Origin of the sequence: Mesorhizobium sp. B1-1-6 (genome assembly GCF_006443035.1) — a bacterium.
Lineage (GTDB): Bacteria > Pseudomonadota > Alphaproteobacteria > Rhizobiales > Rhizobiaceae > Mesorhizobium.
This window is the reverse complement of sequence record NZ_VFWR01000009.1, coordinates 224429-281350: the sequence shown is the minus strand read 5'-3', so window position 1 is coordinate 281350 and position 56922 is coordinate 224429. Positions and strand designations below refer to the sequence as shown.

55 protein-coding genes (2 of these 55 only partly in view) are annotated in these 56922 nt (G+C 63.9%); 27 read left to right on the top strand and 28 right to left on the bottom strand.

Features of this window, described 5'->3' with window-relative positions:
• From FJ979_RS19900 to FJ979_RS19835, 13 genes are all read right to left on the bottom strand, one after another.
• Positions 1-60, bottom strand: partial view of a cupin domain-containing protein gene (locus FJ979_RS19900; protein ID WP_140524093.1) — the start only. The gene continues 222 nt to the left of window position 1, outside the view; only the first 60 of its 282 coding nucleotides appear in the window; its start codon is at positions 58-60; its stop codon lies beyond the left edge, outside the window.
• Between the two features lie 122 nt (positions 61-182).
• A complete protein-coding gene (trxA, locus tag FJ979_RS19895; RefSeq protein WP_140491167.1) occupies positions 183-506 on the bottom strand; it encodes a thioredoxin in 324 nt (107 codons plus the stop codon).
• 74 nt (positions 507-580) lie between these two features.
• Positions 581-4102, bottom strand: coding sequence for a double-strand break repair helicase AddA (gene addA / locus FJ979_RS19890; protein ID WP_140583013.1), 3522 nt, complete (start codon positions 4100-4102; stop codon positions 581-583).
• Positions 4099-7233 carry a double-strand break repair protein AddB gene (addB, locus tag FJ979_RS19885; protein WP_140583010.1) on the bottom strand — a complete coding sequence of 1045 codons (3135 nt, stop codon included), beginning with the start codon at positions 7231-7233 and terminating at the stop codon, positions 4099-4101. Before addB ends, addA begins: the two co-directional genes overlap by 4 nt.
• Positions 7230-7976, bottom strand: coding sequence for a nucleotidyltransferase family protein (locus FJ979_RS19880; protein WP_281406004.1), 747 nt, complete (start codon positions 7974-7976; stop codon positions 7230-7232). The genes addB and FJ979_RS19880 overlap by 4 nt, the downstream gene beginning before the upstream one ends.
• Complete coding sequence (gene tsaE / locus FJ979_RS19875) at positions 7973-9484, bottom strand: tRNA (adenosine(37)-N6)-threonylcarbamoyltransferase complex ATPase subunit type 1 TsaE (RefSeq protein ID WP_140583008.1); 1512 nt, start codon at positions 9482-9484, stop codon at positions 7973-7975. Before tsaE ends, FJ979_RS19880 begins: the two co-directional genes overlap by 4 nt.
• A gap of 8 nt (positions 9485-9492) precedes the next feature.
• A complete protein-coding gene (locus tag FJ979_RS19870) occupies positions 9493-12048 on the bottom strand; it encodes a PAS domain-containing sensor histidine kinase (RefSeq protein ID WP_140583006.1) in 2556 nt (851 codons plus the stop codon).
• A gap of 187 nt (positions 12049-12235) precedes the next feature.
• Positions 12236-13636, bottom strand: a complete 1401-nt coding sequence (ahcY, locus tag FJ979_RS19865) for an adenosylhomocysteinase (protein WP_140583003.1) — start codon at positions 13634-13636, stop codon at positions 12236-12238.
• Between the two features lie 173 nt (positions 13637-13809).
• Positions 13810-14106, bottom strand: a complete 297-nt coding sequence (locus FJ979_RS19860; RefSeq protein WP_140491179.1) for an HPr family phosphocarrier protein — start codon at positions 14104-14106, stop codon at positions 13810-13812.
• The gene (locus tag FJ979_RS19855) at positions 14103-14504 is read right to left on the bottom strand and encodes a PTS sugar transporter subunit IIA (protein WP_027032585.1); all 402 of its coding nucleotides are present in this window, start codon (positions 14502-14504) and stop codon (positions 14103-14105) included. The genes FJ979_RS19860 and FJ979_RS19855 overlap by 4 nt, the downstream gene beginning before the upstream one ends.
• Positions 14505-14667: 163 nt before the next feature.
• Positions 14668-15114, bottom strand: a complete 447-nt coding sequence (locus FJ979_RS19845) for an HPr kinase/phosphorylase (protein WP_140524428.1) — start codon at positions 15112-15114, stop codon at positions 14668-14670.
• Between the two features lie 210 nt (positions 15115-15324).
• The gene (locus FJ979_RS19840) at positions 15325-17109 is read right to left on the bottom strand and encodes a sensor histidine kinase (RefSeq protein ID WP_140491185.1); all 1785 of its coding nucleotides are present in this window, start codon (positions 17107-17109) and stop codon (positions 15325-15327) included.
• Positions 17110-17252: 143 nt separating this feature from the next.
• Positions 17253-17954, bottom strand: coding sequence for a response regulator transcription factor (locus FJ979_RS19835; protein WP_010912942.1), 702 nt, complete (start codon positions 17952-17954; stop codon positions 17253-17255).
• Between the two features lie 343 nt (positions 17955-18297).
• Between FJ979_RS19835 and FJ979_RS19830 the strand changes: the two genes are divergently transcribed.
• From FJ979_RS19830 to FJ979_RS19815, 4 genes are all read left to right on the top strand, one after another.
• Positions 18298-19908 carry a phosphoenolpyruvate carboxykinase gene (locus FJ979_RS19830; RefSeq protein ID WP_140563523.1) on the top strand — a complete coding sequence of 537 codons (1611 nt, stop codon included), beginning with the start codon at positions 18298-18300 and terminating at the stop codon, positions 19906-19908.
• 84 nt (positions 19909-19992) lie between these two features.
• Positions 19993-20430, top strand: a complete 438-nt coding sequence (gene arfB / locus FJ979_RS19825) for an alternative ribosome rescue aminoacyl-tRNA hydrolase ArfB (protein WP_140491189.1) — start codon at positions 19993-19995, stop codon at positions 20428-20430.
• A gap of 89 nt (positions 20431-20519) precedes the next feature.
• Positions 20520-20993, top strand: coding sequence for a peptidoglycan-binding protein LysM (lysM, locus tag FJ979_RS19820; protein ID WP_140491191.1), 474 nt, complete (start codon positions 20520-20522; stop codon positions 20991-20993).
• Positions 20994-21096: 103 nt separating this feature from the next.
• Positions 21097-21714 carry an alpha-ketoglutarate-dependent dioxygenase AlkB gene (locus tag FJ979_RS19815; RefSeq protein ID WP_140582998.1) on the top strand — a complete coding sequence of 206 codons (618 nt, stop codon included), beginning with the start codon at positions 21097-21099 and terminating at the stop codon, positions 21712-21714.
• On the opposite strand, the gene FJ979_RS19810 is transcribed toward FJ979_RS19815, so the two are convergent.
• The 10 genes from FJ979_RS19810 to hisB form a co-directional block, all read right to left on the bottom strand.
• Positions 21708-23300 carry a hypothetical protein gene (locus FJ979_RS19810; protein WP_140582995.1) on the bottom strand — a complete coding sequence of 531 codons (1593 nt, stop codon included), beginning with the start codon at positions 23298-23300 and terminating at the stop codon, positions 21708-21710. The genes FJ979_RS19815 and FJ979_RS19810 overlap by 7 nt on opposite strands.
• A 143-nt stretch (positions 23301-23443) precedes the next feature.
• The gene (gene coaA, locus FJ979_RS19805; protein ID WP_140491197.1) at positions 23444-24403 is read right to left on the bottom strand and encodes a type I pantothenate kinase; all 960 of its coding nucleotides are present in this window, start codon (positions 24401-24403) and stop codon (positions 23444-23446) included.
• A 23-nt stretch (positions 24404-24426) separates the two neighbouring features.
• Positions 24427-24750, bottom strand: a complete 324-nt coding sequence (locus FJ979_RS19800; RefSeq protein ID WP_140582992.1) for a phosphoribosyl-ATP diphosphatase — start codon at positions 24748-24750, stop codon at positions 24427-24429.
• Positions 24751-24783: 33 nt separating this feature from the next.
• Positions 24784-25578, bottom strand: coding sequence for an imidazole glycerol phosphate synthase subunit HisF (gene hisF, locus FJ979_RS19795; protein WP_181168538.1), 795 nt, complete (start codon positions 25576-25578; stop codon positions 24784-24786).
• Positions 25575-26411 carry an arginase family protein gene (locus FJ979_RS19790; protein ID WP_140517745.1) on the bottom strand — a complete coding sequence of 279 codons (837 nt, stop codon included), beginning with the start codon at positions 26409-26411 and terminating at the stop codon, positions 25575-25577. Before FJ979_RS19790 ends, hisF begins: the two co-directional genes overlap by 4 nt.
• Positions 26408-27157 (bottom strand): 1-(5-phosphoribosyl)-5-[(5-phosphoribosylamino)methylideneamino]imidazole-4-carboxamide isomerase, encoded by a 750-nt coding sequence (gene hisA / locus FJ979_RS19785; RefSeq protein ID WP_140554570.1) that lies wholly within the window; start codon positions 27155-27157, stop codon positions 26408-26410. Before hisA ends, FJ979_RS19790 begins: the two co-directional genes overlap by 4 nt.
• Before the next feature lie 4 nt (positions 27158-27161).
• On the bottom strand, positions 27162-27452 hold the full coding sequence (locus tag FJ979_RS19780; RefSeq protein WP_140524112.1) for a DUF1330 domain-containing protein: 291 nt from the start codon (positions 27450-27452) through the stop codon (positions 27162-27164).
• Between the two features lie 6 nt (positions 27453-27458).
• Positions 27459-28109, bottom strand: a complete 651-nt coding sequence (gene hisH / locus FJ979_RS19775; RefSeq protein WP_140491209.1) for an imidazole glycerol phosphate synthase subunit HisH — start codon at positions 28107-28109, stop codon at positions 27459-27461.
• Position 28110: 1 nt separating this feature from the next.
• Complete coding sequence (locus FJ979_RS19770) at positions 28111-28587, bottom strand: DUF2628 domain-containing protein (RefSeq protein ID WP_140582989.1); 477 nt, start codon at positions 28585-28587, stop codon at positions 28111-28113.
• Between the two features lie 3 nt (positions 28588-28590).
• The gene (gene hisB / locus FJ979_RS19765) at positions 28591-29190 is read right to left on the bottom strand and encodes an imidazoleglycerol-phosphate dehydratase HisB (RefSeq protein ID WP_140582987.1); all 600 of its coding nucleotides are present in this window, start codon (positions 29188-29190) and stop codon (positions 28591-28593) included.
• A 213-nt stretch (positions 29191-29403) separates the two neighbouring features.
• Here hisB and hslV point away from each other — a divergent pair, with 213 nt between their 5' ends.
• From hslV to FJ979_RS19740, 5 genes are all read left to right on the top strand, one after another.
• Positions 29404-29955 (top strand): ATP-dependent protease subunit HslV, encoded by a 552-nt coding sequence (gene hslV, locus FJ979_RS19760; protein ID WP_140582985.1) that lies wholly within the window; start codon positions 29404-29406, stop codon positions 29953-29955.
• Between the two features lie 74 nt (positions 29956-30029).
• Positions 30030-30563: a GNAT family N-acetyltransferase gene (locus FJ979_RS19755; protein WP_140582982.1), complete on the top strand. Its 534-nt coding sequence runs from the start codon at positions 30030-30032 to the stop codon at positions 30561-30563.
• A 3-nt stretch (positions 30564-30566) separates the two neighbouring features.
• Positions 30567-31166: a DUF2585 domain-containing protein gene (locus FJ979_RS19750; protein WP_140491219.1), complete on the top strand. Its 600-nt coding sequence runs from the start codon at positions 30567-30569 to the stop codon at positions 31164-31166.
• Positions 31167-31170: 4 nt separating this feature from the next.
• Positions 31171-32481 carry an ATP-dependent protease ATPase subunit HslU gene (gene hslU, locus FJ979_RS19745; protein ID WP_140517738.1) on the top strand — a complete coding sequence of 437 codons (1311 nt, stop codon included), beginning with the start codon at positions 31171-31173 and terminating at the stop codon, positions 32479-32481.
• 163 nt (positions 32482-32644) lie between these two features.
• Positions 32645-33604 (top strand): DUF1402 family protein, encoded by a 960-nt coding sequence (locus FJ979_RS19740; protein ID WP_140582979.1) that lies wholly within the window; start codon positions 32645-32647, stop codon positions 33602-33604.
• 69 nt (positions 33605-33673) lie between these two features.
• On the opposite strand, the gene FJ979_RS19735 is transcribed toward FJ979_RS19740, so the two are convergent.
• Genes FJ979_RS19735 through FJ979_RS19725 form a run of 3 tightly spaced genes read right to left on the bottom strand, consistent with a single transcriptional unit; the run spans position 33674 to position 36366 of the window.
• Positions 33674-34912 (bottom strand): FAD-dependent oxidoreductase, encoded by a 1239-nt coding sequence (locus FJ979_RS19735; protein ID WP_181168532.1) that lies wholly within the window; start codon positions 34910-34912, stop codon positions 33674-33676.
• Positions 34909-35223 carry a MocE family 2Fe-2S type ferredoxin gene (locus FJ979_RS19730; protein ID WP_140582973.1) on the bottom strand — a complete coding sequence of 105 codons (315 nt, stop codon included), beginning with the start codon at positions 35221-35223 and terminating at the stop codon, positions 34909-34911. The genes FJ979_RS19735 and FJ979_RS19730 overlap by 4 nt, the downstream gene beginning before the upstream one ends.
• A gap of 45 nt (positions 35224-35268) precedes the next feature.
• A complete protein-coding gene (locus FJ979_RS19725; protein ID WP_140582970.1) occupies positions 35269-36366 on the bottom strand; it encodes a fatty acid desaturase family protein in 1098 nt (365 codons plus the stop codon).
• 166 nt (positions 36367-36532) lie between these two features.
• Between FJ979_RS19725 and FJ979_RS19720 the strand changes: the two genes are divergently transcribed.
• The 9 genes from FJ979_RS19720 (at position 36533) to FJ979_RS19680 (ending at position 45292) form a co-directional block, all read left to right on the top strand.
• Positions 36533-37564, top strand: coding sequence for a LacI family DNA-binding transcriptional regulator (locus FJ979_RS19720; protein WP_140491231.1), 1032 nt, complete (start codon positions 36533-36535; stop codon positions 37562-37564).
• A 393-nt stretch (positions 37565-37957) separates the two neighbouring features.
• The gene (locus FJ979_RS19715) at positions 37958-38899 is read left to right on the top strand and encodes a sugar ABC transporter substrate-binding protein (protein WP_140491233.1); all 942 of its coding nucleotides are present in this window, start codon (positions 37958-37960) and stop codon (positions 38897-38899) included.
• 108 nt (positions 38900-39007) lie between these two features.
• Positions 39008-40084, top strand: coding sequence for an ABC transporter permease (locus FJ979_RS19710; protein WP_140582967.1), 1077 nt, complete (start codon positions 39008-39010; stop codon positions 40082-40084).
• A gap of 2 nt (positions 40085-40086) precedes the next feature.
• Positions 40087-40854 (top strand): ATP-binding cassette domain-containing protein, encoded by a 768-nt coding sequence (locus FJ979_RS19705; RefSeq protein ID WP_140491237.1) that lies wholly within the window; start codon positions 40087-40089, stop codon positions 40852-40854.
• A gap of 116 nt (positions 40855-40970) precedes the next feature.
• On the top strand, positions 40971-41966 hold the full coding sequence (gene iolG / locus FJ979_RS19700; RefSeq protein WP_140582964.1) for an inositol 2-dehydrogenase: 996 nt from the start codon (positions 40971-40973) through the stop codon (positions 41964-41966).
• A gap of 25 nt (positions 41967-41991) precedes the next feature.
• Positions 41992-42786 (top strand): SDR family oxidoreductase, encoded by a 795-nt coding sequence (locus tag FJ979_RS19695; protein WP_140582962.1) that lies wholly within the window; start codon positions 41992-41994, stop codon positions 42784-42786.
• Positions 42787-43242: 456 nt separating this feature from the next.
• On the top strand, positions 43243-44334 hold the full coding sequence (locus FJ979_RS19690) for a 3-deoxy-7-phosphoheptulonate synthase (protein WP_140582959.1): 1092 nt from the start codon (positions 43243-43245) through the stop codon (positions 44332-44334).
• A 117-nt stretch (positions 44335-44451) separates the two neighbouring features.
• Complete coding sequence (locus FJ979_RS19685) at positions 44452-44817, top strand: metalloregulator ArsR/SmtB family transcription factor (protein ID WP_140582956.1); 366 nt, start codon at positions 44452-44454, stop codon at positions 44815-44817.
• The gene (locus FJ979_RS19680) at positions 44795-45292 is read left to right on the top strand and encodes an SRPBCC family protein (protein WP_140582953.1); all 498 of its coding nucleotides are present in this window, start codon (positions 44795-44797) and stop codon (positions 45290-45292) included. The genes FJ979_RS19685 and FJ979_RS19680 overlap by 23 nt, the downstream gene beginning before the upstream one ends.
• Positions 45293-45334: 42 nt before the next feature.
• Here FJ979_RS19680 and FJ979_RS19675 read toward each other — a convergent pair whose 3' ends face one another.
• Positions 45335-45970, bottom strand: a complete 636-nt coding sequence (locus FJ979_RS19675; protein ID WP_140582950.1) for a LysE family translocator — start codon at positions 45968-45970, stop codon at positions 45335-45337.
• Positions 45971-46097: 127 nt separating this feature from the next.
• Between FJ979_RS19675 and FJ979_RS19670 the strand changes: the two genes are divergently transcribed.
• A complete protein-coding gene (locus FJ979_RS19670) occupies positions 46098-46796 on the top strand; it encodes a YafY family protein (protein ID WP_140491254.1) in 699 nt (232 codons plus the stop codon).
• Positions 46797-46816: 20 nt separating this feature from the next.
• Here the strand turns inward: FJ979_RS19670 and FJ979_RS19665 are convergent, their stop codons facing one another.
• Entirely contained in the window at positions 46817-47926 is a 1110-nt protein-coding gene (locus FJ979_RS19665) for a Gfo/Idh/MocA family oxidoreductase (protein WP_140582947.1), read from the bottom strand.
• A gap of 155 nt (positions 47927-48081) precedes the next feature.
• Between FJ979_RS19665 and FJ979_RS19660 the strand changes: the two genes are divergently transcribed.
• The 8 genes from FJ979_RS19660 to FJ979_RS19625 form a co-directional block, all read left to right on the top strand.
• Entirely contained in the window at positions 48082-48927 is an 846-nt protein-coding gene (locus FJ979_RS19660) for a MurR/RpiR family transcriptional regulator (RefSeq protein ID WP_181165350.1), read from the top strand.
• Between the two features lie 141 nt (positions 48928-49068).
• Complete coding sequence (gene iolC, locus FJ979_RS19655) at positions 49069-51003, top strand: 5-dehydro-2-deoxygluconokinase (RefSeq protein WP_140582944.1); 1935 nt, start codon at positions 49069-49071, stop codon at positions 51001-51003.
• Between the two features lie 34 nt (positions 51004-51037).
• Positions 51038-52888 carry a 3D-(3,5/4)-trihydroxycyclohexane-1,2-dione acylhydrolase (decyclizing) gene (gene iolD, locus FJ979_RS19650; protein ID WP_140582942.1) on the top strand — a complete coding sequence of 617 codons (1851 nt, stop codon included), beginning with the start codon at positions 51038-51040 and terminating at the stop codon, positions 52886-52888.
• Between the two features lie 144 nt (positions 52889-53032).
• Positions 53033-53950, top strand: a complete 918-nt coding sequence (gene iolE, locus FJ979_RS19645) for a myo-inosose-2 dehydratase (RefSeq protein ID WP_140524144.1) — start codon at positions 53033-53035, stop codon at positions 53948-53950.
• 40 nt (positions 53951-53990) lie between these two features.
• Positions 53991-54209 carry a DUF3329 domain-containing protein gene (locus FJ979_RS19640; RefSeq protein WP_140582939.1) on the top strand — a complete coding sequence of 73 codons (219 nt, stop codon included), beginning with the start codon at positions 53991-53993 and terminating at the stop codon, positions 54207-54209.
• Between the two features lie 4 nt (positions 54210-54213).
• A complete protein-coding gene (iolB, locus tag FJ979_RS19635; RefSeq protein ID WP_140582937.1) occupies positions 54214-55026 on the top strand; it encodes a 5-deoxy-glucuronate isomerase in 813 nt (270 codons plus the stop codon).
• A gap of 151 nt (positions 55027-55177) precedes the next feature.
• Positions 55178-55885, top strand: a complete 708-nt coding sequence (locus FJ979_RS19630) for a DUF1045 domain-containing protein (RefSeq protein ID WP_140582934.1) — start codon at positions 55178-55180, stop codon at positions 55883-55885.
• A gap of 44 nt (positions 55886-55929) precedes the next feature.
• Positions 55930-56922, top strand: the 5' portion of a protein-coding gene (locus FJ979_RS19625; RefSeq protein WP_140582931.1) for an alpha-D-ribose 1-methylphosphonate 5-triphosphate diphosphatase. It continues 147 nt past the right edge of the window; 993 of the gene's 1140 nt are visible here — the first part of the coding sequence; it begins with the start codon at positions 55930-55932; its stop codon lies beyond the right edge, outside the window.

Here is a 56922-nt window from a genome sequence, read left to right as displayed (position 1 = left end):
TTCCGTGACGATGACGCGCTCATTGTCGATGAAGACGGTGGCCTTGGCGGATCCGGTCATTTTTCCTCTCCCTGCATCTGCTTCCAGCAGAAGACATGGAGGCCCCGGACGTCAGGGCCAGAGCGGGCGACCAATGACGCCAACGCGATCGGCCGGGCTTGATGTCAGGAATTTCGGATTGATCAGGCGAGATTACCGTTGATCCAGTGCGACAGCGCGGTCTTGGGCGCGGCGCCAACCTTCACATCGGCTCTTTCGCCGCCCTTGAAGATCATCAGCGTCGGGATAGAGCGCACGCCGAATTCCGCTGCCAGTTCGGGATTCTCGTCGATGTTGAGCTTGGCGATCTTCACCTTGCTGCCGAGCTCATTGGCGATGTCTTCCAGCGCCGGCGCGATCATCTTGCAGGGACCGCACCATTCCGCCCAGAAATCCACCACGACCGGCTCCTTGGCGTCGAGCACAGCGGTCTGGAAATTGTTCTTGTCGACCTTGACGGTAGCCATGCGGAAATCCTTTCGAAATTTTTCGTCGCACCAAATGTGGTGGTTGCCGCGCCCTTCTTCAAGCAGTTCTTGTGTCACGCTCGCGTGAGTCGGGCAAGAGCGTCATCCATGGCCCGAGCCGGCAGTTCGATCAGCCGCGGCGCCTCCGTGAACAGCAAGGCCGCCGTGACTTCGCGGCCGGGATAGAGCGGCCGCAGCAAGGCGCGATAGAGCGCGAGCTGCAGCAGATAGGCGGGCGGAACCTCGCCCAGCGAGGCGGGCGCCGGCCGATTGGTCTTGTAATCGATGATGGATACGCGGTCCGGCGTCACCGCCACCCTGTCGATCTTGCCGGAAATCGAGCGTTTCGTGCCCTTGACGTCGAGGCTGCCCATGACCGCCACTTCGGCGCGCGAAGAGGGTCCGAAAAGCGGCGCGAAACGCGGATCGGCAAGGATCGCCATAACCGAGGCGACCGCCTTTTCGCACTCGCCGGCCGGCCATTGCGCGCCGGCGCGGGCGAGATAGCGTTCGGCTGCGCCCTGGCGTTCGTTTTGCGCCACGCCGGGCAGCATCTGCAGCAGTTTGTGCAGCGCCAGGCCTCGCATGACGGCGAAGCCGGGTTCGGCGTCGCCATCCAGCACTGGCGAGCCGGTGTCGATGACGCTTTCCTTGCCCTCGTCGATCAGGGCGGAGGCTCCGGATGGCGACAGCGGGCGCGGCAGGTCCTCGTATGGCGGCAGCGGCTTGAACAAGATTTCGGGCGGCGGCCCGAAGTCCCGCGTCTGCCTGGCTTCGCTCTCGGCGACCGGTGCAAACGGCGGCAATCCGGTCACCTGGAAGCGATGCACTGAGACGCCGCCGCCGGCCGGATGCGGATACTCGGCACTCTCCGGCGCCCCGACCAGGGCACGGCTGACGAGCGAATGCCAGGTGCCGGTGTTCGGCGCGCGCTTGCCGTGATAACCGCAGACGATCAGCCTGTCCTCGGCCCGGGTCATGCCGACATAGAGCAGCCGCCGATACTCGTCATCGGCGAGATCGCGCGCCCTTGCCGCGGCAGCCTTCGAAATGGCGTTGGCGACGTCGCTGGCCGAACGCCAGAGAAAGCCCTTGCCGCTCCAGTTCAGCCCGGAACCCTCGAACGGCATCAGGCGCGGCAGGTGCTGATCGCTGAACGGAGCCGAACCGCCATCGACCAGGAAGACGACAGGCGCCTCGAGCCCCTTGGCTGCATGCACGGTCATGACGCGGACCTCGTCGCGGGTCTGGTCCATCTCGCGCTTGATTTCTGGGCCGGCGCTCTCCAGCGTCGACAGGAAGGCTTCCAGCCCGGGCAAGCCGGTCCGCTCCTCGGCAAGGCAGAAACTCAGGAATTCGTCGAGAATGTCCCCGGCTTCCGGCCCGAGCCGCGCAACCATCTTGCGGCGCACGCCACCGCGTGCCAGCAGGCCGGCATAGAATTCGAACACCGGCTTGAAGACGGCCTCGTTGGCCCAGATGTCGAGTTGAGCGGCGACCGCCGCGAGCGCTTCGCTTTGGCTGGCATGCTGGCGCAGGGACTCGGCCAGCGACAGGCCGGATGGTCTTTGCGCGGCCAGTGTGAAAAGCATCTCTTCCGAGAGATCGAAGATCGGGCTCCGCAGCACGGCGGCGAGCGACAGATCGTCCTGCGGCTGGATCAGGAAATGGCCGAGCGCGATCAGGTCCTTGACCGCGATGTGGCCGGGCAGGCTCAACCGGTCCGCGCCGGCGACCGGGATGTCACGACGTTTCAGGGCACGCGTCAGTGCATGAACGAAGCGATCGCGCTTGCGCACCAGCACCAGCACGTCGCCAGGGCGCAGCCTCTTGCCGCGGCCTTCGATGACCTCGCCATTGCCGATCCAGCCGGCAATGGTGGCGGCGACGTTTTCGGCAACCCGAACCGCCGGCGCGCGGGCATGGTCGACTGCCTGGGTCCAGTCGTCCGGCTCGTCGACGACATCGGCGCCGATGGATGGCCAGACCTCGACATAGCCCGGTGCATCGGTGCGTATCGCCTTGTGGCTCAGCGGGTCGGGGTCATGGCTGATGCCGCGCCGCACGACCGGATCGGCGAAGACACGGTCGACAGCGGCCAGAACATCGTCGGTCGAGCGGAACGACCAGGTGAGCTTCAGATCGGCGAAGGGCGCATCGGCGTCGCGCACCTTGCTTGCGAACAGGAGCCTGCTGTCGGCGAAGGAATCCGGCGCCGCTCCCTGGAAGGAATAGATCGACTGTTTTTCGTCACCGACAGCGAAGATCGTCCGATGCGCGGTGTCGCGGGCGCCGATGCCGGCGAAGAATTCCTCGGCCAGCCGCTTCACCACCTCCCACTGGTCGGGGCTGGTGTCCTGCGCCTCGTCGAGCAGGATGTGGTCGATGCCCTGGTCGAGCTTGTATTGCACCCACGGGCCGGCATCGGGCCTGGCCAGGAGACTGACGGTGCGGGTGATCAGGTCGTTGAAGTCGAGGAACCCGCGGCCACGCTTCAACTGCTCGTAGCGGGCGACCAGCCAGTCGGCCAGCGTCAGCGCGGCGCGCGTGCCCTCCAGCATTCGGAACAGGGCGAGCCGGTCGACCGTCTCGACGATTGCGGTGGTCGCCGAGAGATAGCGCTCCGCCAGGTCCGGCAGCCGGTCGAGCAGCGCCTTTTTGAATGCATTGGCTGGATCGTAGACGTCGCCGTCGGCCTTCAGGAAAGCCCGCGAAAGCAGCTGCAGGCGGCGCACGGGGTCGGTTTCCGCGAAAGCCAGGCGCGCATGAGGCAAGATGTTGTTGAGCACCGTCCTGGCGTCGGCGGCCTCCGCCGCCTGGGCGAAGCCGGCAAAATAATCCGGCAGGAAGCCGGGCAGCGGCCAGATGGCGGTCGCTATGCCTTCGGCGGTCTGGCCGGGGCGGAATTGGAATTCGTCGAACAGCGTCTGGAAGTTCGGGCCGCCTCGATCGATTTCACCGATGAAGGCGCCCAGTTCGTCGCGCTTGCGGACGATCTCACCCAGCAAAGCGTCGAGCCCGGCCTCGCCACCGCGCTCGAGCACGGCGGCGAAAGCTTCGGCGAGGTCCGGCCGATCCGCCGCGCTGCCCGAAATCATTTCACGGCGCGCGGCGGCGAACAACGATGCCTCCATCTGCGGGTCGAGCATCTCGAAATGCGCGGGGATGTTGGCTTCCAGCGGGAACTGGTGCAGCACCGATTCGCAGAAGGCATGAATGGTCTGGATCTTCAGGCCGCCGGGCGTTTCCAGCGCCTCGGCAAACAGGCGGCGGGCGCGGCGCATGGTTTCGCGGTCGGGCCGGCGGCCATCGAGCGCCTCGACCCTCACCGCCAGTTCGGCATCGCCGAGCGCGGTCCATTCCGACAGGGTCGAGAACACCCGGTTCGACATGTTGGCGGCGGCGGCACGCGTATAGGTCAGGCACAGTATCTTCGACGGATCGGTGCCGCGAAGCAGGAGGCGGATGACGCGCTGGGCCAGCACATGGGTCTTGCCGGACCCGGCATTGGCCGACACCCAGGCGGAATTCCTCGGATCCGAGGCGCTGGCCTGCCTGGAGGCGGTTTCGCCGGGGATGGGATAGGCTTTCTTCATGCCTCCCCTGCCTCGTCATCCGCATCGCCGCCCGCCGACCATTCGAGCACGCGGGCGAGATGGTCGTAGTTGCCGTCGGTCTCGCCTTCGCGGAACGGCAGTGCCCGCGACAGGTAGCCGGCCGCCGGATCGGCATAGTGGATGAGCAATTTCTCCAGCCGCGCCCAGGCCTCCTCGGCGAGGTCCGTGGCGGTGCGTGGCTGCCGGTTGTATTCGAGGATCGATTCCTCGAAAACCTCGCCATTCGGCTTCAGCCTGACAAAAGCCAATTGCGAGGGCTCGCGCGCGCCGAGTTCCTGGAAAGCGCCGCGCCTGAGCAACGCGCCCTCCAGGGCCAGTTGCGGCGACAGCAGCGTGTGCGCCTGCGCCTTGGAAGGCGAGGAGCCGGTCTTGTAGTCCAATATGTCGGCCATGCCGCCATGGAGAAGATCGACCCGGTCGGCATAGCCCGACAGGGTGATCCCGGATTGGCCGACCACGGTCTTGGCCGCTCGCGCCTCGGCGTGGCGCCGGGCCACGGCCCCAGCGCGGCCGCGTTCCCATTCGATGATGCTGGCGGCGAGCTTTTCGAAACGCGGCCACCAGACCGCCTCGACATCGGCGGGAAGTGCTGCCTCGGCGAAGCAGGTTCGGCCGGCGGCGAGCAGGCCGGCCAGCGCATCGGGAGCACGCGGATCGGCCACGCTGCCCGAGAACAGATGCAGGATGGCGTGGAACAGCGTGCCGCGCTCGGCCGCACCCGGGTCGCGGATGACCGGGTCGAGCGGCAGCAGGCCGAGGATGCGCCTGGCATAGATGGCGTAGGGATCGCGACGCAGCGTCTCGATCTCGGTGACCGAGAAATGGGTTGGACGCAGCGCGACCGGCGGCTTCGGCTGCGGGCGCGGCGCGAAATCCCGCCGCGGGCCGGTATCGAGCGCGCGCGCCCAGGCGATGAGCTCGTCGCCGCGTTCGGCAAGCCTGGCTGCCTGGTCCTTGCCGATATAAGTGAGAATGCGCTGCAGCCAGCGCGAGGGCACGGCGGGCGCGTCACCGGCGCGTGCGGAGCGCGACAGCACCACCTTCGCCGCCCCCATGGCCATCTGGAAATCATGCGCGGCAAGCCCAATGCGCCGTTCGGGCGGCTCCAGGTCGATGCCGGTCTTCATCAGCCGCGACATGAAGCGGTCGCTTTCGGGTTTGCGCGGCCACACGCCTTCGTTCATGCCGCCGATGACCAACGTGTCGACATTCTGCAAGCGGGCTTCCAGCGCCCCCCAGATGGCAACGTTCCTGTCTGTGCCTTGCGCCGGCTTGACCGTCTCGGGCGCGATCAGCGCCGCCATGACATCTGGCCATTCGTCGGCGGCAAACGACAGCGGCACGGACGCCGCGACCAGTCCACGCAACAGGTCGGCCAGTTTCTCTCCGGCATCGCCGGCATAGAGTGCGCCAAGCCCGCCATCGGCCGCACGGCCTAGATTTTCCAGCACCACGACGCTGGCCTCGACCAGCGCCACAAGACCGGCGTCGGCCTGGCCGCGAAAGGCGGCAAGCGGCGCCAGCGCTTCGTTGAGACGTCCAAGCAAATTCCGCGCGCCTTCGATGGCGCGCACGGTCAGCCGGGCAAACCAGAAAGGCCGCCTGCTGTCGGCGCCGAGGTCAACCAAGCGGGCTTCGAACAGGTCCGGCAGCGACGCGATGTCGGGGCGGCCGGTGCCGCCGCGCAGCGCCACCAGCTCGATCAGTTCCGCCGCATGGCGAACGCTCGTCCGGTCCAGGCCAAGGGCAAGCAGGGGATGCTTGAGCAACGACAGCAGGCCGACGGGGTCACCGGGGCGGAACACCGCCTGCAACGCCAGCCCAAGCAGGCCGGCGGCGGGCGTGTTGGAAAGCGGCACACCGCCGGAATCGTCGGCGACGACGCCGAAGCGGGCGAGTTCGACCGAGACGCGGCGCGCCAGCGCCCGGTCGCCGGTAACGAGAGCCGCCCTTTGGCCAGGCTGCTCGACGGCGCGCTTGAGCGCAACGGCGATCGCCACGGCTTCATCGCGTTCGCTGGCCGCTTCCAGCAGGCTCACGCCGGAGAACGCCTGCTCGATGTCGGAGGGGGAAAAGCCGCTGCGCGTCTCGGCCCACAATTCGGTGGTCTCGGCCGGCCGCAGCGCTTCGCCGACGAGGGCGGCGCGAAGCGCGAGTTCATGTCCGGCCGCGCCGATCTCCTCGACATCGCCGCGCAGCACACCGATGGTGCCGATCAGCTTGGCGAGGCCGTATTGCGGATGGCCGAGCACGGCCGGACGTGCGCCCGGCGCCGTGATGGCCTGGAAAGACGGCTCATCCATCGTCCGGTCGAGGCCTGGCAGCACGATGGCTCCTCCCGCCAAGCGGGCGATTGCGGCCAGCAGCTCTGCCGTGGCGGGGATGGAGCCGGTGGAACCGGCGGCGATAACCGGCCCGGCGGGCGGATTGCGCCGCAGCCGCGCCGCTTCCAGCCGGATCAGGGCGCTGCGATGCGCGGCCGGGTTGGAGAGGTTCCGTTCCCCAAGGAATTTCGGCCAGGCTTCGGTGACGATGCCGAGGAAATCGAGCGTGACCTGCCACCATCCCGCGAGATTGCCGCTCACCAGATCGGCGAGCCGCGTCCAGTCCGTGCCTTCCGTCTCGATCTCATCCATAAGCCGGGCGAGATCGCGCGCCAGCCAGATCGCACCGGCGGCGGAGGCCGGAATGACGATCTCCTCGTCGAAAAGCGCCGCCACATGCGCCGGCAGCCGGCGTTTCCAGGCACGCACCAGCGGCGCCAGCAGCAACAGGCGTTCGGTTGCCGCGATCGGCGGCGCGAGGTCGATGGCGGCCGACGCTTCCGTCTCGAACGCGGCCTCGTCCTCATCGAACTCGCCGAGCGGCCGGATGACCGGCAGAATCGCCGAACCGCCGCCGCCCCTCGCCGACAGGCTGTCGACGAAGACGCCGCGCAAGGCGCGCGCGGCGCGCCGCGTCGGCACATAGATGGTGACATCGGCCAAGGCGAGCGGGTCGCCATCGAAGCGAAAGCCCGGAACAAGACGCCCGGCCAGCAGCGCCTCGGCAAGCGTCGGCAGAAACGGCGCACCGGGGGGAATGGAGAAAACGCGGCCCGGGCCGCTCATTGCGACTCGGCTAGCGCGTCGGCGACCGCCGCTTCCGCGCTCGCAATGGCGTCAGGCGTGCCGACGGTGATCCAATGGCCATGCATCGGCATGCCGAACAGCCGGCCGGCGGCGATCGCCTTGTCGAAGTAGGTGTTAAGCGAATGAGGTTCCGGCAAGGCACCCTTGAAGATGCGCGGATGGACGATCGCCGCCCCGGCATAGATCAGGCCCGCCGGATCGCCTTTGGAACGCCGCAGGGTGCCGTCCGGCGCCACCAGGAAGTCGGTGCTGCCGCAGTGTCCGGTCGCCTGATGGAGATCCGCCAGCATCAGCAGAATATCCATTTTCGCGGCATCCCATGCAAGGGCGAGACGGTTGAGATTGAGCGTTCCTTGGTCGATCCAGAAGGTGTCGGCGTTGAGGATGTAGAAGGGCTGTTGGCCGAGCTCCGGCAGCGCCTTGACGATGCCGCCGGCGGAATCGAGCAACCGCTCGCTCTCGTCCGAAATGACGATCCGCGGAGCATGGCGCGCGCCGAGATGGGCGACGATCTGTTCGGGAAGATAGTGCACGTTGACGACGGCCTTGCCGATGCCGGCCGCGGCGAGACTGTCGAGGCCCCAGTCGAGCAGCGTCTTGCCGGCGATCCTGACCAGCGGCTTGGGGATCGTGTCGGTGATCGGCCGCATGCGCTTGCCGAGCCCTGCGGCAAGCACTATCGCAGTTTTGGGCACGATCGCTGCGTCCGGTATCGATGTCACGGCGTTTGCTCCTCCAGCAGACCGTGAGCGGTATAGAACTCGCGAAGGCCGGCCAAGGCAGGATGAGACAGCGCCCGGCGCAGATAGTCGCGGATACGCGGCAAGTGCTTCAGATAATAGGGCTTGCCGTCGCGTTTTTCGAGCCGGACGAAGATGCCGAGGATCTTGGAATTGCGCTGCGCCGCCATGATCGCATAGGCCTCGATGAATGCCGCCTCGTCAAATGGGCCGGCCGCGTGGCGGGCGGCGACATAGGCATCGAGCGTGCGTTTCTCGATGCCTGGCGGGATGGTGACGCGCGCGTCCATGGCCAGCGAGGCGACGTCGTAAGCGGCGGGGCCGATCAACGCGTCCTGGATATCGACGATACCGAGCCGGTCATGGCCGGAGCGCTCAGCGCGCCAGATGATGTTCGGCGAATGAAAGTCACGCAGCATCAGCGTGTATTGGCTGTCAGCGAGCCGGTCGAGAACCGCGTTCCACTCCTTGTGGTAGCCGACGCGCAAGGCATCGCCCGCCGGAGCGCCCGTCAGCATCGGCACGTACCAATCGACCAGCAGGTCCGCCTCGATCAGCATGGCGTCGCGGTCGAAGGGCGGCACATCGTGAAACACGCCGGGCGCGGCCTCCATCCGGTGGGGCCAGGTCTTGCCATGCATCATGGCGAGCAGTTCGGCCGCCGCCTCATAGCGCCCGGCGACCGGCCTGCCATGCCCGTCCAGGAAACCTTCGGAGCCCAGATGTTCGAGCAGCAGGAATCCCTGGTCGAGATCCTGCGCATGGATTTCGGGAACGCTGACCCCGGCGGCGAGCAGCGCGCGGTCGATGGCGGCGAAGGCTGACACCGACTGGGCGGTGTGGGCGATGACGCCATAGGGCTTGCCGTCGCGCACCGGCGGGCCTAGCACCAGCCGCGGCGAGTTCATCAGCACCCTCGCGGCGTGGCCTGGAAGCGAGACAATTTCGTAGGAGCGGGCAGAGGCATCGCCGATGAAATGGCGGCGGCTGGCCTCGCCCCATCCAGCGCCTTCGAGGAAATCACGCATGGCGAGCGACCGCGCCACCCGATCGTAGGCAGCGCCTTGCCCGGACAGTCTCGCCAATCGGCCATCGCCATGCTGGACGAGTTCGATCAACACGGCGGTCCCAGGCAAATAACCCTCGGCCCGTTCCGGCCATTCGACAAGGGCCGCGCCTTGCGCCAACGCCTCGTCGAAGCCCAGTTCATCGAGCTCGGCTGCCGAGGACAGGCGGTAGAGGTCGAAATGATGGACCGGGATGCGCGTATCGTAGCTTTGCACAAGGGTGAAGGTAGGACTCGGCACGTCGAGACCGGCATCGTCGGCCAAGGCCCTGATCAGCGCCCGCGCCAGCGTCGATTTGCCCGCGCCGAGATCGCCCTTCAGCGCCAGGACGTCGCCGGCGCGCAACGCCAGCGCCAGATCCTCACCCAGCCGCGCTGTCTGTGTTTCGTCGGCGAGTAAACGCTCGAGCATCAATGCGGCCATCGAGTGCGCTACTCGGCCGCGGCGCGGATGCCCGGCATGTCGGGAAAGGTGCAGATGACGGTCGTGCCCTTGTCCTTGCCGGTTTCGATGCGGACGCTGCCGCCATGCAGCTCGACGAAGCTCTTGACGATCGACAGTCCGAGCCCGGCGCCGCGCCGGCGGCCGCCATTGGCGCGCGGCTCGAAGCGGCGGAACACCGAGTCAAGCACGTCGGGCGGCATGCCGGGTCCATCGTCATGGACCGAGAATTCCACCCCGTCCGCCAACTGACGGCAGGCGAGCCGGATGGCGCTGGCCTCCGGCGCGTAGTTGGCGGCGTTGCTGAGCAGGTTGTAGAGGATCTGGCGAATGCGGATTTCGTCACCGTGGAAGGTCTTCGGCGCCGCGGCGGCATCGACCTCGAGCCTGATTGAATGCTCTTCCAGCCGGTCGGCAACCAGCTCGGCGGCGGCGGCGATCGTGCGGTCGACATGGACCTCGGAAATGTCGAGCTGCATGATGCCGGCATCGACCGTGGCCAGGTCGAGTATGTCGTTGACGATGGTCAAAAGCACCGAGGACGACGAGCCGACATGCTCGACATATTCGCGCTGCTTCTGCGTCAGCGGACCGGTGGCCGGCAGCGACAGCAGTTCGGTGAAGCCGATGATGTTGGTCAGCGGCGAGCGCAGTTCGTAGGACACGTGCTGGACGAATTCGTTCTTGAGCTGGTCGGATTTCTCCAGCGCCTCGTTCTTGTCCTTGAGCGCGCGTTCGACACGGACGCTGTCGGTAACGTCGACGAAGGTCATCATCACCTGCCCGTTGGGCAGGGGGATCACGGCGTAGCGCAGCACGGTGCCGTTGTTGAGCTCGGTCTGACCGTGGCGGTCGCGGCGCTCATCGTCGAAGCCGGTGATGGCGGCGACGAAGCCGCCCCACGGGCTGTCGATCGCTTGCAGGTCGCAAAGCTCACGGATTGCGGAAACATGGACATTGGGCCGGGCGGTTTCGGCGTCCAGGCCCCACAAAGTAGCAAATGCCGGGTTCGACAGGCGCAGCCTGCCGTCGGGACCGAACACCGCCACGCCTTCGGCGAGGTTGTCGAGTGTTTCGCCCTGGACCCGCACCGCGGTGCGGTAGCGGCTTTCGAGGTCCATCTTCTCGGTCAGGTTCTCGAACACCCAGGTGACGCCGCCCTTGGGCTGCGGGTTGGCGACGACGCGGATGGTCTTGCCGTCGGGCAGGTGCCACCAATGCTCCTGCGATTCCACCGCGCGGTAGGCGCCGAGCAGGCCTTCCTTCCAGCGACGCCACTCCGGCTGCTCGGCGATCTTGCCCTCGCTGCGCAGCCGATCCAGCAGCAAAGCGTTATCGGGCGCGCTGTGCAGGAAGCCTGCATCGAGGCCCCAGAGCTTCTGGAAAGCCTGGTTGAAGAAGCGCAGCTTCTCGTCGGTGTCGAAGATCGCGACCGCCGTGTTGAGCTGGTCGAGCGTGTCGGCGTGGCTGCGCACGGTGCGCTCATATTCGCTGCGGATGGTTTCGATGGCACTGGTGTCGCAGGCAAGTCCCGCCGAACCGTCGGCGCCGGCGAAATCGGTCACCGCGAAAACGCGGCGGTCGCCTTCGATCACCGTGGAAAGCGTCTGTTCGAAGACCGGGTGCGACTTGTGCTGGGCAGCGATCGCGTCGCGCGCCTGGCCGCCGAGGAATTCCTTGGCGTCGCGGACGGCCATCTCCGCGCTTTCGGCCTCGACCGCTTCGGCATAGGCCCGGTTCACCCATCTCAGGCGGCCGTCCTCGCCGCGCAGCCATGCCGGCATCTTCAGCGCCTCGAGCAGGCCGATCATCGTATCATGATCGGCGGCCAGCCGCTGGTTTTCGATCTTCAGCCGGGCCTGGCTGCGTTGCGTCTCGGAAAGGGAAACGAACCGCACCAGCACATGCGCCGCGCTCTTGCGGCCATGCACTTCCAGCGGAGCGCCGGTCTGCGTTTCGATGACGAGGTCGAAGGACACGGCTCTTTCGCGCAGCCCCGCGACGGCATGCTCGAGTGCCGCAGCCGAGCGCGGCATCAGCCAGCGGCCGAAGGCAAGGAAGGCGGCCCGCTCCTCGGGCGCGCCGCTTTCGACCGGCAGCGTGCCGATGAGCTCGGGTTTCTTGTTCTCCGAGGCCCAGACGACGACACGCTGGTCGCGCAAGTTGAGCAGCGCCTCCGAACGGCGCAGCGCCGCGTTGATGTCCGCGATGCGGCTCCTGAGCTCGACATTTTCGGCCGAGGTGCGCGCTCTCTCCCGGATCAGAACGATGGCCGACAGGAATGCCGCTCCCATCACTCCGACAAAGACGGCAAGCTGCACGACCTCGACCGTGCTCACCGATAGGCTTGCGGCCTCCGCACCAGCAGCCTGGGCGTGGGCCACCGTGCCGGCCAAAGGCCAGCCTAGTGCGGAGCCGGCAAGGAACAGTCCGGCGCGCGCGCGCCATGAAGGGCGCCCGCCTCGCGTGGCGGTGCCGGTAGTCCTCGAATCGTCATGGCCGCCGGAAACGGCCCGTCCCGCGTAAAGCGGGTTATCCCCCGGCATGTCTTGGTCCTCTTCGCCGCCTGAATGCAAGACCGCCCTGATGCGTACGCCGGTCCTCGTCCCCGGACCGCGAATCACAACAATAGCGCCTGCTGGAATCGGCGTGAAGAATCATTCGGCGCAAAAATAAAGCCGGGCGAAAAGTCAATCGCCCGGCGTCAATATCTGGTAGTAAATTCAGCTTTGGTTAATAGCGGTAGTGTTCCGGCTTGAACGGACCCTGCGGGGTCACGCCGATATAGGCTGCCTGTTCGCCCGACAGTTCGGTCAGGCGAGCGCCGAGCTTGTCGAGATGCAGGCGCGCGACCTTCTCGTCGAGATGCTTGGGCAGCACGTAGACCTGGTTCTGGTACTGCTCGCCCTTGGTGAACAGCTCGATCTGCGCCAGCACCTGGTTGGTGAAGGACGCCGACATGACGAAGCTCGGATGGCCGGTGGCGTTGCCGAGGTTGAGCAGGCGGCCTTCCGACAGCAAGATCATGCGCTTGCCATCGGGGAAGGTGATCATGTCGACCTGAGGCTTGACGTTGGTCCATTTCAGGTTGCGCAGCGATGCCACCTGGATCTCGTTGTCGAAGTGACCGATGTTGCCGACGATCACCATGTCCTTCATCGAACGCATGTGGTCGAGGGTGACGACATCCTTGTTGCCGGTGGTGGTGATGACGATGTCGGCGGTGGGTGCGGCATCTTCGAGCGTGATGACCTCGAAGCCGTCCATCGCCGCCTGCAGGGCGCAGATCGGATCGACCTCGGTGACCTTGACGCGGGCGCCGGCGCCCTTCAGCGAGGCGGACGAGCCCTTGCCGACGTCGCCATAGCCGCAGACGACGGCGACCTTGCCGGCCATCATGGTGTCGGTGCCGCGGCGGATGCCGTCGACCAGCGATTCCTTACAGCCATATTTATTGTCGAATTTCGACTTGGTGACGGAGTCGTTGACATTGATGGCCGGGAAAGGCAGCAAGCCCTTCTTCTGCAGCTGGTAGAGCCTGTTGACGCCGGTGGTCGTCTCTTCGGTGACGCCGCGGATCGCTTCCTTCTGCTTGGTGAAGAAGCCGGGCGAAGCCTTCATGCGCTTCTTGACCTGGGCGTAGAAATATTCCTCCTCCTCGCTGTGCGGATTGGACAGCACGTCCTCGCCGGCCTCGGCGCGCGCGCCGATCAGGATGTACATGGTGGCGTCGCCGCCATCATCGAGGATCATGTTGGAGGTGCCGCCGTCGGCCCACTGGAAAATCCTGTCGGTGTAGTCCCAGTACTGCTCAAGCGTCTCGCCCTTGACGGCGAAGACCGGGATGCCGGCCTCGGCGATGGCAGCAGCCGCATGGTCCTGGGTCGAGAAGATGTTGCAGGAAGCCCAGCGTATATCGGCACCGAGCGCCTTCAGCGTCTCGATCAACACCGCGGTCTGGATGGTCATGTGCAGCGAGCCGGTGATGCGCGCGCCCTTGAGCGGCTTCTTGGAGCCGAATTCCTCGCGGCAGGCCATCAGGCCCGGCATTTCGGTTTCGGCGATCTCGATTTCCTTGCGGCCCCAGCCGGCAAGCGAGATGTCGGCGACCACATAGTCCTTGCTACCCGTCATGGCAGTGCTCCGATGCGAATTGTTACGCTATTGAATTGTTTGCGGATGCGCCCGCGCCGGCAGGCGCGTCGAAGGGCGCGAATTGCCCGCCTGACTAGCAGATCGGCGTCAAGACGACAATGGGATATAAAGAAATCTTTATCCCTGCATGTCTTTCATGCGGAGGTAAGGGATCAGCATTCCTCGCCGAAGCGGGACGCCACCAGCTGCTCCAGCGCATTCATGACCTCAAGCGCTTCGGGACCGCTGGCGGTGACGCGAATCGAATAGCCCGGACTTGCCGCCAGCATCATCAGGCCCATGATCGAGGTGCCGCCGACCTTGACGCCGTCCTTCTCGACGTGGACCGACGCGTTGTAGCCGCTGGCGAGCTGCACGAACTTGGCCGAGGCGCGCGCGTGCAGGCCGCGTTGATTGACGATCGGAAATTCGCGGACGATCTGGTCCTTTTCCGACGACATCGTGCTCATTTGCTGCTCAGGAGCTGGCTGGCGACATTGATGTATTTGCGCCCCGCCGCCTGCGCCTCGTCGAGGGCCGCCGCCATGTTGTCGCCCTTGCGGATCGAGGATAGCTTGATCAGCATCGGCAAATTCATGCCGGCGATGACTTCGGTGCGGCCGGACTCCATCACGGAAATGGCAAGGTTCGAAGGCGTGCCGCCGAACATGTCGGTCAACACGATCACGCCCGTCCCGGTGTCGACACGGGCAACGGCATCGACGATGTCGCGCCGGCGCTGCTCCATATCGTCGTCAGCCCCGATCGCCACGGTTTCGAAATTGTCTTGTGGCCCGACGACATGTTCCACGGCATGTCGGAACTCGGTGGCCAGTTGACCGTGCGTTACAAGCACGAGTCCGATCATTCTTTGGTGGCTCCCGTCATCGCCGCTTCACAGGCGCATTTTATGCTCGCCAGCCATTCCAGGCGGCGGGAGCGCTATCTTGTCGACGCGCGGCTCGTTGACAAGCCCAAAATTGCGCCGGCCCATGCCATTTTGACGCATTGCAGCAAAAAACCCGGTCGCATCATAGAAAAGGCGCGATCGACAGATGCGCCATCACGGCGGGCAAGGCAGCGGCAATATTGCGTTCCGCAACGTCAATCCGCGGCACCAGGCAGCCGGCGATGGTGTCGTCGGCATCCTCCTGAAAGCGTGCTACTTCGCCGGCCGGCAAAAGCCTGACATGCAGATCGATGACGGCACCCGCTTCAAACGGCACGGATCGCGGACCAAGCCCGGGCACCTCGACCAGGCCCTCGATCGCGGCGGGCGCGCGGCACACCAGCCGTCCCGCATGTGCCATGACGAAAAGCTGGTCGTCGCCGACGAGCCGTGAGAACAAGCCTCGCGGGTGGCAATGGTCAATGAGCGCCAGCGCCAGCGTCGTCTTGCCCGAACCGGATGCGCCGCTGACGAGAACGCCGCGCTCGCCGATCAGGATGGCCGTTGCGTGGATGTTTTCAGGCTGCATGAGCGTGCCCGCTTGTGTATTTCGGAAATCCTGATCCAACGCCGTCATCCCGAGGATCTGCAGGCCTTCCAATAGTGTTCGCACCATAGCCACGCTGTGCGGCGGGTCCTCGAGACAAGCCCGAGGATGACGGCCGTAAGGCCGCGATATCCGGGATCATTTTTGCATGAGGCATGATCTGATCCGAAAACCGGTTCCCACTTTTCGGGATCATGCTTCGGCTGGCAGCGTAACCACGAAGCGGGCGCCCTTGATCTCGCCTGGCTTGGTGCCGGGGATGTTCTCGGCGGTCAGCGTGCCGCCATGGGCCTCGACGATCTGCCTGGATATCGACAGGCCAAGGCCTGAATTCTGGCCGAACGCCTCGCCGGCGGGCCGGTCGGTGTAGAAGCGTTCGAAGATGCGATCGATGTTGTCGGCGCGGATGCCGGGACCATTGTCATCGACGGTGAGGATGTTGAACTTGCCGGTGCGCGCCAGCGACAGGATGATGTGGCCGCGCTCCTCTGGCACGAAGGAGCGGGCGTTCTCGATCAGGTTGGTGATGACCTGGCCGATGCGCAGGTCGTGGCCGACGACGAAATAGCCTTTGACGCCCTGCGGCAGCTTGGCGACCCTGAGCTCGATCTCGACCGCCTTCTTGTTGCGCGTCGTTTCACGCGAGACGGCGACGAGGTCGGTGATGAACTTCTTCAGGTCCACGGTCCCCGCGTCATCCCGCGCCAGCTCGGCGTCGAGACGGGAGGCATCCGAAATGTCGGTGATGAGGCGGTCCAGCCGCCTGACGTCGTGCTGGATGATCTCCATCAGCCGGCTGCGCGAATTGTCGTTCTTGGCCAGCGGCAAGGTCTCCACCGCGCTGCGCAGCGAGGTCAGCGGGTTCTTCAATTCATGGGAAACATCGGCGGCGAAGCTCTCGATCGCCTCGATGCGCGCATAGAGCGCGTTCGTCATGTCGCGCACGGCAATCGACAGATTGCCGATCTCGTCCTGACGGTCGGAGAAATCAGGAATTTCCTCGCGGCTCTTGACGCCGCGCCGTACCCGCACGGCCGCCGCAGACAGCCGGCGCAGCGGATTGGCGATGGTGGAGGCCAGAAGCATCGACAGGATGGCGGTGACGAGCGCCGCGATGCCAAAGACGCGCAGGATCGCCTTGCGTTCGGCGGCGACGATCTTGTCGATGTCGCCGCCTTCGGTCGACAGCATCAACACGCCGAGAACGGCGCGGAAGCGCTGGATCGGCACCGCGACGGAAACGATCTGCTCGCCCTGTTCGCTGATCCGGACGATGGTCGACGGGCTGCCGGTCAGCGCCTTGACCACTTCCGGGAAGGCGGCGCCATTGCCGCCCGGCTGCTCGTGATAGACCGGCAGATCGGTGTTGCGGAAGAAGTCGAAGATGAACTTCTGGATGCGTTCGACAAGGTCGGGCTCTTCCTCGTCGACCGGGGGCAGATCGTACCGAAGGATCTGGCCGCGCGAATAGAGATGGCGCGAATCGAGCAGCAAATTGGCGTCGCGGTCGTAGATGCGGGCGCGGGTGCGGGTCGGCGAGATCAGCCGGCGCAGCACCGGGGCGACGCGTTCAGGATTGATCGGGAAATCCAGATTGTCGAGCTGGTCGGAGCCCGGTCCCAGGCTTTCGCCGGCCTGCAGCTCAAGCAGCTTTTCCGGATCGATGCTGATCGAATCGGTCTCGACCGTCGCCGAGGCAGCGATCGCGCCGGCGATGATCTCGCCCTGGGTCATGAGGCTTTCGACGCGGGCGTCGATCAGCCCGTCGCGGAAGGTGTTGAGATAGAGAATGCCGGTGACCAGGACTGCGAGGCCGGCGAGATTGAGGAAGAGGATACGCCGCGTCAGGCTGGAAAAGATGTGATGGCCGAGGAAGCGGCGCATGGGCACGGTGAGCTTCGACAGGAACGCGGGCATGATGCGCGCCGGCCGCCTTGCAACGCCCGCCGATCTGCTCCGCTGTGCTTCCACTGCCATCGAACAGCAGTTCCCTGCTTAGTATTAGTGAGTAGCGGGTAGCGAATAGAGAAATGGTTGGCTGAGATCGCGGCGATGCACGGGTGGCCGCTCGCACCATTCAAAACTGACTACCGACTATTCTCTATTGCCTACCCGCCTATTCACGCCTCGCGGAACCGGTATCCGACTCCGTAAAGGGTTTCGATCATCTCGAAGTCGTCGTCGACGGCCTTGAACTTCTTGCGCAGCCGCTTGATGTGGCTGTCGATGGTACGGTCGTCAACATAGACCTGCTCATCATAAGCCGAATCCATCAGCGCATCACGACTTTTTACGACGCCGGGGCGCTGTGCCAGCGAATGCAGGATCAGGAATTCGGTGACGGTGAGCGTCACCGGTTCCCCCTTCCAGGTGCAGGTGTGGCGTTCCTGGTCCATGACGAGCTGGCCGCGCTCGAGCGAGCGCGCCTGCTGGCTGGGCGCTTTTGCCGCGGCCTCACGGGCGCTGGCACGACGCAACACCGCGCGCACCCGCTCGACCAGCAAACGCTGCGAGAAGGGTTTGCGGATGAAGTCGTCGGCGCCCATCTTGAGGCCGAACAGCTCGTCGATCTCGTCGTCCTTGGAGGTCAGGAAGATGACCGGCAGGTCGGATTTCTGGCGCATCCGGCGCAAGAGTTCCATGCCGTCCATGCGCGGCATCTTGATGTCGAGGATGGCGAGATTCGGCGGGCGCGCCGCCAGGCCTTCCAGCGCGGACGCACCATCCGTGTAGGTTTCGACGCGATAGCCTTCCGATTCGAGGGCGATCGACACCGAGGTCAGAATGTTGCGGTCGTCATCGACAAGCGCGATTGTTGCCATTTCAAGCGGCTCCCTCATGAGCTGTCCCTTCTTTGGTAGAGAAGGGGCTTTTGCAGGACAAATTAGGTACAAAATGTGGCATAGGCCTTCGCCGCTGTCACGGGCGGCATGCCGGCGGCCACGATCGCACCTCGATATGGATTGGACGAACCAGCGCCGCCAATCCTTTGGGCAACCACGAAACTTTTTGCACATATAAACGATTTAAACAACTTTCAAAACATTTAAATCGATTAATGATTTGATATCATTCGGCTTTTCTGGTTCTGACCATCTAAGCTCGCGTAGTGGGCGTGCCGGAAAGGCGCCGGCAAAGATGCGGCAAATCGGAGAAGGGTCACCCATGTCGGAAGTCGGCAAACGCAATCCTGCCTGCGCGATCGATCGTATCGGTCTCAGAACCTCTGGCCTGGTGCGCTACAATTTCGGGGCGCCCGCCCTCTACGAGGAATCGATCAGGCGCGGCGAAGCGCGGCTGACCGCACATGGCGCGCTGGTCGCCGAAACAGGCCAGCACACCGGCCGTTCGCCCAAGGACAAGTTCGTCGTCCGCGACGGCGCCACCGAGAATGACATCTGGTGGGACAACAACAAGGCGATCTCGCCGGACCAGTTCGAGACGCTGCTCGAAGAGTTCCGGGCGCACGCCGCGGACAAGGATCTCTACGTGCAGGACCTTGTCGGCGGCGCAGACCATGAGCTGAAGCTGCCCACCAGGGTCATCACCGAGTTTGCCTGGCATTCGCTGTTCATCCGCAACCTGCTGATCCGTCCGGAAGCTGCGGAGCTCGACCATTTCGTGCCCGAGATGACGATCATCGACCTGCCCTCCTTCCGCGCCGACCCCGCCCGCCACGGCACCCGCACCGAAACCGTGATCGCCGTCGACCTCACCCGCAAGATCGTCCTGATCGGCGGCACTTCCTATGCCGGCGAGATGAAGAAATCGGTGTTCACAATGCTGAACTACCTGCTGCCGGCCAAGGGCGTGATGCCGATGCACTGCTCGGCCAATGAGGGCGCTGGCGGCGACGCCGCGATTTTCTTCGGCCTGTCGGGCACCGGCAAGACGACGCTGTCGGCCGATCCGTCGCGCACGCTGATCGGCGACGACGAGCACGGCTGGGGGCCGCACGGCATCTTCAATTTCGAAGGCGGCTGCTATGCCAAGACCATCAAGCTGTCGGCGGAAGCGGAGCCTGAGATTTTCGCCACCACGCAGCGCTTCGGCACGGTGCTGGAGAACGTCGTTCTCGACGCCCATGGCGTGCCGGATTTCGACGACAGCCGGCTCACCGAGAACACGCGCTGCGCCTATCCGCTCGACTTCATACCCAATGCCAGCAAGACGGGGCGCGCCGACCATCCCCGGAACATCATCATGCTGACCGCCGACGCTTTCGGCGTGATGCCGCCGATCGCACGACTGACCCCGGCGCAGGCGATGTATCATTTCCTGTCCGGCTACACGGCCAAGGTGGCCGGAACGGAGAAGGGCGTGACCGAGCCCGAAGCGACGTTCTCGACCTGTTTCGGCGCGCCGTTCATGCCGCGCCATCCCTCGGAATATGGCAATCTGCTGCGCGAGCTGATCGCGCAGCACGGTGCCGATTGCTGGCTGGTCAACACCGGCTGGACTGGCGGCGCCTACGGCACAGGCAGGCGGATGCCGATCAAGGCGACGCGCGCGCTGCTTGCCGCGGCACTCGACGGCTCTCTGAAGACGACCGGTTTCCGTACCGACGCCAATTTCGGTTTCGAGGTGCCGGTGGCGGTGCCGGGCGTCGACGCCGCCATCCTCGACCCGCGATCGACCTGGGCCGACAAATCGGCCTATGACCGGCAAGCGGCAAGGCTGGTCGGCATGTTCGCCGTCAATTTCGAGAAGTTCGAAAGCCATGTCGACGCCTCCGTCCTCGGCGCGGCGCCGCACATGCGGGAAGCGGCGGAATAATCGCCCGCCAGGCTCAGCCATCCTCGCAAGGCCCGGTCCCGATCGGGCCTTTTCTTTTTTCGTGCGCCGCGCCATGACTGCGGCATGACGAGCGACGACACAATCATCATTGCCGACGATGCCGTGATCCATCCGGGTGATCTGCACGAGGATTTCATCCGCTCCTCCGGCCCCGGCGGGCAGAACGTCAACAAGGTGGCGACGGCGGTGCAGCTGCGCTTCGATGCACGCAACGCACCCGGCCTGTCGGAGCGCGTGCGCGAACGCACGATCAGGCTTGCCGGCCAGCGCGCCACCAAGGACGGCGTCATCGTCATCGAAGCCGGACGCTTCCGCACGCAGGAGCAGAACCGGGCGGATGCACGGGCGCGGCTGACGGCGCTGGTCGCCAAGGCGGCCGAGCCGCCACCGCCGCCGCGCAAGAAGACGAGACCGTCGAAAGGCGCGGTCGAACGGCGGCTGAAGAGCAAGGCCGGACGCGGCACCATCAAGAAACTGCGCGGCCGGGTAGAGAACGATTAAGCAACACACCAATCGCGCGCGTGAACCCGCTTTCAATTTCGCTTTGCAGATGCAAGGTTTACTCATTGCCACAGCAAGGAGACCTGGAGATGGGTATGTTCGATTTCGTCAAGAGCGTCGGCAAAAAGCTCGGCATAGGCGGTGACGAGGAAGCGGCACCCAGCGCCGATACGCTCAAGAAAGAACTCGATTCGCACAAGCTCGGTACCGACGGCGTGCAGGTCGTCGTCCAGGGCGACACGGCGGTGCTGAAGGGCGTGGTCAAGGACCAGTCGGTTTTCGAAAAGGCGGTCATCGCCGTCGGCAACACGCTAGGCGTCTCCAAGGTGCAGGCGGACGAGTTGCAGGTCGCGCCGGCCTCCGGTTCGGCGGCGGCCGCGGCCAAGGAACCGACCTTCTACACCGTCCAGAAGGGCGACAATCTCTGGAAGATCGCCGAGAAAAGCTATGGCAAGGGCAAGGGCGCCAAGAACACGGTCATCTTCGAGGCCAACAAGCCGATGCTGACCCATCCCGACAAGATCTATCCGGGGCAGGTCCTGCGCATTCCAGACCTCACCTGATCAAGGGAGACGCGAATTTTTCGGGAACGGCGGCTTTCGGGTCGCCGTTTTCATTTTCAGATGGCATGCTCGAACCGACGAAACGGAGCTAGCGACCGACCTCATGCTCGTTCTGCCCAAGGGCGTCCGCCACATGCCGGCCTATCTGTCCCGCGACATGCAGGAGGCGCTGGTGGAGGATGTGAGAGGCATCGTCCAGCAGGCGCCGCTATTCGTGCCGGCCATGCCGCGCACCGGCAAGGAAATGAGCGTGCGCATGACCAATTGCGGCCCGCTCGGCTGGGTCACCGACAAGGAACGCGGCTATCGCTACCAGCCGACGCACCCCGTGACAGGGACGCCGTGGCCGCCGATCCCGGATGTGCTGATGCGGTTGTGGCGAGAGGTCTCGGCCTACCCGCATCCGCCGCAGGCATGCCTGGTCAATTTCTACGCGCCGGATGCGAAGATGGGTCTGCATCAGGACCGCGACGAGGAGGATTTCTCAGCACCCGTCGTCTCGGTCTCGCTGGGCGACGACTGCCTGTTCAGGGTCGGCCAGACGACGCGCGAGGGGGCGACCCGGTCGTTCCGGCTGAAGAGCGGCGACGTCGTCGTGCTCGGCGGCGAAGGACGCCTCTGCTTTCACGGCGTCGACCGCATCTACCCCTCGACCTCGGCGCTGCTGAAAAATGGCGGCAGGATCAATCTGACGCTGCGGCGGGTGACGAGGGGTCAGTGAGCACTGCTGCGCCGCGCATAGACCTCGATGTAGTCTCCTAGCGCGATCTCTTCGTAATTGCTCATCAAGGCCTGGAAGTCAGCGTTCTGACGCATCCAGGTAGTCCATATTGGAGGATAATTCGCCGCCAACGACAACACGGATTTCTTCTTGTCCAAGCGATCGACAAGGATGATGTCCGGCTTGTTGTCGCGGATCAAGGAGTTGACATAAAGCGTATAGTTGTCGAGGTCGTGCCGCGCTATTCGTTCGTCTTCGCCGTGATAGTTGCCTTTCATCAAACCCCAAAGCGCATGGGCGCCAACCCAATCATGAGCGTAGGCTGAAAGCCAACGGCCATTGACCATCCTCGCCAGCGGATTCCCGACGGAAAGATCCGAACTGACCTGAACAATGGACGGCGAGGAGTATCGGGCCTTGATTGCATCGACCAGGCTCTTTTCCGGCATCTGGTAAAACTGGTGGTGCGTTACCGTGAGAGCGACAACCACAGCAAAGGCGGCGCTAGAATGAAGTCTCGCATTGGCGCGCTCCGAGGCCGCTTCTTCTCCTGAAAGCGCGAGCACTTTTTGCCGTCGCGATGCAACAGCCAACAGCATCGCGACCAGCAACGCAAGCTGATACGGATACTGGTGATTGGGCCAATATTTGCCAAGATATGCCATTGAGACAAAGAAGCCTGCGCCACTTGTTACCGCAATTGCCACATCACTTCGCCAAGCAGATTTCCGCATCTGGAAGGCTATAAAAACGACGAACACCGCAAAGGTCGGCAGCGCCAACAGAATATTTATGTTGGCCCGCAGACTGACATAGTAGCGCATCAGCAAAGGCAAGAACGTATCAAGAAATTCTGGGAACCATATTCGCACGCTGGCGAGATACCCCGTGCAGATCGCGCCTATGACGATATTCTCAACAGTCAGGCAGGCCAGAAGCGACCGCCTTCGCCAGGCGATGACAAGATAAGGCAGTGCGATGCCAAGTGCCCAGTGGGGCTTAACGAGCAGCAACACGCTTGCCGCCAGCCCAACGGTGAATGCAAGTGCAAATGGTATATGCTGGCCTGGACTATCGTTGGAACGCCACATCATCAGGAACAGCATCGGCATGAACAGCATCATACCGATATGCTCGCGTTGTCCGAAAATATTCCCTGGCATGATCAGAAGCAGAACCGCGAGCATGGGATAGACCCACTGGGTTCTGAGATCGACAAAGATCCTGCCTTTCTCGATCACAAGGGCCGACAACAAAATCGAAACGACGAAGATAAGATAGATGAAATATTCGATCGCCAATTCCGGCGAAATTCCCAACCTATGGGACAACCACACTGGTCCGATATACAGAGCGACCGAAAAAGGCGGGTTGGTTTCTAAAATGTCGACATAGAGTTTCTGACCAGAAAAAATCTTCTCGCAGATAATGATTATCCAACTCACATCGGTGTTGTCACCCGCTGTCCAAGGCATGAAAAAGGAGATCACGACGACCAGTCCAACGAGCGAGAATTGCCGCAGACTGCCGATACGGTACTGGGATGCGACCATCGCATCGAACGTTCTTGCGCCCGACAAGCTCATATGATTGCCTCTAAAAGGACGAGCCTCCGCAAAAGATTAAAGGTCATGATCGAAACTGGGACAGAGGCATAGCTGCTTGCGATCCCATTAAGATTGCATCGGAAACTAGCTCGGATAGCCTAAAGTGCCGTTAATCGCGCCAGCTAAAGCTTGCGCAGCGCCACTTCCTCGACCAGGTGGTCGGCGCCTTTGCGCAGGATCAAGTCGGCGCGGGCGCGTGTCGGCAGGATGTTTTCGCGCAGGTTCTTCAGGTTGATGTTGGTCCACAGGCCTTCGGCAATCGCCCGTGCCGAATCCTCCGACAGTTGCGAATAGCGATGGAAGAACGATTCCGGATTGCGGAAAGCGGTCTCGCGCAGCCGCATGAAGCGGGAAATGTACCATTCGTGGATCAGCTTCTCGTCGGCATCGATGTAGATGGCGAAGTCGAAGAAGTCGGACAGGAAAGGCACGATCTTGCCGTCCTGCGGCAGCTTGCCCGGCTGCAGCACATTGATGCCCTCGAAGATCAGGATGTCGGGCCGGTCGATGGTGACGAACTCGCCGGGGATGACGTCATAGGTGAGGTGCGAATAGACCGGCGCGCGGATATCTGGCAGCGCCGACTTGATGCCCGAGAGGAAGCGCAGCAGCGCGCCGACGTCGTAGCTGTCGGGAAAGCCCTTGCGCTCCATCAGGTTTTCGCGGCGCAGTACCTCGTTGGGCAGCAGGAAACCGTCGGTGGTGATGAGATCGACCTTGGGGCTGGACGGCCAGCGCGCGAGCAGCTCCTTCAGTACGCGCGCCGTGGTCGATTTGCCGACCGCGACCGAACCGGCGATGCCGATGATGAAGGGCGTCTTGACCACGTCCGAGGCGTTGAAGAAAGCCTGGCGCTGCCGGAACAGCAGCTGGCTGGCCTCGACATGTGCCGACAGAAGCCGCGACAGCGACAGATAGATGCGCTTGACCTCTTCGAGATCGATTGGATCGTTCAGCGACCGCAGGCGGCGGAATTCATCCTCACTCAGCGTCAGCGGCGTGTCGGCGCGGAATTGCGACCATTGCTCGGCCGAGAAGAAACGAAAAGGGGAATATTTCTCGGTCGGTGCGAGCTGATCCATCGAGATTCCTGCCCTCCTCGCGGTCAGCGCTTGGACCGTGACGCCTTCTCGGCGATGCCCGAACGCCCGGTGCGGCTTTCGAGCTCCCTAAGCACGTCGTCCAGCGGCACACCCGAAATGCCGAGAACGACGAGCCAATGATATATAAGATCGGCACTTTCCGAAACGAGCGCCTGTTTGTCACTCTTGATGGCGGCAATCACCGTCTCGACCGCCTCTTCGCCGAGCTTCTGCGCCGCCTTCTCGATGCCGCGCGCGTAAAGCTTGGCGGTCCACGAGTCCGGATCGCCGGAATGGGCGCGTTCGCTGACGATTGTCTCCAGGTCGGAGAGTGAAAACTCAGTCATCGCGCCTTGGCCCTGTTTCTTAGCCGCAAGCCTCTAGGGCCGATCGCCCGAGGAGTCCAGCCGCATCGGCAGGCCGGCTTGCGCCATATGGGCCTTGGCCTCGGCGATCGTATAGGTGCCGAAATGGAAGATGGAGGCCGCCAGCACGGCACCTGCATGACCGTCGCGAATGCCTTCGACCATATGGTCGAGCGTGCCGACACCGCCCGAAGCGATCACCGGGGCGCGCACCGCGTCCGATACCGCGCGGGTCAGCGCGATGTCGTAACCGGCCTTGGTGCCGTCGCGGTCCATCGAGGTCAACAGGATCTCGCCGGCACCGCGATCGACCATTTTGCGGGCGAATTCGATCGCATCCATGCCGGTTTTTTCCCGTCCGCCGTGGGTGAAGATCTCCCAGCGGTCGGCCTCGCCGGCGCCCGACACTTTCTTGGCGTCGATGGCGACGACGATGCACTGGTTGCCAAACTTGTCGGCGGCCTCGGCGACGAAATCCGGGTTCTTGACCGCCGCCGTGTTGATCGACACCTTGTCGGCGCCGGCCAGGAGCAATTTCCTGATATCGGCGACCTGGCGTACGCCGCCGCCGACGGTGAGCGGCATGAAACATTGCTCGGCCGTGCGGGCGACGACATCGAAGATGGTCTCGCGATTGTCCGATGACGCGGTGATGTCGAGGAAGCAAAGCTCGTCGGCGCCAGCCGCGTCATAGGCCTTGGCGGCCTCGACCGGGTCGCCGGCATCGACGAGATCGACGAAGTTGACGCCCTTGACGACGCGGCCGCCCTTGACGTCGAGACAGGGGATGACGCGGGCTTTCAGCATCAGCGGCCTTCTATCGTGGCTATGAGATCGTTGAGCAGCTGCCCGACCAGCGGCGGCACATCGGCCTGCGCATCGAAAGCCGGATCGTAGGCGGAAACGGTGATGCCGACGATCGGCACCGCAAGCGCCATAGCGCAGGTCGCGTCGCGCAATTGTTCCGGGTTCGGCCCGCCCGGCGCTACATAGCGGTTGGCCTGCAGCGCCTCAGGGTCGTGCACGTCGAGATCGAGATGCAAGTGCACGCGTTTAGCGCCGGCGACCTTGAGTTTTTCGGTTGCCGCTGCCGCTCCCGGACATTCCGTGCGGATCACCGGCAATGCCTCCAGAAGCTGTTTCTCGTCCGGGTCGAGATCGCGAGCGTTGACGAGCACGCAGCGCGACGGATCGATCGGCTGGAAGCCAGGAATTGCCGCCGCCATCGGGCGCCAGCACAGGCCAAGCACGGTGGCCAGCGCCATGCCGTCGAGAAAGCCATATGTGGATGTCTCGGGCGTGTTGAGGTCGCCATGCTGGTCGGCCCAGATGATCGCGTCCGCGCCCTCGCCGGCGACGGCGCCGGCTGATGTCAGGCAGTTTCCGGCCAGCACGATGGGAAAACGTCCTCTGTCGCGGGCGATGCGGACCTCGCCTGAAACGGCGTTGCAGACGGCGAAACCGGTGGCGATCTCACGCTCCTGGGCATCGCCGACCTTGCCGATGTCCTCGACCGCGACATCGTGGCCGGCCATGGTCAGGGCTTCGACCAATCCGCCCGCAATCAGCGCGTCCGGCCCCTGGCCCATGCCGCCATGATAATGGCCGCTGTCATAGGAGGCCAGGATGATCGAGACTTTCAAGATCGCATCTCCACCGGGGGCGCGCCTTTCAGGATCGCCAATGCTTCGGCCGGATCGATGCGGCCGTCGTAAAGCGCGCGGCCGGAGATCGCGCCTTCGAGCTTTTGCGCGTCGGGCATGGTCATGCGCACGATGTCGGCGACCGAGGCGAGGCCGCCAGAGGCGATGACGGGGATCGACACGGCGTCGGCGAGGCTGATCGTGGCATCCCAGTTGATGCCGGTCAGCACGCCATCGCGGTCGATGTCGGTGTAGATGATGGCGGCGACGCCGGCGCCCTCGAATTTCCTGGCCAGTTCGACGACGCCAAGGCTCGACGCCTGGGCCCAGCCCTCGACCGCCACCTTGCCGCCCTTGGCGTCGATGCCGACGGCGACCCTGCCCGGAAAGGCCTTGCAGGCCTGCCTGACCAGGTCCGGATCGCGCACGGCCACCGTGCCGAGGATGACACGGGCCAGTCCGCGGTCGAGCCAGTCCTCGATCTGCTCGAGCGTGCGGATGCCGCCGCCGAGCTGCACCGGGTTCTTGGTCGCCTTGAGGATGGCGCCGACCGCGGCGCTGTTGACGCTCTGACCCTGGAAGGCGCCATTGAGGTCGACGACATGCAGCCATTCGAAGCCCTGCTCTTCAAATGCCTTTGCCTGGGCGGCCGGGTCGTCGTTGTAGATGGTCGCGGTCGCCATGTCGCCGTGCCTGAGGCGCACGCACTGGCCGTCCTTGAGGTCGATTGCCGGAAACAGGATCATTTTCTCAGGCGCCTTCGACAATGACAAAATGGCCGGTCGAGGCGGCAAGCCGGAATTTAGAGGCCTGCTGATATTCCGGCGAATGATAGCATTCGACCGCCCTGGCGTAGGATTCGAACTCGACCAAGACGTGGCGGTTGCCGGTTGGCCCTTCCGGGCTCTCGTGGCGTCCCGCCCGCACGACGAATTTCGCGCCGTACTTGGCGAAGGCAACGGCATTCGCCTCGATATACCGCTTGTACAGATCGGGATCGCGAACATCGATCATCGCCATCCAATAGCCCTTCTTGCTCATGGCTCCTCAAGGCCTCCAGCGCAGGAAATTGGTGATCAGGGCGAGGCCCAGCGCCTGGCTCTTCTCTGGGTGGAACTGCGTGCCGACGAGATTGTCGCGGGCGACGGTCGCCGTTACCGGGCCGCCATAGTCGGCGATCGCCAGCACCTCGTCGGGCTTGCGCGCATCGAGATGATAGGAATGGACGAAATAGGCGTGCAGGCCGGTTGGCCCGGTTGGAACGCCGGAGAACAGCGGATGCTTGCGCATCAGCTCGATCGTGTTCCAGCCGATCTGCGGGATCTTCAGTGCCGGATCGGCCGGCGTGATCTCCTTCACGTCACCTGATATCCAGCCAAAGCCATCGGTGATCGTCTTTTCGAGGCCCCGCTGGGACATCAGCTGCATGCCGACGCAGATGCCGAGGAATGGACGCCCCTTGGCGATGGCGACTTCCTCGACAGCTTCCCACATGCCGGGGACGGCACGCAGGCCGGCCGCGCAATCGGCATAGGCGCCGACGCCGGGCAGCACGATGCGGTCGGCCGTACGCACCCGCTCGGCGTCGGCGGTCAGGTCGATGCCGGCGGCGATGCCCGCCTCGCGCGCCGCGCGCTCGAAGGCCTTGGTGGCCGAGCGCAAATTGCCCGAGCCGTAATCGATGATCGCAACGCGCATGTCAGCGTCTTCCCGGAATGTGGGTCAGCCCCAGCGCCATGCCCGGCTGCGCCGGGCGCGCCAGGGCGGCGTCCGGCACCATGCGTGGCGCAGGCTCGGCTTCATCCGCATGTCGCTCGGCCTCCAGGGCAAAGCGCGCATCGGCATCGTCGAGCCAACCGGCTTCGACCACCCCCCATTCGCGCCAGCCGCGGCGGCGGAGTGCCGCGATGCGCAGCGCCTGTCCTTCCAGCCCGACATAGAGCGAGACAAGCAGGGACAGCAGCGAGCCGGCCAACCCGAGACCGAGCCTTTCACCAAGCATCGAAAGCACCGCCATGACAATGAAGGTGAGTGCCGCTTCGATCCACAGCCGATGCCAGGCGAACCACAGCGGCGGCACCAGCAGGCCGAGCCAGGTGAAGCCGTCGCGGACAAGGGCCGTCGCATCGGCTTTTTCGCCAAGGCCTGGCGGTTCCATCACGACATAGCTGGCCATGACCTATCCCTTCAACGATCCCTTGGTGGAGGGAACCGCGTCCGGCTGGCGCGGGTCGCGCTCCAGCGCTGCCCGCAGCGCACGCGCCACCGCCTTGAAGCAGGTTTCGGTGATGTGGTGGTTGTTGGCGCCATAGTGATTGGTGACATGCAACGTGATGCCAGCGTTCTGTGCCAGCGCCTGGAAGAATTCGCGCACCAGCTCGGTGTCGAAGGTGCCGATCTTGGGCGAGGAAAACGAAACGTTCCACACCAGGAAGGGACGGCCAGAGACATCGATCGCCGCGCGCGTCAGCGCCTCGTCCATGGCAAGATCGATCGAGGCATAGCGCATGATGCCGCGCCGCTCGCCCAGCGCCTTGGCCAGCGCCTGGCCGAGCGCGATGCCGGTGTCCTCGACCGTGTGGTGGTCGTCTATGTGCAGGTCGCCCCTGGCCCGAACGGTCATGTCGATCAGCGAATGGCGCGAAAGCTGGTCGAGCATATGATCGAAGAAGCCGACGCCGGTCACGATGTCCGATTTGCCGGAGCCGTCGACATGGACCGACACGGCAATGTCGGTTTCCCTGGTCTTGCGGCTGATTTCGGCGGAACGGGGCGACATGGCCTTGTCCTTGTCCGTGAGTTTAAGCGCTTCAGGCGTTCGCCTGCTTGAAAACGAAAGCCTTCTAGCAGCATGATCCGGCGATTGCCAGTTGCGATCTAGGCCGGTATCGAGCGTTTGCAATCACCGCCCCCATGCATACATATGGGCCGATCAAAGTCACTCGTACCGCGCCAATCGCCTTTTGAGGGATGGCGCGAATCGGAGCAGCAAATGTCCAATGAACTGACCATGCACGCCACGACTATCGTGACGGTGCGCAAGGGCAACAAGGTGGTGATCGCCGGCGATGGCCAGGTCAGCCTTGGCCAGACCATCATGAAGGGCAACGCGAGAAAGGTGCGCCGCATCGGCAAGGATGGCAACGTGATCGCCGGTTTCGCCGGTGCCACGGCGGACGCCTTCACGCTTCTGGAGCGGCTCGAAGCCAAGCTCGAACAATATCCCGACCAGTTGACGCGCGCCTGCGTCGAACTCGCCAAGGACTGGCGCACCGACCGCTATCTGCGCCGGCTGGAAGCGATGATGCTGGTGGCCGACAAGTCGGTCTCGCTGGCGCTGACTGGCACCGGCGACGTGCTCGAGCCCGAGCATGGCGTCATGGCCATCGGTTCAGGCGGCAACTATGCGCTGGCTGCGGCCCGCGCCCTGATGGACACAGACAAGGACGCCGAGGAGATCGCGCGCAAGGCGATGCAGATCGCCTCCGACATCTGCGTCTACACCAACAACAATTTCGTCGTCGAAACACTCGATGCCGCCTGAACCAGGCCGGCGTCCATGATCCCGATCCGAAAGACCGCGCAAGCGAAAAATGGAGGCCGGCTTCGGAGAAGATCATGGAAAGACACGAACATAGCTACGATTTTCGGCCGGTGACCCAGAAGGACCTGCCGATGATCGCCGGCTGGCTCGCCGAACCGCATGTCGCTCAGTGGTGGGACGATCCAGAGACGGAAATCGCCGAGATTCGCGATCATATCGATTCGATTTCCGTCGAGCCGCTGATCGTGGAACTCGACGGCACGCCGATCGCTTACCTGCAAAGCTACGATCCACACCTGGAAGAAGACCACCCTTATGCCGACCAGCCGTTCGGGACGCTCGGCATCGACCTGTCGATCGGCCGGCGGGAACTGGTCGGCATCGGCCATGGCTCGGCGATGGTGCGCCAGTTCGTCGGGCAGTTGTTCGAGGAAGGCGTGCCGCGCGTCATCATCGATCCCGACCCATCCAATGGCCGCGCCATCCGCGCCTATGAAAAGGCGGGATTCCGCGCAATTGATCGCCGGCAATCCAGATATGGTGATGTCGTGCTGATGGCAATCGATGCGCACGAGACGCAAGCGGGCGACACGGAAGCGGGGAACTGACGGATGAACGCAGTTGGCGAGGACAGAACGCTCTCGGCCTATGAAGACAGCTGGCGGATGGGGCTTCTGCTCGTGCTCGCCCTGGTCATCTTCCAGGCTGGAGCCCTCTATGGCATGGGGCATCCGCCGATCTGCACCTGCGGCTATGTCAAGCTCTGGCACGGCGTGGTGAACAGTTCCGAGAATTCCCAGCATATATCGGACTGGTACACGTTCTCGCACATCATCCACGGCTTCCTGTTCTATGCGCTGGCCAGGTTCCTGTTTCCGCGTTCGCCGGTCGGCTTGCGGCTGGCTTTCGCCGTCTTCATAGAAGGCGGCTGGGAGCTGATCGAGAACAGCCCGTTCATCATAGAGCGCTACCGCGCCGGCACCATCTCGCTCGACTATTACGGCGACAGCATCATCAATTCGGTGTCGGACACGCTGGCCATGGTGCTGGGATTTGTGATGGCGCGAAGGCTACCTATATGGGTGATCGTCAGCCTCGCCATCCTTTTCGAACTGGGTACGGGCTACCTTATCCGGGACAATCTGACACTCAACGTGATCATGCTGCTGCATCCGTTCGAGGCCATCAAGCAGTGGCAAAGTGGAATTTAGTGATATGAGCACATTTTCTCCCCGCGAAATCGTTTCGGAACTCGACCGCTTCATCATTGGCCAGAAAGACGCCAAGCGTGCCGTGGCCATCGCCTTGCGCAACCGCTGGCGCCGCCAGCAGCTGGAAGGCCAGATGCGCGAAGAGGTGATGCCGAAGAACATTCTCATGATCGGGCCGACCGGCGTCGGCAAGACCGAGATCTCGCGCCGCCTGGCGCGGCTGGCCGGTGCGCCCTTCGTCAAGGTCGAGGCGACCAAATTCACCGAGGTCGGCTATGTCGGCCGCGATGTCGAGCAGATCGTGCGCGACCTCGTCGAGGTCGCCATCGGCCTGGTGCGCGAGAAGATGCGTGAGGACGTCAAGGCGCGCGCCCATGTCAACGCCGAGGAACGCGTGCTGGAGGCGCTGGTCGGCAAGACTGCCAGCCCTGCGACGCGCGATTCTTTCCGCAAGAAGCTGCGCGAGGGCGAACTCGACGACAAGGAGATCGAGATCGAAGTGGCCGACACCGGCAATGGCGGCATGCCCGGCTTCGAGATTCCCGGCATGCCGGGCGCCAATATCGGCGTGCTCAATATCAACGACATGCTGTCCAAGGCAATGGGCGGCAAGAAGACCAAATTGCGCAAGACGACGGTGAAGGAATCCTACGACCTGCTGGTCAACGACGAGTCCGACAAGCTGCTCGACCAGGACGAGGTGGTTCGCCGGGCGCTGGACGCCGCGGAAAATGACGGCATCGTCTTCCTCGACGAGATCGACAAGATTGCGGCCCGGTCGGACATCTCCGGCGGCCCTTCGCGCGAAGGCGTGCAGCGCGACTTGCTGCCGCTGGTCGAAGGCACCACGGTGGCGACCAAATATGGGCCGTTGAAGACCGATCACATCCTGTTCATCGCATCGGGTGCGTTCCACGTCTCGAAGCCGTCCGACCTTTTACCAGAGCTGCAGGGCCGCCTGCCGATCCGGGTCGAATTGCGCGCCCTGGAAAAGGAGGACTTCGTTCGTATCCTGACCGAGACGGAAGCGAGCCTCATCAAGCAGTATATCGCGCTGATGAAGACCGAAGGCGTCGACCTGACCTTCACCGACGACGCCATCGATTCGCTGGCCGGCATCGCCGTCGACCTCAACGCCAGCGTCGAGAACATCGGCGCGAGGCGTTTGCAGACGGTGATGGAGCGCGTGCTGGACGAGATCTCCTACGACGCGCCGGACCGCAACGGCACTGCGGTGACCATCGACGCCGCCTATGTGGAGAAACATGTCGGCGACTTGTCGAGGAACACCGATCTGTCGCGCTTCATTCTTTGAGCAGGCGCGCGCCGGATCGTTCCGGCGCCTGTCGGGCGAATGGATCATGTGTGGCCGGATGGTATCATTCGGCCACCTTTCGTTCTGCCGAGCGCAGGGCCGCTCTCGACTCGACCAGGAGCTTTACCTAGTTTGCGCGGCAATTCTCTAGGCGGCGGGGCGCATGAAAAAACTCATCCCAGTCATTCTCGGCTTGACGCTGGCGGCAACGCTGTTCGGCGCCGACGCGGCAACCCTGGTGCCGCCGGGAAACCGCAATGCCGAGCAGCCCAGCATTCCGGGAGCCTCGAGCCGGCGCACGCAGGCCACCAACACCACGTTCCAGGCGAAGTACCGCAAGGTCTACGCGCTGCTGCAGAACGACGCCGACCTGCGCGGCAAGATCAAGAAGACGGCAAGCGTCTACGGCATCGATCCAATGCACATTGTCGGCGCCATCGTCGGCGAGCACACCTACAATGTCGACGCCTACGACCGGCTGCAGACCTACTACGTCAAGGCGATCTCCTATCTCTCCAGCAAGCTGTCCTTCGCCTATGACGGCGAGGACATCACGGATTTCGTGCAGCGGCCGGAATTCAGGAAATGCGCCGGAATGTCCGACAGTTACGATTTGTGGGAATGCCGCGAGCAGGTGTGGAACCGTTCGTTCCGCGGCAAGACCGTCGGCGGCGAGGATTTCCCCAACGACCGTTTCGGCGCCACTTTCTTCCAACCCTACTATGCCGGCCAGACCTTTGGTCTCGGCCAACTCAATCCGCTGACCGCGCTCCAGATGAGCGATCTCGTGCACAAGGTTTCCGGCCTGCCCAAGCTCGACGTCGGCGATCCCAATGCGGTCTACAAGACCATCATGGATCCCGACCTGACGCTGCCCTACGTCGCCGCGACGATCCGGAAATCGATCGACGCCTACAAGAGCATCGCCGGCTTCGACATTTCGGGCAATCCGGGCCTGACCGCCACGCTCTACAATGTCGGCAATCCCGAGCAGCGCGCCTATGCGCTGAAGGCGGAGAACGACAAGCGCAGCGCCGCCGGCGAGCCGGTGAAGCTGCCGGAGGAGAATTATTACGGCTGGCTGGTCAATGACAAACTACCGGAGCTGAAGGCGCTGTTTTAGGGAGCTCAGGCGCGCTGACGTTAATTTGCCAACGCCTGCGCCGCAGACCCTGACAATTGGCGTTGCATCCTACGCCGCCAGCAGCGACTTCAATTTCACCGCCTGCGAACCGAGCGCTTCCGGCGCCGGCCTCGCCCGTTTGCCGATCAGCATCTCCGCCAGCCTGATATCGCGGGCGACCGCATTGCCCGGCCCGATGCCGCTGGCGGCCACCAGCCTGCCGTCCTCGGCAAGGTGAAAGAGGATAAAGGCGTCCTCGCCGAGATCGCGGCGCACCGTGCTGCGGCCTTCGTCGGAAAGCCCCGCGATCTGCAGGGACAGGCCATATTGATCCGACCAGAACCACGGCACCGCCGCATGTGCTTCGCCGGCGCCGAGCATGTTTTTTGCCGCCAGCGCGCCTTGTTCCTGGGCGTTGCGCCAGGCCTCCAGCCGCACGCGACGGCCGCCATAGACGGCAAGCGGGAACGAACAGCAGTCGCCGGCAGCGAAGATGTCGGGGTCGCTGCTGCGCAGTTCGGCGTCGACTGATATGCCGTTGTCGATGGCCAGTCCCGCTTCGGCGGCAAGAGCCGTCACCGGCACGGCGCCGATGCCGATGATGGCGAGATCGGCGAGGATTTCGCGGCCGCCGGCAAGCGCGATGCGCACCTGCCGGTCGTCGTCGGCGATCAAGGCAATGCCTTCGCCGCACGCTATGTCGACGCCTTCGGCGACGTGGGTGTCATGGACGACCTTGGCTATCTCGGCCGGTACGCCGCGCATCAGGATGCGCGGCTGCGCCTCGATGACGGCGACCGCAGCACCGAGCTTGCGGGCCGCCGCGGCGAGCTCGAGGCCGATGAAGCCGCCGCCGATGACGGCAATGCGGTTACCCGCCTTGAGATGGGCGCGGATAGCCAGCGCATCGGCGAAGGTCCTGAGGTAGACGCAGCGCCCGCCAAGGCCGGGCATCGGCAGTTTGCGCGGCGTCGAGCCGGTCGCCAGCAGCAGCTTGTCGTAGGGCAGGACCGAACCGTCCGACAGGCGCACAGTATGCGCGGCGCGATCGATCGCTGCAGCCTGAATGGAATGGATATGCCGGATGGACTTTTCGGCGAGGATCTCGTCGCTGGCGATCGCCTTGATCTCGGGCACGCCGCCGGCCATGGCGTCCTTGGACAGAGGCGGCCGTTCATAGGGCAGATGCGGCTCGTCGCCGACCAGCGTCACCGGTCCCTCATAGCCGAGGTCACGCAATGCAAGCGCTGCCCGGCCGCCGCATTCCCCGGCGCCGATGATGACCATTCCGCGCGTCATACCGGTCATCCGATCTGGACGAGGACGCTGCCGGCGTCGACCTTGACCGGATAGGTCCTGAGGTTGACGCAGGCCGGCGCACCCTTGGCCTGGCCTGTCTTGTAGTTGAAGCGGCCATTGTGCTTGGGGCATTCGATGATGTCGTCCATGACGAGCCCGTCGGCGAGATGCACCTTTTCGTGCGTGCAAAGGCCGTCGGTGGCGAAAAACTCGTCATCGGGGCTGCGATAGATGGCGTAGCTGCGGCCGCCGTGATCGAACCGCATCACATCTTCTTCGTCGATGTCTCCCACGGCACAGGCCTCGACCCAGTCGCTCATACATTTCTCCCGCGAAATTTCCCGATCGCGCCTCACGGGCGGATGTCACTCCGCCGCGGCGTTGAAGGCAGCATTGTCGTTGTGCAGATCCTCGCGATACGGCCTGGCCGTCGGCGGCAGCTCGCGCTTGAGGAAATAATCCTCGTTGCGCAACTGGCGCCAGAAGACAGGCAGCATCTCGCGATAGCCGGCCAGGATCGACGGGGTCGGCGCCGGCAAATCGTGCTTGATCAGTTCATGCAGCTTCGGCAGCGCATGGTAGGGCACCATCGGGAACATATGATGCTCGACGTGGTAGTTCATGTTCCAGTAGATGAAACGGCTGATCGGGTTCATGTAGACGGTGCGGCTGTTCAGCCGATGGTCGGTGACGTTGTCGGCAAGACCGCCATGCTGCAGCAGGCCGACCATGACGTGGTGCCAGGCGCCATAGAGCCTGGGCAGACCGACCAGCATCAAGGGCAGTAACGAGCCGGTATAGAGCGCCAGCGCGATGGTTGCGGCATAGGTCGCGGTCCAGATGCGGGCGATGCGGATCGCTTTCGGCTGTTCCTGCTCGGGAATAAAGGTCTTTTCGGCCGCGCTGATGTTACCGGCGGCGTTGCGCAGCATGTCAGACATCGCATGCCAGGCGTCGAGCACGCCGACAAAGCCGAGGATGGCGCGCACCAGGTCGGGCGGCCGCATGACCGAGATTTCTGGGTCGCGGCCGACGATGATGGTGTCGGTGTGATGGCGCGTGTGGCTCCAGCGCCAGGTCACCGGGTTGCGCATGATCATGAAGCAGGCGACCTGATAGACCCAATCATTCATCCACTGCGTGCGGAAGGCCGTGCCATGGCCGCATTCGTGCCAGCGGGAATCGGTGGACGAGCCGTAGAGCACGCCATAGGCGAAGAAGAACGGCACGCACCACCAGGTGCCCCAGAACCAGGCACCGCCGGCGCCGCTGACGATGAGCGCGGCGATCCAGATCGCCGTGTCGCGGAGCGCGGGCGCGTCGGAGCGCTGCATCAGCTCCTTCATCTGCTTGCGGGGAATGTCGGTGTGATACCATTCGGCCGCCGACAGGCCGGTCTCGACGGCCAGCCTGGCGTCCGGGCCGATCAGGCTGTAGTCACGCCGGGACGGCGCAGCATGCATGGTTGCCTCCCTCGGCAAGGGCATCCGCCACGCGAATGCCCGACATTTCCTGACTTCGAGGCTGAAAATAACGCCAGCTCATGATAGACTCAACATCATAAAGATAGTTTCTATCATTTCCTATCATCAAGATGTAGGAAAGATGCACGGTCAAATGAGGACAGACATGGCGAAACGGCCGACCATATCAGATCTGGCGCGCATCTCCGGCGTCAGCGTCGCCACGGTGGACCGGGTGCTCAACAGCCGCCTGCCTGTGCGCGAGGAAACGGCGCGCCGCGTCTATGACGCCGCGACCGAGATCGGCTATCACGCCGCAGGCCTGATCAAGCAGCGTATGCGCCAGGAATTGCCCGAGTATCGGCTGGGTTTCCTGCTGCTTCGGGGCAATGACGTTTTCTATGGCGATTTCGCGCGGGAACTCGAACTCGCGGTCGCACAATCGCAGCGCTTCCGTGGCGTCGCAACCATCGATTTCGCCAGTTCCCTGGCCCCGGATGAGATCGCTGCCCAGATGCGCAGGCTGGCGGCGAAATCGCGGGCGATCGCCGTGGTCGGCCCTGACCATCCGACGCTGACGGCGGTCGTGGAGGCGCTAAAAGCCAGGGGACAGCCGGTCTTCTCCCTGCTGTCCGACTTCGCCGCCGGCATCCGCGAAGGCTATGTCGGGCTCGACAACCGCAAGGTCGGCCGCACCGCCGCCTGGATGATCTCGAAGGCTGCGAGGAAGCCCGGCAAGGTCGCCCTTTTTGTCGGCAGCCATCGCTTCCACGGCCATGAGCTGCGTGAGATCGGTTTCCGCTCCTTCTTTCGCGAGCATGCGCCGGACTTCAACGTGCTGGAGACGCTGGTCAATCTGGAGGCCAACCAGGTGACCCATGATGCGATGATCGATCTTCTGGCGCGATATCCGGATCTTGTCGGCTGCTACGTCGCCGGCGGCGGCATGGAAGGCGCCGTCTCGGCGCTGCGGACAGCGAAGCCCGCAAGCATGCCGGTGGTCGTCTGCAACGAGATCAACGCCGAATCGCGCGCCGCGCTTGCCGACAACATCCTGACGATGGTGATCTCGACGCCGCTTGCCGCGCTCTGTCGCGAGCTCGTCGATCGGATGGCGCATGCCATCGAAACCGGTGCGGCCAATGCGCCGGGCCAGACATTCCTCCCCTTCGACATCTATTTGCCGGAAAACATCTGAAGCCATTTCAGGAATGCGCGCAGCGGTTTTCCGTCCAGGTCGCGTCAGGACGGAAGGTAGAGCGTTTCCATGAAACGATAAAACCCTCGGGCAGCCCGGTCTGCCGCAAACCGGCCGCCTGAAATGATAGAATCCATCAGAGGCAGCCGAAAATCACACGCCCGAATTCGGAATTTCCCTTGACGCCCCGATCCGAAATGGAATAAATATTTCACTGACTGTACATTTTGGTTCTTTCGTTCCGACAACATCTGGTTCGAGCAGGCAGTTCGGCGTTCCAGCCAGTGGTGAACCGCGTTGGAACGAAATGATATCAGGGAGAGATTCCCCGAGGAGATCGGGGATTCCGGATAGATCGGTGCGACCGGACACCCAAAGTGGAGGAGAGATACAATGAAGAAAATGATTTTGGGCGTCGCTTTCGCGGCGCTGATGAGTTCGTCCGCCATGGCCGCCAAGATCGGCGTGTCGATGGCCAAGTTCGACGACAATTTCCTGACCGTGCTGCGCAACGGCATGATCGAGCAGGCCAAGGGCATGAGCGGCGTGGAGCTGCAGGTCGAGGACGCGCAGAACGACGTCGCCAAACAGCTCGACCAGATCAAGAACTTCGCCGCATCAGGGGTCGACGCCATCATCGTCAATCCGGTCGACACCTCGGCCACGCAGGCGATGTCGGATGCCGCGGCCGCCGCAAAGATCCCGCTGGTGTATGTCAACCGCGAACCGGTGAATGTCGACACGCTGCCTGACAATCAGGCCTTCGTCGCTTCGAACGAGGCCGACTCCGGCACGCTCGAAACCAAGGAGGTCTGCCGCCTGTTCAAGGAAGCCGGCAAGAAGGAAGCCAATGTCTATGTGATCATGGGCGAGCTTTCCAACCAGGCAGCCGTGCAGCGCACCAAGGACATCGAGGAGGTGATCGCGACGCCGGATTGCAGCTTCATCAAGATCATCGACAAGCAGACGTCGAACTGGAACCGCGACGAGGCCCAGAACCTGATGACCAACTGGCTGTCGACCGGCAAGCCGTTCGACGGCGTCATCGCCAACAATGACGAAAGCGCCATCGGCGCCATCCAGGCAATGAAGGCCGCCAATGTCGACATGAAGACGGTTGTCGTCGGCGGTGTCGACGCCACGCAGGACGCGCTCGCCGCCATGCAGGCAGGCGACCTCGACGCCACCGTGTTCCAGGACGCGGCTGGCCAGGGCGCCGGCGCGCTCGACGCGGCACTGAAACTGTCCAAGGGCGAGAAGGTCGAACACAAGGTCTACGTGCCCTTCCAACTGGTGACGCCGGCCAACATCGACAAGTTCCTGAAGAAGAACTGAGCGGCGGAACGGTTCACCTCGGGGCGGCGCTCAAAGGACCGGGCGCCGCTCCTCCTCTCGGCGCTTTCATGGCGCCAGGAGCGACCGCGGCTGACGGAGGATAGACGAGTGGCACAGACATCTCATGGCGTCGGCGGGGTCAGCTATGATGCGAAGAAGCGCATATGGCCGGCGGAATTCAACGTCTTCCTGGCGCTCGTCATTCTTGTCGTCATCTTCGAATTGATCGGCCGCGTCTTTCTCGGCGACAGCTTCCTGTTCAACACCCGCAGCAATGTCGGCGGCCTCTTCAACGAGGCGCGGTTACAGATCATCATCCTGCAAGTATCGATCGTCGGCATCATCGCCATCGGCGTGACGCAGGTTATCATATCGGGCGGCATCGACCTGTCGTCGGGCTCGATCGTCGGCGCCACCGCCATGATCGCCATGAGCTTCGCCCAGGTGGCGACGGTCAACGGCAACCCCAATCCCAAGGCGATGTTCCTGGCTCAGGGCTGGACCGACCTGCCGGTGATCGTGCCGTTGCTGGTCGCCATCGGCTGCGGGCTGCTGGCAGGCCTGGTCAACGGCGCCCTGATCGCCTACACGCGCATTCCGCCCTTCATCGCCACGCTGGGCATGATGGTGACCGCGCGCGGCATCGCCAAATGGTGGTCCAAGGGGCAGCCCATCTCGTTCCCGACCGAGAGCTTCGCCGCCATCGGCAAGGGCCTGATGCCCGTCATCATCTTCCTGTCGCTGGCCGTGCTGTTCCAGCTGATCATGACCTACACACGATACGGCAAGCATTGCTACGCGATCGGCTCCAACGAGGATGCCGCGCGCATGTCCGGCATCAAGATCGCCAACCACAAGATCCTGGTCTACGTCATCGCCGGCATACTCGCGGCGCTCGCCGCGGTGGTGCTGTCTTCCAAGAACCTCACCGCCCAGGCCGGCATGGGCGTGATGTACGAACTCGACGCCATCGCCATGGCGGTCATCGGCGGCGTATCGCTGTCGGGCGGCCGCGGCTCGATCATCGGCACGGTGATCGGCGCGCTGATCTTCGGCGTCATCATCTCCGGCTTTACCTTCCTGCGCCTCGACGCCTACTACCAGGAGATGGTCAAGGGCGTGATCATCGTCGGCGCCGTCGTTCTCGACCAGTGGCGCCAACGCCTGCGGGCATTGAGGGCTTGACCATGTCAGACATCGTCCTGAAGACCGAAAACCTGACCAAGCGCTATGGCGGCGTGCAGGCGCTGGAAGGCGCGAATTTCGAGCTGCGCAAGGGCGAACACGTCGCCATCATGGGCGACAATGGCGCCGGCAAGTCGACTTTCGTGCGCCAGATCACCGCCGTCGAGCAACCGACCAGCGGCCAGATCTGGTTCGACGGCAAGCAAGTCAATTTTTCGGGCCCTATCGAGGCGCGCGAGGCCGGCATCGAGACCGTGTTCCAGAACCTGGCGCTGGCCGACGACCTCGACGTGCCGTCGAACCTGTTCCTTGGCCGAGAAAAAGTGCTGTTCAATCTGGGACCGTTTTCGATCCTGGACCGCCGGGGAATGCGCAAGGCGACCGAAGCGGCGCTGGTGCGCACGGCGGTGAAAATCCCAAACCTGTCGAACACCATCCGCCATATGTCGGGCGGCCAGCGGCAATGCGTGGCGATCGCCCGGACCGCGACCTTCGCCTCCAAGCTGATCATCATGGACGAGCCGACGGCAGCACTCGGCGTGCAGGAGACCGCGCAGGTCGAGAACATCATCCGCACGCTGAAGGACAATGGCGAGCCGCTGATCCTGATCAGCCACAATATGCGCCAGGTGTTCGACCTTTGCGACCGCATCGTCGTCTTCCGGCGCGGCCGCATCGTCGCCAATTTGCGCAAGGAGAACACCGACGGAAACGATATCGTTTCCTACATCACCGGCGCCAAGACCGGAGAGGCCGAACTCGCGGCCTAGGCCGGGCGCGGAGGCGGCGGTCATCGCCTCCCTGTCGATCTTGTCTTGACCGGAAAAACACCTGCGCGCATGACCGGCGCCCCGCCAGCTTCGAACCATCCCCAGAGGAAATTTCCATGACTCTCCGCTTCGCCCTCCTCGGTGCCGGCCGCATCGGCAAGGTCCACGCCCGCGCCGTCGGCTCCAATCCGCAGGCCAAACTGGTCGCCGTTGCCGACGCTTTCGAGAAGGCGGCGAGCGAACTCGCCACGGCCTACGGCGCCGAGGTGCGCACCATCGATGCCATCGAGGAATCCGGAGACATCGACGCGGTCGTCATCTGCACGCCGACCGACACCCATGCCGACCTGATCGAGCGCTTCGCCAAGGCCGGCAAGGCGATCTTCTGCGAGAAACCGATCGACCTCGACGTCAGCCGTGTCGAGCAGTGCCTGGCCGTGGTCGAGAAGGCCAAGGCGACGCTGATGGTCGGCTTCAACAGGCGCTTCGACCCGCACTTCGCCGCGGTGCGCAAGGCAATCGATGACGGCGCCATCGGCGTGGTCGAGATGGTGACCATCACGTCGCGCGATCCAGGCGCACCGCCGATCGACTACATCGCGCGCTCCGGCGGAATCTTTCGCGACATGACCATCCATGATTTCGACATGGCGCGCTTCCTGCTCGGCGAAGAGCCGGTGGCGGTCAGTGCGCATGCCTCGGTGCTGGTCGACAGGAAGATCGGCGAGGCCGGCGATTTCGACTCGGTCAGCGTCATCCTCGAAACCGCGTCGGGCAAGCAGGCCGTCATCTCCAATTCCCGCCGCGCCACTTATGGCTACGACCAGCGCATCGAGGTGCATGGCTCGAAAGGCATGGTCGCGGCCGAGAACCAGCGGCCGGTGTCGATCGAACTGGCCAATGAGAAGGGCTATACGCGCCCGCCGCTGCACGACTTTTTCATGACCCGCTATCTCGATGCCTATGCCATCGAGATTGCGTCCTTCATCGCCGCCGCGACGTCGGGCAAGAAGGCAGCACCGAACGGGACGGACGGGCTCATCGCACTTCGGCTGGCGGATGCGGCGCTGAAATCGGCGACATCAGGCCAGACCGTCCGCCTCGACAAGTAACGACTTAAAGCACAGGAGCAGAGCGATGAGCGCATCAGCCGATCGCAATTCACAAACGCGCGCCATCGTCACCGGCGGCGCACAAGGCATAGGCTTCGCGGTCGCCGAGGCATTGGCGGACGAAGGCTGCCGGGCGCTGGCCCTGATCGGCCGCTCGCAGGAAAAGGGCGGCAAGGCAGTCGCCAGCCTCAAGAAGTCGGGCGTCGACGCGATCTTCATCAGCGCCGATGTCTCCAAGGTGGCCGACTGCAAGCGCGCCGTCGCCACCGCGCTTTCGCATTTCGGCACCATCAACGCCCTGGTCAACGCCGCCGCCACATCCGCGCGCGGCTCGCTGGTGGAGACCAGCGAGGAGCTGTTCGACACTATCTTCGACACCAATGTGCGAGGACCCTTCTTCCTGATGCAGGGCGTGGTGGCGCATCTGCTTGAGAAAAAGGCCCCCGGATCGATCGTCAACGTGCTGTCGATGTCGGCGCATACCGGCCAGTCGTTCCTGACACCCTATTCGACCAGCAAGGGCGCTCTGATGACGCTGACCAAGAATGTCGCCAACGCCTATCGCTTCAATCGCATCCGCTGCAACGCCGTGCTGCCCGGCTGGATGGACACCGAGGGCGAGGATATCGTGCAGAAGAAATGGCATGACGCACCCGACGACTGGCTCGAGAAGGCCGAGGCCGCGCAGCCGATGGGGCAGCTGGTGAAGCCGGACCAGTTGGCTCGACTGATCAGCTACATGGTCAGCCCGCAATCCGGCGTGATGACCGGCTCGCTGGTCGACTACGACCAGAGCATCGCTGGGGCGTCGCCGGAATAGCGGCCGCGTAAGCGAAACCGTTAACCAGGTCGTCATCCACGGGCGGAGCAAGGAGCGCAGCGACGCGGCGCAGACCCGAGGATCCATGCCGCGACTTCCGGGCCGTCGCTATGGCGCAAGATTCTGCACCGCAGCACTCTCCCATCTAGGTCGCGGCATGGATCCCAGGGTCTCCGCGACGGAGCTTCGCTCCTGCTTCGCCCTAGAATGACGAAATCGCAAAGGCTCGGCCCTCACCTGAAATTGCTTGCTACCAGGGTACGTGACAAACGCCGCCGCTTCGACTATATGAGCCGCATGATCCACCTGACCGCCACCTATTGGTACTTTAGCAGCTCGCTGGCGGCGGGAGGATTGCACTCGATCTGAAGATTGCAGCAAACAGTCCGACAAGCCGCCAGACCTGGCGGCTTTTTTGTTTTCAGCCGGCAGGTCTCCCAACCAGGAGCAGAAGCCGTGTTGACCACCACAGACGACCTTCGGGTCAAGGAACTGAGACTGCTGAGCACGCCGGAAGAGGTGATGCGCGAGATACCGCGCTCACTCACGGCGACGCGCACCGTTGCCGCCTCGCGCAACGCCATCCACTCCATCCTGACCGGGGCCGACGACCGACTTGTTGTCATCGTCGGCCCTTGTTCCATCCACGATCCGGTCGCGGCCGTTGACTATGCCAGCCGTCTGGCGGCGCTGCGCGAAGCTCTGTCCGACCGGCTCGAGATCGTGATGCGGGTCTATTTCGAAAAGCCGCGCACGACGGTCGGCTGGAAGGGCCTGATCAACGACCCCGACCTCGACGGCAGTTTCAACATCGACAAGGGGCTGCGGATGGCCCGCAATGTGCTGTCGGCCGTCAACAATCTGGGCCTGCCGGCGGCGACCGAATTCCTCGACATGACGACGCCGCAATACATCGCCGACCTCGTCGCCTGGGGCGCGATCGGCGCGCGCACGACCGAGAGCCAGATCCATCGCGAGCTGGCCTCGGGCCTGTCCTGTCCGGTCGGCTTCAAGAACGGCACCGACGGCAATCTCAGGATCGCCGCCGAGGCGGTGAAGTCGGCCGCGCAGCCGCATCATTTCATGGCGGTGACCAAGGGCGGACGCGGCGCCATCGCGGCAACGACCGGAAACGAGGATTGCCATGTCATCCTGCGTGGCGGCGTTCAGCCCAACTATGACGCGGCAAGCGTCGAGGCCGCCTCGGTCGAACTCGCCCGCATCGGTATCGCGCCCCGCCTGATGATCGATGTCAGCCATGCCAACTCAGCCAAGAAGCCGGAGAACCAGCCCAAGGTCGCGGCTGACGTGGCAGGACAGGTCGCGGCGGGGGACGAGCGCATTATCGGCGTCATGATCGAGAGCAATCTCGTCGCCGGCCGGCAGGATGTCGTGCCGGGCAAGCCGCTCGTCTACGGCCAGAGCATCACCGATGGCTGCATCGACTGGGCGGCCACGGAGACGGTGCTGCACGGCCTTGCCGGCGCCGTGGAATGGCGCCGGTCGGCGCGCCGCGCCTTGATGGAGAGCCGGCAGGGCGCCGCCTGATCCGGTTGGAGCATTAGGGCGGCGTTTCCGGTTTCAGCCCAGGACCACGCCGCCCTAGGGCCCGCAGCCTCCACCTCCCTTGCGTGCCACCAATCTGCGTGTTACACACTGAACCAAATGGTTCAGTATTCCGCGACCCGCCTGGATGCCTCGTTCGCCGCGCTTTCGGACGCCACCCGGCGCGGCGTTCTGGAGCAGCTCGGCCGTGCGGACGCTTCGATCACGGACTTGGCCCAGAAATTCCACATGACCCTCACGGGCATGAAGAAGCATGTCGGCGTCCTGGAGCAGGCGGGACTCGTCACGACTCGGAAGGTCGGGCGCGTGCGGACCTGCAAGCTGGGCCTGCGCCGCCTGGAGGATGAGGCGGAATGGATCGAGAGATACCGGCAGCTCTGGGCCGCACGCTTCGACGAGCTGGACAAGGTTGTCGAGGAATTGAAACGCAAGGAGGACGTCGATGGACGCAGGAAAAGCGAGTGAGGCCAAACGCACGACGGTGGAACGGAGGTCCGACCGGGAGTTGGTCGTTACGCGAAGCTTCGACGCGCCTGCACGCATCGTGTTCGAGGCGTGGACCAAGCCCGAGCTGTTCAAGCAGTGGTGGGTGCCGAAGTCGATGGGCATGTTCCTGCGTTCCTGCGAGATGGATGTTCGTGTGGGAGGCGGGTACCGTTTGGTGTTCGGGCATGACGGCTCGAACCCTGCCGAGTTCTTCGGCAGGTATCTCGAAGTGACACCGCACTCGCGTCTCGTCTGGACCAACGACGAAGGGGGTGAGGGTGGCCCCGTCACCACGGTGACCTTCGAGGAAAAAGGCGGCAAGACGCTGCTGGTCATGCGCGAGCTCTATCCCTCGAAGGAAGCCCTCGACGCCGGCGCCGGGGCGGCGGATGCGATGTCCGAGCAATTCGAGCAGCTGGACGAGCTTCTCGCCACGCTGCAGGGCGCCGCCTGATCCGGCCGGCGCCAGAGGGCGGCGGTCCGGTCTAGCCCGGCATTACGCCGCCCTCAGCCCTTCCCATGCGGTGAACACGGACACCGCGAAGAGCAGCAGCCCGGCCGCCCGGCCGGCAAGGATGGTCGCTCGCGGATTAGCGATCAGCAGCTTGCGGCTGCGGCCGGCCGATATTGCGAGCCCGCCATAGACCGCGGCCTGCGTCAGCACGGTCAGCAGGCCCATCACCGTCGCCTGCATCCAGATCGGGCCGTAGTCCGTTTTCAGGAACTGCGGATAGACGGCAAGGACGAACAGGTAGGCCTTCGGGTTGATCAGGCAGGTCACAAGGCCTTGGCGAAACGCCTTCCATGCCGAGCGGCTGCCGGCGGGCCCGTCGCGACCGACAGTGATGGAGCTGCGCATCAGCGTGATGCCGATGAAGGCCATGTAGGCGGCGCCTGCAATCAACAGCGGCTTGAACAGGATCGGCAAAAAATGCATCAGCAGGCCGACGCCGATCGCGCCGTTCAGCGTGTGCACCATGCCGCCGACCATGATGCCGCCGGTCGCGGCAAGGCCCCTGTCGCGCCCGCCCGTCAGCGCATTGGCCAGCACGAACAGCATGTCCATGCCCGGAACGGCGATGATGCCGAACAGCAGGATAAAGAACAGCCAGAGATTTTCAGCATAGCTCATGTCAGTAGCCTGTCGCCTCGCTCGGCCCAGCCGCAGCGGAACCTGTTGATTTTCAATCCGATAGACGATCCTATAGGCCGAACCAACTGACGATGATGTGTCAGTTGTGATCAGCAACGGGTGAGAAATGCGCAAGGCGTCGCGCCTGTTCGAGATCATCCAGATCCTGCGGCTGGCGCGGCAGCCGGTGACGGCGGCAATGATAGCCGCGCAGCTGGAGGTGACGATACGGTCGATCTATCGCGACATCGCAGCGCTTCAGGCCATGCGCGTGCCGATCGAGGGCGGGAGGGGCATCGGCTATATCCTGCGCCCCGGCTTCGACTTGCCGCCGCTGATGTTTTCGATCGAGGAGATGGAGGCGATCGTGCTGTCACTGGCGCTGCTGGAGCGCACGGGCGACGACGAGCTCAAGCAGGCAGCCAAGCGCGTCGGCGCCAAGATCGCCGGCGCCGTACCGCCGCCTTTGCGCCAGACGCTCGACGCCAATGCGCTGCATGCGTGGGGATTCGCCGCGCCCTCTGCAGGTGCGATCGACCTGGCGCTGGTGCGCCGCGCCATACGCGACGAGGAGAAGCTCGACCTCTCCTATCGCGACGAGCTTGGCCGCGCTTCCGAGCGCCTCATCCGCCCGATCGCGCTGATCTATTACGCCGAGACCGCCAACATCGTCGCCTGGTGCGAGCTGCGCCAGGCGATCCGCAATTTCCGCAGCGACCGCATCGAGGATTGCCAGCCGACGGGACTGCGCTTCAAGGGCGAAGGCGATCGGTTGCGGCAGATCTGGGTCAATGGGTGGGAAGTCAACGCAGCGGCCGCCGGCTAAACCGACCAGCGGAGCGAACCTTACCTTACATCCACCCAGCGCTTCTCCTCGAACGATCGCGCCATCGCATGCACGGTGCGCTCGATCTCCAGACCTTCGTCGAATTCGATGAGCCGCGCCGGTCTGCCGGCGAGCCGGGTCAGCAGTTCATGGCATTCGATGATCTTGAGATCATTGAAGCCAAGACTGTGCCCGGGCGCGGGGACGAACAGGTCGTAGGGCTTGTGCTGTGGCGACACGAGGATGGTGCGATAGCCCTGTTCGGTCGGGCGATCCGATGTGAGGTAGAGCTGGAACTCATTCATCCGCTCCTGGTCGAACAGGATCGAGCCCTTGGAGCCGAAGATCTGGACGGCGATGCGGCCCTTGCGGCCCCAGGCCGAACGGTTGACCAGAAGCGTGCCGGCGATGCCGTTCTCCAGATGCATCAGCACGGAGGCAATGTCGTAGGTCTCGACCGCGCGGCGGCCGCCGGCGGCCAGCTTGCGGTCGGCATAGGGCTTGGCCATGTCGCAGATGACGCTGGCGACGCGGCCGAACAGGGTCGACACCAGCGACAGCGGATGCACGGCGAAATCATCAAGCGCGCCATAGCCGGAAGATGCCTCGTGCTTCCAGAAGAACAGCGCCTCGGGATCGGCCATGAAATCCTCGTCCATCTCGATGCGCAGATGGTTGACCTCGCCGATGATGTTTTCGTCGAGCAGCGCGCCGATGTGGCGGATGGCCGGGCTCTGGATGTAGTTGTAACCGAGCGCCGCGACCTTGCCGGATTTCTTCGCCGCGGCCGCCATCGCCTCGGCTTCGGCGAAGCTCGGCGCCATCGGCTTTTCGCACCACAAATGCTTGCCGGCCTCGAGAACTGCGATGGCCATTTCCGGATGGAACTGGTTGGGCGTGGTGAGCGAGATGACGTCCACTTCGGGATCGTTGACGACGGCGCGCCAGTCGCCGGACGCCCTGGCGAAACCGAACTCGCCGGCCTTGCGCCTGGCGAGATCCTCATTGACCTCGCCGAGATGGACAAGCCGCGGTTTGGTCATGTCGGGAAAGACGGCGCCGACGGCACTCCACGCGATGGCGTGGCACTTGCCCATAAATCCCGTGCCGATAAGACCGACGCCGACCATTTTCCGTTCCTCCACCGTCATAGATGCTACGTGGATGAATTAGTCCATTTTTGTTCGGAATGGAATGTCTGCCTCATTTTTTATGGTGTTCTTGCGCAGCCTCGCTATGATGGGGCAGAGAGGACGCTTCACCGATGAGCTTGGACGGGCCGACGATGGACGAACGGGTACCTCGCGACTTCGAGACGCTGCGCGCCACGATCCTCGATCGGCGCGAAAGCCTGCCCAAGCGCATCGCCCAGATCGCCGCTTATGCGCTCGACAATCCCGACGATATCGCCTTCGGCACGGCCGCCAGCATCGCCGCCTCGGCCGGCGTGCAGCCCTCGACGCTGATCCGCTTTGCCCAGCAGCTCGGCTTTGACGGCTTCACCAGCCTGCAGCAGGTGTTTCGCGAACGGCTGCGCGAGCGCAACTCCTCCTATGACGAACGGCTGCAGGCGCTGCGCGCCAAGGCCGAGGGCGGCGCCGGCCACCGGGCGATCTTCGACGGCTTCGTCGCCGCCGCCAGCACCTCGCTCAACGACATTTCGCGCACGCTGGACGACGCGCATCTGGAAGAAGCGATTTCCCTGCTGGCCAAGGCACAGACCATCTATGTGCTGGCCAAGCGGCGCTCCTATCCGGTGGCGTCCTACATCGCCTATGCGCTTGGCAAGCTGAAGATCCGCAACCAGCTGATCGAATCAGCCGCCGGCCTCAACGCCGAGATGGTCAGCTTTGCGACGCCCGCGGATGCCGTCGTCGCCATTTCCTTCTCGCCCTATGCGCCGGCCACGATCGAGGAGGCGCGCACGATTTCCGAACAGGGCGTGCCGATCATTGCCATCACCGACAGCTCGTTTTCACCGCTTGCTCAGTTCGCCAGCGTCTGGTTCGAGGTTGCCGAGGCGGATTTTGCCGGCTTCCGCTCGCTATCGGCGACGATGGCGCTGGCCATGGCGCTGACCGTTGGCGTCGGCGAGAAGCGGCGCAACCCCGGCAAGGGGCGCAAGGCCTGAGGGGAAGGCAAAAGGCGATTTTAGATCGGGGAATGCTCATTCCATATTGACTATGGATTGGAATTATTATTTCATATTTTTCGGCGCCACGCTGCCGCTCGCGCGTGTACCCCAACATAACAGGCCCGACGGGAGGTTCCAATGAGCGAAGCCGTGGACGCGAAATACGCTGCGCTCGACGTCATCACCATCGGCCGGGCTTCCGTCGACCTCTATGGCCAGCAGATCGGCTCGCGGCTGGAGGACATCACCTCCTTCGCCAAGTCGGTCGGCGGCTGCCCCGCCAATATCTCGGTCGGCACGGCCAGGCTCGGCCTGCGTTCGGCGCTCCTGACGCGCGTCGGCGACGAGCAGATGGGGCGCTTCATCCGTGAACAATTGAAGCGCGAAGGCGTCAACACCGACGGGCTGAAGACCGACAAGGAGCGATTGACCGCACTGGTGCTGCTTTCGGTCGAGAGCGAAGGCGTTTCGCCGATGATCTTCTACCGCTCCGACTGCGCCGACATGGCGCTGGCCGAGGAGGACATCGACGAGGCGTTTATTTCCTCGGCTCGCGCGGTCGTCGTCACCGGCACACATTTTTCCCGGCCCAACAGCGATGCCGCCCAGCGCAAGGCGATCCGCATCATGAAGGCCAAGGGCGGCAAGGTCGTGTTCGACATCGACTACCGGCCGAACCTCTGGGGCCTGGCCGGCCACGCCGAGGGTTTTGAGCGCTACGTCAAGTCCGACCGCGTCTCGGCGCAGTTGAAGACGGTGCTGCCCGATTGCGACCTCGTCGTGGGTACCGAGGAAGAGATCATGATCGCCTCGGGCGCGGACGACTGCCTGAGCGCGCTAAAGACGATCCGTTCGCTGTCCTCGGCCACCATCGTCTTGAAGCGCGGCGCCATGGGCTGCATCGTCTATGACGGGCCGATCAGCGACGATCTCGAGGACGGCGTGGTCGGCAAGGGTTTTCCGATCGAGATCTACAACGTGCTTGGCGCCGGCGATGCCTTCATGTCGGGCTTCCTGCGCGGCTGGCTCGGCGGCGAAAGCCTTGCCACGGCGGCGACCTGGGCCAACGCCTGCGGCGCCTTCGCCGTGTCGCGGCTGTTGTGTGCGCCGGAATATCCGACCTTCGAGGAATTGCAGTTCTTCCTCAAACTCGGCAGCAGGCATCTGGCGTTGCGCAAGGACGAGGCGATCAACCACATCCATTGGGCAACGACGCGCCGGCACGACATTCCCTCGCTGATGGCATTCGCCTGCGACCACCGGGTGCAGCTCGAGGACGTGGCGGCCAAGACTGGCGCTGACGCGTCGCGCATCAAGGATTTCAAGGTGCTGACGGTGAAAGCGGCGGCCAAGGTCGCCGCCGGGCGCGACGGATACGGCATGTTGCTCGACGAGAGGCATGGCCGCGAGGCGATGTTCGAATTCGCCAGGCATTCCTTTGCCTGGCTCGGGCGGCCGGTGGAGCTGCCGGGCTCGCGGCCGCTGCGCTTCGAATTCTCGCAGGACATCGGTTCGCAGCTCACCGAATGGCCGGTCGACCACTGCATCAAATGCCTTTGCTTCTATCATCCCGACGATCCGCCGGGCTTGAAGGAGGAACAGCAGCAGAAATTGCGCGCACTGTTCGAGGCCGCGCGGAAAGTGGGCAGGGAGCTTCTCATCGAGATCATCGCCGGCAAGCACGGCAAGCTCGACGACACGACCATCCCGCGTGCGCTTGAGGAACTCTATGCGCTCGGCATCAAGCCGGATTGGTGGAAGCTCGAACCGCAGGCATCCGCAGGCGCGTGGACGAAGATCGAGGCCGTGATCCTGAAGAACGACCCCTGGTGCCGCGGAGTCGTGCTGCTCGGCCTGGAGGCGCCGCAGGACGAGTTGGAGGCCGCCTTCGCAGCGACGGCCAAGGCGCCTATCGTGAAGGGTTTCGCGGTCGGCCGCACCATCTTCATCAACGCCGCCGAACAATGGCTTTCCGGCAGGATGTCGGACGACGAAGCGGTTGCCGACATGGCATCGCGCTTCGAGCAGCTGACCGAGGCATGGCTTGCCGCGCGCGGCCGTAAAGCAGCATAAGAAGGCACGGGCACAGGGACTGCGGAGGAAACCAATGAGCAAGACAATCCGCCTGACGATGGCGCAGGCGCTGACCCGTTTCCTGAGCAAACAGAAGACCGAGATCGACGGCGCAAAGGTACCGATCTTCGGCGGCGTCTGGGCCATCTTCGGCCACGGCAATGTTGCCGGCATCGGCGAGGCGCTCTACCAGGTGCGCGACGAACTGCCGACCTTCCGCGCCCACAACGAACAGGCGATGGCGCATGCGGCGATCGCCTATGGCAAGGCCAATTTCCGCCGCCGCTTCATGGCCGCCACCTCCTCGATCGGACCCGGCGCGCTCAACATGGTGACGGCGGCGGCACTTGCGCATGTAAACAGGTTGCCTGTCCTGTTTCTGCCGGGCGACGTCTTCGCCAACCGCATTCCCGACCCGGTGCTGCAGCAGGCCGAGGATTTTTCCGACGGCACGGCGACGGTCAATGACTGTTTTCGTCCGGTGTCGCGCTATTTCGACCGTATCACGCGGCCGGAGCAGATCATCCCGGCGCTTAACCGCGCCATGGCCGTGCTGACCGATCCGGCCGAATGCGGGCCGGTGACCTTGTCGCTCTGCCAGGACGTGCAGGCCGAGGCCTATGACTATCCCGAGAGCTTCTTTGCCGAACGGGTCTGGCGCCAGCGCCGGCCGCGCCCGGATCGGGCTGAATTGGCGGCTGCGGTTGCAGCGCTGAAGAGCGCAAGCAAGCCGCTGGTGATCGCCGGCGGCGGCGTGCTCTATTCTCGGGCCTCGGACGAACTGGCGAAATTCGTTGAAGGCGCCGGCATTCCGGTCTGCGAAACGCAGGGCGGCAAATCCTCGCTGCCGGACGATCATCCGCTCAACATGGCGGCGGTCGGCGTCACCGGCACGCCGGCCGCCAACCGGCTGGCGGAAGAGGCCGATGTCGTGCTCGCCATCGGCACGCGCCTGCAGGATTTCACCACCGGCTCCTGGGCGCTGTTCAAGAATTCGGGCAAGACCATCATCGGCTTGAATGTGCAGCCTTTCGATGCCGGCAAGCATCGGGCATCGCCGCTGGTCGCCGACGCGGCCGAAGGCTTGGCCGAACTCGGTGCCGCGCTGAAGGGTTGGAAGGCGCCATCCGCCTGGACCGACAATGCGGCAGCCGGCAAGAAGGAATGGCAGGCCGAAGCCGCCAAGGTGACGGCGTCGACCAATGCCGCCTACCCTTCCGACGCGCAGGTGATCGGCGCCGTGCAACGCGCCATGGGCTCCGGCGTGACGCTGCTCAACGCCGCCGGCGGGCTGCCGGGCGAATTGCACAAGCTTTGGCAGGCCGGCGCGCCCGGCTCGTATCATGCCGAATACGGCTTCTCGACCATGGGTTACGAGATTGCCGGCGGGCTCGGCACCAAGATGGCCAAGCCCGGGGAAGAGGTCGTCGTCATGATCGGCGACGGCTCCTACCTGATGCTCAATTCCGAGATCGCCACCTCGGTGATGCTCGGCCTGAAGCTGACCATCGTGCTGCTCGACAACAGGGGTTTTGGCTGCATCAACCGGCTGCAGATGGCGACCGGCGGCGCCAACTTCAACAATCTCCTGAAGGATGCGCGCCACGAGGTGCTGCCCGACGTCGACTTTGCCGCGCACGCCGCGAGCATGGGGGCGATCGCCGAGAAGGTTTCGTCGATCGCAGGGCTGGAGACGGCGCTCGCTCAGGCGAAAGGCAACGACCGCACCACGGTACTGGTCATCGACACCGATCCGCTGGTCTCCACCGATGCCGGCGGCCACTGGTGGGACGTGGCGGTGCCGGAAGTCTCCGAGCGCAGCCAAGTGAACGCGGCGCGCAAGGTCTATGATGAAAAACGGCGGATGCAGAGCATCGGCGATTGATCTTAGCGCTGCCAGCTCCCTACCTCCCCTTGTGGGGAGATCGGACCGAAGGTCCGGGTGGGGGGCTGGCGCCGTACCCCGCCCCGCTGCTTCGCAGCGACCCTCCCCACAAGGGGGAGGGTGAACAAGAACCGGAGTGACGACTTGAAAGCCAAACTGGGCATGTCCCCCATCGCGTGGTGGAACGACGATCTTGCGGAACTCAGCGACGACGTGTCGTTGGAGGAGTGCCTACGCCAGTCGCGTTCGGCCGGCTTCACCGGCATGGAGATGGGACGGCGCTTTCCCAAGGACCCCAAGGTGATGCTGCCGATCCTGAAGGCGGCTGACGTCACACTGTGCGGCGGCTGGTTCTCGGGCACGCTGGTCGACGAGGAGATGAGCAAGAACAAGGATCGCATCCAGCCGATGATCGACCTGTTCAAGGCGGTCAACGCGCCTTGCATCGTCTATGGCGAGGTTGGCCGTTCGATCCAGGGCGACCGCTCGAAACCGCTCGCCACCAAGCCGAAACTCTCGAGCGACGAGATGAAGGCCTATGCCAGGCGCCTGACCGAATTCGGCGAATGGTGCGCCGAGCAAGGCATGCCGCTTTCCTATCATCACCATATGGCGGCGGTGGTCGAGACCGAGGCGGAGCTCGACGCCTTCATGCGCCATTCCGGAGCGGGCATTCCGCTGCTGCTTGACGCTGGACATCTGGCCTTTGCCGGCGGCGATGTGCTGCGCGCCATCGACAATCACCACAAGCGCATCAGCCATGTGCATGTGAAGGATGTACGCATGGGTGTGATCGAGAAGCTCGACCGCACGAGGCAGTCCTTCCTCGATGCGGTGGCTCTCGGCGCCTTCACCGTGCCGGGCGACGGCTCGCTGGATTTCGGCGCCATCGTGCAGCGTTTCGCCGACCATGGCTATGAAGGCTGGTTCGTGGTCGAGGCCGAACAGGACCCGAAGAAGAACCCGCCGCTCAAGATGGCGCAGGTGGGCCACAAGGAGTTGATGCGGGTGATGACGGCGGCCGGCTACACGGTCGAGACCCAGGGCTTCCCCGATGTCTGATCGGGTTCTCGCCAGGCCGGGCTTGCTGTAGGTTGCCGCGATGAAAGATTCCGAGCACCCCTTCTTCCGGCCCCTATGGCGGCGTGTCGCCGTCGTCGCGGTCTGCGTCATCTGGTCGATCATCGAATTCGCGAGCGGCTCGCCGTTCTGGGGCGTGATCGCGCTGGGCTTCGCCGGCTATGGCGTCTGGCAGTTTTTTTATCTCTACAAGCCGGCCGACGAGAACAAGGCGCCCGCCGAAGTCGAACCGAAGGAGTAACCGGATGTCGAAGCTGCTGGTCAAAGCCGACAAGGGCCATGGCCGTGTCGCGCACGTCACGCCGCAAAGCGCCGGCTGGACCTATGTCGGGTTCGACCTGCATCGGCTGAAACCGGGCGAAACGGCTTCGGGAACAACGGACGATCGCGAAGTCTGCCTGGTGTTCGTCACCGGCAAGGGCACGGTCGCGGCCGGCGGCAAGGATCTCGGCCTGCTCGGCCAGCGCATGTCGCCCTTCGAAGGCAAACCATGGTCGGTCTATGTGCCGCAGGGATCGGACTGGTCGGTGACGGCTGATAGCGGACTGGAACTGGCGGTCTGCTCGGCGCCGGGATTGAGCGGCGGCCTGCCGGTTCGCGTCATCGGGCCTGACGACCTCGGCCAGGAGGTGCGCGGCAAGGGCACCAATACGCGTTACGTCACCAACATCCTGCCCGAGGGCAAGCCGGCCGATTCGCTGCTGGTGGTCGAGGTCATCACGCCCGGCGGCCATACGTCGAGCTATCCGCCGCACAAGCACGACCAGGACAATCTGCCCGACGAATCCTATCTCGAGGAAACCTATTATCACCGCCTCAACCCGCCGCAGGGCTTTGCTTTCCAGCGGGTCTATACCGACGCCGACAAGGACGGCTCCCGCGAGTTGGACGAGGCGATGGCGATCGAGGACGGCGACGTCGTGCTGGTGCCCAAGGGCTATCACCCCTGCGCGGCTTGCCATGGCTACGACCTCTACTACCTCAACGTCATGGCCGGCCCGAAGCGGACGTGGAAATTCCACAATGCGCCCGAGCACGAATGGCTGGTGAAGGCCTGACCGTTGCGCGTTCACGGCTGAACCTGTTGGTCCAGATCAGAAAAATCGTCGGCTAAGGACCGGCGGGGTCGATTTGCCTTCGAAAACCCTTCAAAGCTTCGTCAATCCGTCATGGAAATCACCTATGGCAACGGGCTGACGAGGATTTTCGATGCGCTACGCCATCTACTTCACCCCCCAACAGGACGAAAAATTGGCGCGGATCGCCGCCAACTGGCTGGGCCGTGACCCGTTCGGCGCCGCGACGCGACCGGTGGAGGCGGTGGGCGATTTGTCGGCGGCGGAAGTCGCCTTCCACACCGCATCGGCACGGCGCTATGGTTTTCATGCGACGCTGAAAGCCCCTTTCCGGTTAGCGGCCAACGAAACCGAAGCCTCGTTGCGCACAGCGCTCGACGCCTTTGCCGAGGCGACGCCGGTTGTGATGATCCCCCGTCTCGTCGTCAGCCAGATCGACGGTTTCTTCGCGCTGGTGCCGGAGGCGGCATTGCCTCCGCTCAATCGCTTCGCCGATGACGTGGTGCGCGATTTCGACCGCTTTCGCGCGCCGTTGACGGAGGCCGAGATCGAGCGGCGCAGCCCGGACTCGCTGAAGCCGGGCGAATTCCGCAATCTCTGCCAATGGGGCTATCCTTACGTCTTCGAGAGCTTCCGCTTTCACATGACGCTGTCCGGCAGGGCCGGGCCACAGGAAAGCCCTCGTCTTCGCCTGGCAATCGAGGGCCTGTTCGCCGAGGTGCTGCGCCAGCCGGTTCCGGTGGACGCGCTGACGTTGTTCATCGAGCCCGAACCCGGCGCCCCGTTCATGGTGCTTTCCCAGCACGCGCTCGGGCGCCGTCCGGCCAGAAAAACCGCCTGAAGCAACAAGCCGTAAAGGCCAGAAAAAACCAAGGACTGCCTGAAATGACCGCCGAGACCATTCTGAGCAACGCCCGCATCATTCTTGCCGACGAGATCATCGACGGCTCGCTCGTGATGCGTGACGGTCTGATCGCCGACATATCCGCCGGCGCCGTGCGAGCCGGCGAGGACATGGCTGGCGACTTCATCATTCCGGGACTGGTCGAGCTGCACACCGATCACCTGGAAGGCCACTATGCGCCGCGGCCCAAGGTGCGTTGGAATCCGATCGCCGCCGTGCTCGCCCATGACGCGCAAGTGGCGACCGCCGGCATTACCACCGTGCTCGATGCCTTGCGTGTCGGCATGGACGAGGATGCCGATCTCAACGCCGCTGACATCCGCAAGCTCGCCGACGCGATCGAGGACAGCGTGCGGATGGATCGATTGCGGGCCGATCATTTCATCCATCTACGCTGCGAGGTCTCGGCGCCGGATTGCCTCAGGGCCTTCGCCAATTTCGAGACGGACGAACGGGTGAAGCTCGCCTCGCTGATGGACCATGCGCCAGGCCAGCGCCAGTTCGTCAACCTCGAAACCTACGCCTACTACTATCAGCGCAAGCTGAAGCTGACCGATCACGATTTCCAGAAATTCTGCGAGAAACGGATGGGCGAATCGGCCCGGAATTCGGCCACGAACCGCGTCTTCATCGCCGCCGCCTGCCACGAGCGCGGCATCGTGCTTGCGAGCCATGACGATGCGACGACGGGCCATGTCGACGAAGCCATCGAGCAAGGCGTGCGCGTTGCCGAATTCCCGACCACCGAGGAGGCCGCCAGAGCTTCGAAGGATGCCGGGCTCGGCGTGCTGATGGGCGCGCCCAATGTCATGCGCGGCGCCTCGCATTCGGGCAATGTCTCGGCGCGCACGCTGGCCAGCGACGGCCTGCTCGACATATTGTCGTCCGACTACATCCCCTTCAGCCTGATCCAGTCCGCCTTCTTTCTTGGCGACGTCGTCGACGGCATTTCCCTGCCGCAGGCGGTGGCGATG

Coding starts and splice junctions, on each gene's coding strand:
- trxA (WP_140491167.1), bottom strand. CDS start 506: ATGGCTACCGTCAAGGTCGACAAGAACAATTTCCAGACCGCTGTGCTC.
- addA (WP_140583013.1), bottom strand. CDS start 4,102: ATGAAGAAAGCCTATCCCATCCCCGGCGAAACCGCCTCCAGGCAGGCC.
- addB (WP_140583010.1), bottom strand. CDS start 7,233: ATGAGCGGCCCGGGCCGCGTTTTCTCCATTCCCCCCGGTGCGCCGTTT.
- tsaE (WP_140583008.1), bottom strand. CDS start 9,484: ATGGCCGCATTGATGCTCGAGCGTTTACTCGCCGACGAAACACAGACA.
- FJ979_RS19870 (WP_140583006.1), bottom strand. CDS start 12,048: ATGCCGGGGGATAACCCGCTTTACGCGGGACGGGCCGTTTCCGGCGGC.
- ahcY (WP_140583003.1), bottom strand. CDS start 13,636: ATGACGGGTAGCAAGGACTATGTGGTCGCCGACATCTCGCTTGCCGGC.
- FJ979_RS19860 (WP_140491179.1), bottom strand. CDS start 14,106: ATGAGCACGATGTCGTCGGAAAAGGACCAGATCGTCCGCGAATTTCCG.
- FJ979_RS19855 (WP_027032585.1), bottom strand. CDS start 14,504: ATGATCGGACTCGTGCTTGTAACGCACGGTCAACTGGCCACCGAGTTC.
- FJ979_RS19845 (WP_140524428.1), bottom strand. CDS start 15,114: ATGCAGCCTGAAAACATCCACGCAACGGCCATCCTGATCGGCGAGCGC.
- FJ979_RS19840 (WP_140491185.1), bottom strand. CDS start 17,109: ATGGCAGTGGAAGCACAGCGGAGCAGATCGGCGGGCGTTGCAAGGCGG.
- FJ979_RS19835 (WP_010912942.1), bottom strand. CDS start 17,954: ATGGCAACAATCGCGCTTGTCGATGACGACCGCAACATTCTGACCTCG.
- FJ979_RS19830 (WP_140563523.1), top strand. CDS start 18,298: ATGTCGGAAGTCGGCAAACGCAATCCTGCCTGCGCGATCGATCGTATC.
- arfB (WP_140491189.1), top strand. CDS start 19,993: ATGACGAGCGACGACACAATCATCATTGCCGACGATGCCGTGATCCAT.
- lysM (WP_140491191.1), top strand. CDS start 20,520: ATGGGTATGTTCGATTTCGTCAAGAGCGTCGGCAAAAAGCTCGGCATA.
- FJ979_RS19815 (WP_140582998.1), top strand. CDS start 21,097: ATGCTCGTTCTGCCCAAGGGCGTCCGCCACATGCCGGCCTATCTGTCC.
- FJ979_RS19810 (WP_140582995.1), bottom strand. CDS start 23,300: ATGAGCTTGTCGGGCGCAAGAACGTTCGATGCGATGGTCGCATCCCAG.
- coaA (WP_140491197.1), bottom strand. CDS start 24,403: ATGGATCAGCTCGCACCGACCGAGAAATATTCCCCTTTTCGTTTCTTC.
- FJ979_RS19800 (WP_140582992.1), bottom strand. CDS start 24,750: ATGACTGAGTTTTCACTCTCCGACCTGGAGACAATCGTCAGCGAACGC.
- hisA (WP_140554570.1), bottom strand. CDS start 27,157: ATGATCCTGTTTCCGGCAATCGACCTCAAGGACGGCCAGTGCGTGCGC.
- FJ979_RS19780 (WP_140524112.1), bottom strand. CDS start 27,452: ATGAGCAAGAAGGGCTATTGGATGGCGATGATCGATGTTCGCGATCCC.
- hisH (WP_140491209.1), bottom strand. CDS start 28,109: ATGCGCGTTGCGATCATCGATTACGGCTCGGGCAATTTGCGCTCGGCC.
- FJ979_RS19770 (WP_140582989.1), bottom strand. CDS start 28,587: ATGGCCAGCTATGTCGTGATGGAACCGCCAGGCCTTGGCGAAAAAGCC.
- hisB (WP_140582987.1), bottom strand. CDS start 29,190: ATGTCGCCCCGTTCCGCCGAAATCAGCCGCAAGACCAGGGAAACCGAC.
- hslV (WP_140582985.1), top strand. CDS start 29,404: ATGTCCAATGAACTGACCATGCACGCCACGACTATCGTGACGGTGCGC.
- FJ979_RS19755 (WP_140582982.1), top strand. CDS start 30,030: ATGGAAAGACACGAACATAGCTACGATTTTCGGCCGGTGACCCAGAAG.
- FJ979_RS19750 (WP_140491219.1), top strand. CDS start 30,567: ATGAACGCAGTTGGCGAGGACAGAACGCTCTCGGCCTATGAAGACAGC.
- hslU (WP_140517738.1), top strand. CDS start 31,171: ATGAGCACATTTTCTCCCCGCGAAATCGTTTCGGAACTCGACCGCTTC.
- FJ979_RS19740 (WP_140582979.1), top strand. CDS start 32,645: ATGAAAAAACTCATCCCAGTCATTCTCGGCTTGACGCTGGCGGCAACG.
- FJ979_RS19735 (WP_181168532.1), bottom strand. CDS start 34,912: ATGACCGGTATGACGCGCGGAATGGTCATCATCGGCGCCGGGGAATGC.
- FJ979_RS19730 (WP_140582973.1), bottom strand. CDS start 35,223: ATGAGCGACTGGGTCGAGGCCTGTGCCGTGGGAGACATCGACGAAGAA.
- FJ979_RS19725 (WP_140582970.1), bottom strand. CDS start 36,366: ATGCATGCTGCGCCGTCCCGGCGTGACTACAGCCTGATCGGCCCGGAC.
- FJ979_RS19720 (WP_140491231.1), top strand. CDS start 36,533: ATGGCGAAACGGCCGACCATATCAGATCTGGCGCGCATCTCCGGCGTC.
- FJ979_RS19715 (WP_140491233.1), top strand. CDS start 37,958: ATGAAGAAAATGATTTTGGGCGTCGCTTTCGCGGCGCTGATGAGTTCG.
- FJ979_RS19705 (WP_140491237.1), top strand. CDS start 40,087: ATGTCAGACATCGTCCTGAAGACCGAAAACCTGACCAAGCGCTATGGC.
- iolG (WP_140582964.1), top strand. CDS start 40,971: ATGACTCTCCGCTTCGCCCTCCTCGGTGCCGGCCGCATCGGCAAGGTC.
- FJ979_RS19695 (WP_140582962.1), top strand. CDS start 41,992: ATGAGCGCATCAGCCGATCGCAATTCACAAACGCGCGCCATCGTCACC.
- FJ979_RS19685 (WP_140582956.1), top strand. CDS start 44,452: ATGGTTCAGTATTCCGCGACCCGCCTGGATGCCTCGTTCGCCGCGCTT.
- FJ979_RS19680 (WP_140582953.1), top strand. CDS start 44,795: ATGGACGCAGGAAAAGCGAGTGAGGCCAAACGCACGACGGTGGAACGG.
- FJ979_RS19675 (WP_140582950.1), bottom strand. CDS start 45,970: ATGAGCTATGCTGAAAATCTCTGGCTGTTCTTTATCCTGCTGTTCGGC.
- FJ979_RS19670 (WP_140491254.1), top strand. CDS start 46,098: ATGCGCAAGGCGTCGCGCCTGTTCGAGATCATCCAGATCCTGCGGCTG.
- FJ979_RS19665 (WP_140582947.1), bottom strand. CDS start 47,926: ATGGTCGGCGTCGGTCTTATCGGCACGGGATTTATGGGCAAGTGCCAC.
- FJ979_RS19660 (WP_181165350.1), top strand. CDS start 48,082: ATGGACGAACGGGTACCTCGCGACTTCGAGACGCTGCGCGCCACGATC.
- iolC (WP_140582944.1), top strand. CDS start 49,069: ATGAGCGAAGCCGTGGACGCGAAATACGCTGCGCTCGACGTCATCACC.
- iolD (WP_140582942.1), top strand. CDS start 51,038: ATGAGCAAGACAATCCGCCTGACGATGGCGCAGGCGCTGACCCGTTTC.
- FJ979_RS19640 (WP_140582939.1), top strand. CDS start 53,991: ATGAAAGATTCCGAGCACCCCTTCTTCCGGCCCCTATGGCGGCGTGTC.
- iolB (WP_140582937.1), top strand. CDS start 54,214: ATGTCGAAGCTGCTGGTCAAAGCCGACAAGGGCCATGGCCGTGTCGCG.
- FJ979_RS19630 (WP_140582934.1), top strand. CDS start 55,178: ATGCGCTACGCCATCTACTTCACCCCCCAACAGGACGAAAAATTGGCG.